The organism is Psychrobacter sp. 4Bb, from assembly GCF_002836735.1.
GTDB lineage: Bacteria > Pseudomonadota > Gammaproteobacteria > Pseudomonadales > Moraxellaceae > Psychrobacter.
Map to the genome: position 1 here is coordinate 1 of NZ_PJAS01000066.1, position 47,575 is coordinate 47,575.

The window sequence follows — 47,575 nt, forward strand, 5'->3', positions numbered from 1 at the left end:
GTATCGCTGTAATTGATTGAATAACTATATAAATGTTATTTTCACTAAAGGGATTTACATGAAAAAATAATCTTTAGTCGCAACGATGCTATTACTCAGCACGACTCTTGCGCAAGCAGCAGAACAATCAGGTTTAGCAGCATTTGGAGCAGGTCTCGATGGCTTTATGGCCAATATATTTGGCTGGTTCGTCGACCTTATTTTCTTTTCAGTACCTCTTGGAGACGTCAGCTTCCCCCTCATTGTGGGTTGGTTATTAGTTGCCGCACTCGTATTCACTTTTTACTTTGGATTTATTCAGTTTCGTCAAATAGGCCTGTCTCTAGATATTGTCAGAGGCAAATATACCGATCCAAATCCCGCCAACAAAGAAGAAGGCGAGGTCAGCCATTTTCAAGCCTTAGCTACTGCGTTATCAGGTACCGTTGGTCTTGGTAATATCGCAGGCGTTGGTGCAGCACTTGCTATTGGTGGACCTGGCGCTACCTTTTGGATGATTATGGTAGGCCTATTTGGTATGGCGACTAAGTTTGTAGAATGTACGCTAGGTGTCAAATACCGCACGGTACTACCATCTGGCGTTGTATCAGGTGGCCCTATGTACTATCTAAGCCGCGGCATGGCTGAACGTGGTATGGGCGGATTAGGTAAGTTTCTGGCTGTTGGTTTTGCACTCATGTGTATACTGGCGACCTTTGGTGCTGGTAACATGTTTCAGGATAACCAGGCTTTCGCAGTCATGAGCTCTACTTTTAGCATTCCAACGGATTACAGTGTATTCTTTGGTATTGGCTTAGCATTTTTAGTCGGTATGGTTATCATTGGTGGCATGCCGCGCATCGCAACCGTTACCGAAAAAGTCGTACCTTTTATGGCCTTGTTGTACATTACTATGGCGGTAATCGTACTGATTGCTAACTTTAATCATATCGGCGCTGCATTTAGCGAGATTTTCACGGGTGCCTTCACTGGTGCTGGTGTGGCTGGTGGCTTTATTGGTGCGTTGATTCAAGGTTTGAAACGTGCAACTTTCTCTAACGAAGCAGGTGTTGGTTCAGCCGCTATTGCTCACTCAGCGGTAAAAACCAAAGAGCCTGCTACTGAAGGCCTAGTAGCGCTGTTAGAGCCTTTCATTGATACGGTTGTTATCTGTACGATGACGGCGCTTGTTATTACTATCTCTGGGGTGAACACTGCCGCAAACTTGCAAACCCAAGCGCTTACTGGTGTGGATCTAACCCGTGCGGCCTTTATGGAAACGGCGCCTATTTTCCAGTATTTCTTAGCTGTCGCGGTATTGTTGTTTGCTTTCTCAAAGATGATTTCATGGTCATATTATGGTCTAAAAGCTTGGACTTACCTCTTTGGTGAAGGCAAAGGCGGTGAGATGATATACAAACTTATCTTCTTAATCTTCGTTGTTATCGGTACCATCGTACAGTTTAGCTTCGTTATCGACTTCTCAGATGCGGCTCTGTTCGCTATGGCAATCTTTAACATCATCGGTCTGTACTTCTTGATGCCAATTGTGAAAAGAGAGGTTAATTCTTTCATAGCTCGTGTGAAAAGTGGTGAAATTAAAAAGTATAAATAATGGATGTGATTGAACATTCTATTGTAACTTAATAATTAAAAAAGCCCGCCAAGATGATTCTTGGCGGGCTTTTCGATGGCTGGTATTTTCTAAATAGCTATTAAACTTTAGGTAGAAGCGATCTGTAAAGAGTTGCCTATTTATACAAAAAAACCGCTTAGCTTTTGTTAGGTGGTTTTTTTTCGTTGGATCAAGTTTTACTCTGTAACAGCATCAGCCTACATAAACGGCAGTTTAGTAAAAATCTGCAATATCGTGGCATTGACGATATCAACAAAGAACGCACCAACCATTGGCACGATTAGGAATGCTTTAGGTGAAGGCAAATAGCGATCGGTGACTGCCTGCATATTTGCAATTGCAGTCGGTGTCGCACCCATACCAAAACCACAATGCCCCGCTGATAATACAGCCGCGTCGTAGTCTTTACCCATAATTTTAAAAGTAATCAGGTACACGTAGATAATCATAATGATGGTCTGTACGACCAATATGACTAGCACAGGGCCTGCCAAATCGGTCAATTGCCACAGTTTTAATGATAACAATGCCATCGCCAAAAATAGACTTAAAGACGCATTACCAAGTACATCAATTGAGCGGTCAAACATATCAAAATTGAAGACCATCGTTAGCACATTGCGAATGATAACACCACCTGCCAATGCCCATACGAAAGTAGGCAGCTCAAACCATGTACCTTCAGCAACGATGGCCATCACATCGGCAAAAGCCAAAGCACCTGCGAATAGTGCCAAGGTTTCGATAGTAGAAGAAGCGGTGATAAAGCGCATGCTATCAGGCCTTTCAAAGATATCTTTATTACTACCTGCAGACTCCTCATCGTGTTTGGTACTATATAACGACTGTGCACCAGCAACTTTTTCGATATCGCTAGGATCAGGGTTGGCTGGCGTTGGTTTTAGTCCAAGTCGGTTAATCAAGCGACGGGCAACAGGACCACCAACGATACCACCCGCGACCAAACCATAAGTAGCAACCGCGATACCAAGCGTCGTCGCACCGACCACACCATAGTCTTGTTCTAGCGTGATGCCCCAAGCGCCTGCTGTACCATGACCACCTGTTAGAGCGATAGAACCTGTCACCAGACCGAGCAAAGGATCCAGTCCCAATGCACTTGCCATGGCCACACCCACGACATCCTGCAATACAATAAACACTGATACAACGATAGTAAAAATTAGTAATGGTGTGCCGCCTGCTTTTAGCCTACTAAAATCAGCGCTCAGACCGATGGAGGCAAAGAACATCAACATGGTGGCGGTCTGTAGTCCTTGATGAAAGTTAAAACTATATCCCCAAACCATATTGAGAGCATAGACAACAATCGCCGCGACCAGACCACCAGCAACCGGTTCTGGAATATTAAAGTCTTCTAAAAACTTGACTCTTCGCACCAAAAACCGCCCAAGTAGCAGCACTAAGGTGGCCAATATCAGGGTGTAATAACCGTTTAAGGTAAGCTCCATAGGTTAATCCTTTCTGTAAAATAAATTAACCTGAATTCGGGATAAATATGGCTTTATCTCGAATTCAGGTTTCTATGATGACGAATAATTATCGGTGACTATCGGCGGTCAAGCTTGCAATATATAGGCTTTTAACGACTAAATCTCTAACGCATAAGCTTCATCCTCAGATGGCACGATGACCCACAATTGTGGTTTGCCAAATTCTCTAAAGGCATCCTCAATGATGCTTTTAAAGACATTGAAGTCCTCAGTGTTTATCCTTTTGACGTCTGTTAAATCCAGCCTTAAATGAACTGCTTCACTGTCTGTTAGACAATCCCATGCACTGTCCCAGTTGTGCGAAAAATAACTAGGAAAGTCACAGGCCTTGGCCAAACTCGTCAATAGCTCAGTTTTTTCGAGCGTGTCACCGACGGCTATAGTAACAGCCTGCGCAGGAATGCTAGTACCCAGTGCTGTACCGTTTTGGTTAATGTGGTCTTGATTAACATGGCTTTGATTAACGTAGTGGATGGCTTGGTTCACACTTTCTCGATTCATATCGGCTTGGTTCGTATTCGTTTGTTTCATATCAGCTCTTTTCATATTAAGGCACCTGTAGTCTTTGGAAACTATCATAGTGATCGACAGTCAAGTAATAGACAGTAGGTGGGTTGCCACCTGTGACGATACGCCGTGCGCCGCGATGAGAGACACCAGGGGTGGGCACGGTATATTCGCGATAGTAGCCTTGTGACTGGGCGGGTAGTCTGCCTTCACGGTTATAAAACGTCGTGCCATCTTTATTTGGGTAAGGAAACGGGCCGCCTTGCTGAATAAGCGCAATCGTATTATCGACCTGTGCGTCACCTGTTATTCCTGATACTGCGGCCTGACTCGTATTATTAGTGACGTCCTGCGATACCGTTGTCGACTCGATGCTATCAGCAAACAATGTCGAATTTAAATCGCCAAAGAAATAGAAAGCGACGGCGATGATAGCGATGAGGCTAAATAGCGTAGAGCCTAAGCTTTTTTTATTGGGTCTACTATTGTGACAGCTACGATTTGAGTTACGAGTGCGTTGATTGCTATTTCTATTAGCGTTAGTAGGGGTATAGCTTGGAACATCTGATGCAGTATCTTGGTCAAGGCTCAATGAAGACGAGGTCACTTCAGTGGCTCTCAATTGATTTTTGTCGTTACGGGCACTGTTAAAATAGACACTTTGTCCAACCGTTATAGGCTTCGCCAGTCTTGCTTTGCTAATATGAAAGAACACATCTTCACTTTGATTATCTACATCGATAAAGCCATAGCCTTTATCTTCATTCCAGTGCTTAATCTTGCCACTTTGCATGGTTGTACCGCTCCCTATAATTTAAATGCCTTAACTAAAATACTTATGATGCAAACGAAGAAACGCCAGCATAATTGCTGACGTTTCTGATTATTTGTTTCGATAGTCGATGCTAGTATGATTAAGCACGGGTTTCGCCGTGACCATAAACGATCCATTTTTGCGAAGTCAGACCTTCGAGACCGACAGGGCCACGTGCATGGATTTTGTCTGTTGAGATACCAATTTCAGCACCGAGACCGTATTCAAAACCATCAGCAAAACGGCTAGAGGCGTTAATCATTACGCTGGCCGAGTCCACTTCACGGATGAAGCGCTGCGACTTGGTATAGTTATCAGTGATGATGACATCAGTATGATGACTGCCGTGCGTATTGATATGCTCAATCGCTTCATCAATACCTGAGACCACTTTTACCGCTAGGATAGGAGCTAAATATTCAGTATCCCAATCCTCAGAAGTGGCAGCTGATAGATGACCTTCAAGCTTAGCGTTTTCATTTAGGATAGCTTGTGACTTGTCATCAAGGCGTAGTTGCATTGCGTCATCGGCAGCAACGATGGCTTCTGCAATTTTAGGCAATAGCTCATCTGCGACTGCTTCATCGACCAGTAACGTCTCCATCGTATTACAAGTGCCGTAGCGATGTGTTTTGGCATTGACACTGACTTTAATCGCAATCTCAGCGTCCGCATCACTATCAATAAAGGTATGGCAATTACCGTCTAAATGCTTAATCACAGGTACTTTGGCATCGTTGCTGATACGCGCAATCAAACCTTTACCACCACGTGGCACGATGACATCGACATATTCAGTCATAGTAATCAGCTCACCAACGGCTGCACGATCGGTCGTCTGTAGTACTTGCACGCTATGTTCCGATAGATCAGTATGGCTAAGACCTTTAATGATGCATTTGGCAATGGCTTGGTTAGACTCAAATGCTTCAGAACCACCGCGCAAGATAATGGCGTTACCTGATTTGAGTGCCAGTGAGGCAGCCTCTAATGTTACGTTAGGACGCGACTCATAAATCATACCGACCACACCAAGCGGCACCCGCATTTTGCCCAAATGAATACCTGATGGCTGATAGGTCATGTCAGTGACTTCACCGATTGGGTCAGGAAGGCCAGCGACGTCTTTAAGACCTTGTAGCATACCGTTAAAACGTGCTTCGTTTAGCTCCAAGCGGTCGAGGAGTGCGCTATCAAGATTGTTTTTTTGACCGTAGTCCATATCGATTTTATTTGCAGCCAAGATGTCTTGTTTGGCATTGACCAGCTCATCATGAATGGCCAAAAGTGCTGAATTTTTATCGCCAGTGTTGGCAGCAGCCAGCGCGCGAGAAGCCGCTCGTGCTTGCTTGCCGACAGACTGCATATAGGTCGTAATATCCGTAGTATTCGATTGACTCATAAATTATTTTCCTTATGTGATACAAGTTTTTTATAACTAAAAGCGCCCAATTTTATATAGGTAAAAGTACCTAAAAAGGCGAAAAATGTCGCAAAAAAAGAAGTTTTGAATGCCTACTGAAATAGCGATAGGTCATTATGCTATTTAACATAGAGCAGATTGAGACGATAGTAAAGATGATTTTGTGAACAGAATCCGCTTTGCAACGCTCTTGTAAGGGCTTATTCAAAGTAATATTGTTCATGCTAAGCGGTATTTATTTAAGATAATCGCATTATCAGTACTACACTATATCTTTACGTGTTTTTAACAGAATTGCGCTGTAAATACTAAGGTAGCTGCGAGATATCCTCAGTATAGTAAGCATTAAAACAGCAAGGCTATCAGTAGATAGTACTTAATCTTATTGTGATGAATGATGGAGAACGAACATGGCTACGAAAAATACAACTTATAAAAACTGGTTAACGGTTGGCTTGGTAGCAGGCGCTCTGGCATTAGGTGCTTGTAGCAAAAAAGACGAGACACCGATGGAAACTGACGCTGATACTACTGTAGACGCTCAAACCTCTGTAGAAGAAAGTGCGACAGCGAGTGACAATGATGATGTGGCCGTGGCTAGTGCCGATGATGAGGGTATGGACGTTACCAATAACGATGATGTGGCAGTGGCGACAGCAGAAGATGCGGATATGATGGACGGTACTGAAGATTCAGAACATGTATCGACGTACTAATTGCATACTATAGAATGCACTAGCTACATATTAAATGTACTAAGCACATACTATAAATAGGCAGTTATCAGATAACACAACGCCTCGTATTCTAAAGTGATAAAATAAAGCCCAGAGCGATAAATGCAGTCTGGGCCTTTTTGTATTCGTAGTTTGTTAGAAGCTGATTAACCCGTTGGTTAAATACAATATTTGCCTTTTTACTGCGTAATAAGAGACAATATGGCATTTTTCTCTTTGCCTCATCAGGCATATTACGATAATGCATCTAGATGCTTGTACTATATATAGATATAGCTCTTATTTTATTCGTGTTTTCACTCATATTTATTGGAAGTCTGCTGAACCATGCTTGATACTGCAAAAAACCCGACTCGGCCTATCGCCCTAGACTTACAAGACATCCATAAAAGCTACGGCTCATTAGAGGTATTAAAAGGGGTGTCCCTGACTGCCTATGATGGCGATGTTATCTCTATTTTGGGCTCATCTGGCTCAGGTAAGTCGACGTTGCTGCGTTGTATTAATCTTCTAGAAAATCCCAATCATGGTCGTATCTTGATCGGTAACGAAGAGCTGATGCTAAAGCCTGCTAAATCAGGTGAGTTACAAGCAGCAGACGTGAAGCAGCTAGAAAGCCTGCGCGCTCGTGTGGGGTTTGTCTTTCAGAACTTTAATCTATGGCCGCATAAGACCATTCTACAAAACATCATCGAAGGGCCAACGCAGGTCTTAAAGATTAAAAAAGACCAAGCGATTAGCGATGCGGAAAAGCTGCTTGATAAAGTAGGCCTGCTCGACAAAAAAGACGCTTATCCAGCGAACTTATCTGGTGGTCAGCGTCAGCGTGTCGCAATCGCCCGTGCGCTTGCTATGCAGCCACAAGTCCTATTGTTTGATGAACCAACCTCTGCGCTAGATCCTGAACTGGTCAACGAAGTGCTTGCGGTAATGCGCGAGCTAGCAGAAGAAGGACGTACGATGCTTATCGTTACTCACGAAATGCGCTTTGCCCGTGAAGTATCAAGCAAAGTCGTCTTCTTACATCAAGGCGTGGTTGAAGAAATTGGCACACCTGAGCAAGTCTTTGATAACCCTACCTCTGAGCGCGTCAAAGACTTTATGGCATCACATCGTCCTACTTAGTTATTAATTATTAGTTTTTTGCTTAATATCATGTCCAATACAGATGGTGGCAACACGCTTGTCACCATTTGCCCTGCCAAATGTAAAATCACTGTAACGTAACCATTGTTGACTGTTTATTGCCCAATGATAACTATGAGTATGCAAAACGTTTGTTTTTGATATTTTACTCAGGTATTATCAAAAGGTTTATAGGCCGTCACGTCTCGTGGCTGTCTGTTATTCTGCTATCTATATTGCTTGTCTGGCAGGGACGTCAGAGAAAAAAATATCAGAACCCTAAGTCAGAAAATCCTGTCAAAAACTTATGTAAAACCCATCAGAATTTAAGGAACGTATGATGTCGAATTCTCGCCTATTGTGGTCATCAATGACCGTTACTGCTGCATTGATGTTGAGCGCTTGTAGCCAACCTGCCGATGAAACTACCGATACCAACGCTGACGCCCCTGCAGCAGAAACCACTGGTAAAACCATTCGTATTGCTACCGAAGGCGCTTACCCTCCATTCAACTACACCAACGCCGACGGCAGTTTGGCAGGTTTTGATATCGATGTTGCCAATGCCTTGTGTGATCAAATGCAAGCTAAGTGTGAAATCGTTGCACAGGACTGGGACGGTATTATCCCTGGTTTATTGGCGCAGAAATATGATGCGGTGATTGCAGGTATGTCTATCACCGCTGAGCGTCAAGAAAAAGTTGATTTCAGCGAGCCGTACTTTGCCAATACGATGGTATGGTTGACCAATACGGATGGTGGTTTTGATCCTATGACGATTAAAGATGCAACGCTTGGTGGTCAACGTTCTACTACGCCAGGTGCTTATCTACAGGATAACTACGAAGGCAAAGAAGGCAACACAGTTCAGTTGTATGACAACTATGACAATGCCTATCTAGATCTAAAATCTGGTCGTAGCGATGCCGTATTGGCTGAAAAAGTTTCTGCCAAATCATGGTTAGCAGAAAACGCAGCGGGCTTCGGTATCGTTGGTGATGAAATTGATAACGATGACAATATTGCCATTGCTGTACGTAAAGGTGACTCACTCAAAGCTGACTTTGACAAAGCATTGAGCGAGATCCGTAGTAACGGTGAGCTTGCACGTCTTGAGCAAATGAACTTTGGTCAATAATGACTCACTGAAGATTTATGCTTAGAACAAGTAACGTTTGATGCGAGTAATGCTTAAAACCAAGCATGTTTCAAATAAACGGTGTTTATAAGCATAAATCAGCAAGCAGTGATTGACGATACAGCTGGTAAATATATTAAGGAATAAAACTTATGACAATTTCAATGACATCATCAATGAGTAAAAAAGCATTGTGGCTAGCACCGCTTAGCGCAGCGATGCTAATGCTGGCAGGTTGTAACAATAGCTCAGCACCAGCAGAAAATGCTGAAGCTGACACCGCTACTGAAGCACCTTTAAATATCAAAATTGCGACAGAATCAAGCTATAAGCCTTTCAGTTATACCGATGCAGATGGCAAACTGATTGGTTACGAGATTGAGCTAGTTGACGCATTATGTGCGCAAATGAAAGCTGAGTGTGAAGTCATCTCTCAAGATTGGGACGGTTTGATTCCAGGGCTTAACGCACAGAAATTTGATGCAGCTATCGCAGGTATGTCTATCACGCCTGAGCGTAAAGAAGTGGTTGATTTTAGCGACCCTTACTTCCATAGCGGTATCATCTTGATCGGTAAAAAAGGTGATGACTTAAGCGTTGAGTCACTAACAGGTCTACCAATTGCCTCACAGCGCTCAACTGTTGCCTCGCAATACCTACAAGACGAGCATGCAGATGCTGATATCAAACTATACGATACGCAAGACAATGCTTATTTAGATCTGACCTCAGGTCGCGTGCGCGGTATGATGTCTGACAAAGTCACAGGTATTGACTGGTTAAAAACAGACGCAGGCAAAGGCTACGAAGTCAAAGGTGAAGAAATCAGCACCAATGATGATGCAATGGGTATTGCTTTCCGTAAAGGCGATCCGTTAATTGCTAAGTTCAATGCAGCATTGGCTGAACTAAAAGACAACGGCACCTATGATCAAATCACGGGTAGCTATTTTGGTACTAGCTCAACGGCTGCAGCACAAAAAGCGGTAGCAACAACTGATAGTGTCGAAGAAGTAATGGTCGCTGAAGAAGAAGCGCCAGCTAACTAATACGATATCTAGCAGTTTTACTGCTGTTGTTTAAAGACGTGTTGTTTACTCAAGAAAAAACCAAGGATGATCATGAGCAACCATTGTGCCCCAATCTGTACCACGACTGGCAAATCTAACATTACTGTAGCCAGTCGTCTGTCTATGTCATTGCTCGCACTAGCGACGGCCTTTACCGTTGCTGGCTGTAGCAATAGCCAAGAGAGTGCAGCTGATACCAATCCAGAGGCTACCAAAACAACGGCAGCGTCTACAGGTGATGTATTACGCATCGGTACAGAAGGGGCCTATGCACCTTTTAACTATACCAATGCCGATGGGACACTGGGTGGTTTTGATGTTGAGATAGCAAATGCACTTTGTGCAGATATGCAGGTAACTTGTGAGATTGTGGCGCAGGACTGGGACGGTATTATCCCTGGTCTAAAAGCAGGTAAATACGATGCAATCGTGGCCGCGATGTCCGTTACTCCAGAGCGTTCGCAGCAGGTGAGCTTTACCGATCCGTACTTTAGCAATGCCTTAGTTTTTTTGGCCAAAAAAGACAGCAGCTTTGACCCTAGTAACAACAGTGATATCGACTCGCATTCTATTGCTGCACAGCGTTCAACTATCTCATCGCAATGGCTAGAAGACACGTATCCAAAAGCCGATATGAAGCTTTATGATACGTTGAGCAATGCGTTTTTGGATCTCGGTTCAAACCGTGTCGATGCGATGATTTCTGATAAGCTGCCTGCCATAGAATGGCTGAGCTCAAATGCTGGTAGCAAATATGCGATAAAAGGTGATGAGATCGATATTAACGATAATTTTGCCATAGCAGTACGCCCAGGCGATCCGCTACAAGCAAAGATCAATCAGTCTCTTGCTAATATAAAAGCTAATGGTACTTACGATAAGATCAATCAAAAGTACTTTGCGGTGCCAGCGTCTGCAACGAGCACAGTTGATGAAGACGCAAATACAGGCACAGATACAAATACAAATACTGCCGACCAACCAGCGACAGAAAACGTTAGTTAATAGCGAATAGCTAATAGCTAATAGTAGTCAAAGATAGCAGTCAAAAAATATTGTTTTGATTCATAAAAGGATATCGCCGTCATGGTGATGTCCTTTTTTATTTGCCGTTATAGCAACGAATATGCATCATGGGCGGCTATCAATCTTGCTCAAATTTAGTCGATTTATTGTTTGTTTTTAGAGGTAAGTGTCTGTTTAATTACGGCTTAGGCGTAGCTTTTACGCGTCAGTATTAACATCATGGCGAGTGAATATGATAAAATCAGCGCTCATTTCTACTGTGTCAATTATCGCAGCGCTAATCGTATTCTTCTGACGTCACTTTTTGGCGCCGACCATCCCTATTGATTTGGTATAAAATACGGTGTTTCGCCGCGTTCAGCTATTGATGCTGATTCTTTTAACTCATATTTTGCAAATTGCTAATATAAAGAGACTGAGTGGATAATCGTGTTTGACTTACAAGGATTTGGCGCGCTTTTATTGAGCGGCGCTACCGTTACCATACAGCTAGCTGTGACCAGTTTGATTATTGGTCTGGCTTTAGGCTTGCTCGGCGCAACCGCAAAGATGTCCAATATCTGGTTGCTGCGTAAACTTGCGACTGTTTATACTGCGACGATGCGAGGTATCCCCGAGCTGCTATTGGTGCTCTTTATTTATTATGGCGGCTCTATCTTATTGATGAGCATCCTCAAAAAGTTTGGCTATAACGACTATGTCGAGATTAGCGCTTTTTGGGGTGGTGTCATGGCGCTGTCTATTGCTTTTGGTGCGTATGCGACTGAGATTTTTCGCATGTCCATTCAAGAGATTCCAGTAGGACAGCGAGAGGCTGCGCAAGCGATTGGTATGCGTCCTTTTCAGACTTTTTATCGCATCACGTTGCCGCAAATATGGCAGATTGCTTTGCCAGGTCTGGGTAATCTATTTCTAGTATTGCTTAAAGATACCGCATTGGTATCGGTCGTGGGTCTCAAGGACATCATGTATCAGTCATCGCGGGCGGCACAGTCTACACAGCAGCCGTTTACCTTTTATATGGCAGCAGCGATTATTTATTTGGGTCTGACCATGCTGATTACTGGCTTTATGATGTGGCTTGAGTGGCGCGCCAATCCTGCGGCACGCTATGCCAAAAAGATAAGCCGTCAATCCACTCACAGTCAATCGACCATAGGGTAGAGGAGAGATACTATGGATTGGAATTGGCAGGTTATTTTTGACCATATCCCTGATTTACTAGGCGGTGCGGTGTTGACCGTACAGCTGGTCCTGTTTTCAGGTGTGATTGGATTGCTGTTTGGTGTGGTTTTGGCGTTGTTACGACTGTCTAAGAATTGGATGGTACAGATACTACCGTTTCTGTATATATTCTTTTTCCGTGGTACGCCGCTGCTGGTACAGATATTCCTGATTTATTATGGCTTGGGTCAGTTCGAGGCCGTACGCGAGTCGTTCTTATGGGAGCCAGTACTGAGCCAAGCGTATTGGTGTGCCATCATCGCCTTTACCCTGAATACTAGTGCTTATTTAGCAGAGATTATACGCGGTGCGATTCAGACCATTCCTGTTGGTGAGCTTGAAGCGGCTGATGCACTTGGCATGTCTAAATGGCAAAAGCTAACACGCGTTACGCTGCCGCGCGCCTTTGGCATTGTGATTCCAGCGTACAGTAACGAAGTTATCTTTATGCTAAAAGGTAGTGCGCTCGCTTCGACTATTGCATTGATGGATATCACAGGTGTTGCTCGTACGATTAGTGCGCGTACCTATACCTTGATGGAGCTATTCTTTGCCGCTGGTATCGTCTATTTATTACTGTCGTGGGTCATCTTGTTTAGCTTTAGAATGTTTGAAAAGCGTATGAACCGTCATGCCAGTTATGTACCACCAGATGTTGTGACCAATACGATTCCATAGTTAGCAGTTAGCAGTTAGCAGTTAGCAGTTAGCAGTTAGCAGTTAGCAGTTAGCAGTTAGCAGTTAGCAACTAAAAATCGTCAAAGTCACTGTAGACAATAAAGTATGGACTGCTGATAAAATAGCCATCATTTACAGGGAGAGTTTAGTATGAGCCAATCGCCACACGAGTCATTAGCGAACGCCATTGCAGCCGGTGTCAATGCCGAGCAGGGCGCTATCAATCATAATGAAAGATTGCGTGCTTCTATTGGTAAAGTCGTCTGTGTTGGTCGCAACTATGCGGCACATGCTGCAGAGTTGGGCAATGAAGTGCCAACCACGCCGATACTGTTTATGAAGCCTGCGTCTTCAGTGGTTTCTATCCGTGGTGATGTGGTTCGCCCAAGTCCAGAGCTGTTTGGCGAGACTCACTACGAGGCCGAGCTATGTATTCAGTTGTCAACTGATTTATCTATGGCGACGATTGAGCAAGCTCAGCAAGCGATTGGTGGCGTGACATTGGGGCTGGATTTGACCTTGCGTGATTTGCAAAGCAAGCTAAAAGAAAAAGGTCATCCGTGGGAGCGTGCTAAGTGTTTTGACGGAGCTTGCGTCCTTGCTGATTGGCTTGACCCGCAAGCGTTTGGCAATCTGCAGAGTGTACAGTATCAGCTGTCTATCAATGATAAATTAACGCAAGATGGCGATAGTGCCTTAATGCTATTTCCTGTCTATGAATTGCTGGTCAATATCAGTCATGCCTTTAGCTTGCAAGCAGGGGATGTAATTATGACTGGTACGCCAAGCGGCGTTGGTGTGTTGCAAGCAGGCGATCAGCTTAAACTAAAACTGGGTGCTCATGAGTGGGTATCACAAGTACAGTGAGCTTGATTGCAATAACAGACGCATATTAAAAACCCTGAGCAATTGCTTGGGGTTTTTGCTTTTAAGACTTTATATTTATTTCTAAAATTTGCTAACGGCCAAACAATGCTAGCTATCTAATCATTCTATTTTTCAATAATCGTCAGTACATTCGATTGTCATCAGTTTGTCACCTATTGTTCAGCGTGCTGTCATAAAGGTTGAGTAGACTTAAGCGGAATTCGTATTTTTGTGGTCGTAATGATAAAGCCGCGATCAACTCTCTGCCAATCTAGCCTAATAGCAAGGTGACTGATAATGACATTATTGAACAATGAGCGAACGCTTGCCCACGAAGTGGTTGAAGACTCCAATCCTACTAATAATACTGACTTTCAGACGATTATCAATCGTCGATTGAACCGCCGTAGTATCCTAAAAGGTGGCACAGGGTTGACGGCTGCTGCGTTTTTTGGCGCATTACCTTTGGTCGGTTGTAGTGACGACGACGATAGAAATATTGTTGGTAATGACGATAATGCCGCTATCCCTGCACAAGGTGATCTAAAGCGTCCTGATACCCTAAAGTTTGAAGCAGTCGCGCATTCAACAGCTGATACGATGACCGTAGCAGCAGGCTACAAGGCAGAGATGATATTACCACTTGGTACACCGCTGATGCCTGGTCTAGACGACTGGCGCGATAACCGTGAAAATTCAGCCGAGTCGTTTGAATGGCGCATGGGCGACAACCATGATGGCATGTGGTTCTTTGGCAAAAAAGGCAATGCGTACGATGCCAAAGCCCCAGAGAATGGCCTACTGGTTATGAATCATGAATACGTAAATAGTGAGGAGTTAAGCCCGTTTGGGTATGATGTCATCGAAGATAAAGATGCTGCGCCTTTATTTCAACGCAGCCGTCGGGCCAGCGATGTGCGCCGTGAAGTCAACTGTCATGGGGTCTCAGTCGTTGAGTTAACTCGCCGTGCAGATGGTATGGGTTATGAGATGGTACCTGATTCTAAATACAATCGCCGTATCACCAGTAGTACAACAGCGCAATTGGCTGGCCCTGTGGCAGGCTCTGCTCTGGTCAAGACCAAGTTTGATCCGACAGGCTATCAGACTCGCGGTATCAATAACAATTGCGGCGCAGGTCTTTCACCGTGGGGTACTTATTTGACGACCGAAGAGAACTTCTTGGGTGTGTTTGCCCGTGGACAAGATGCCAGCCAATTGAGCGCTGGTGATAACTATGCGCGCGAGCGCTACGGTGCGGTGGAGGACTTCCCAGGTTGGGAGTATTTATGGCATACCCCAGAGGCAAAGGATGCCAAAATAGCAGACGAGTTCTCACGCTGGGATATGACCGCAGTCGGTGCCAGTGCTGCTGAAGATTATCGCTATGGCTTTAACACTTTCGGTTATATTACTGAAATTGACCCATTTGACCAAAACTCTATACCGCAAAAACGTACCGCACTGGGCCGATTCGCTCATGAAAACTGCGCGTATGCTCCTGTCGAGCAAGGTAAGCCAGTGGTATTCTATATGGGTGATGACGCCCGAGGTGAGTACATTTATAAGTTTGTCTCCAAAGCGATGTGGTCAAACTCGGATATTGGCGGCGGACTAAAAGCAGGTGACAAATATCTGAATGACGGCACGCTATATGTGGCGGTATTTAACGAAGATGGTAGCGGTGAGTGGAAAGCTCTCGTCCACGGTCAAAACGGACTGGATGCTTTTAATAGTGTACTGCCATTCAATGGACAAGATGAAGTATTGGTCTTTGCCCGTGCAGCTGCCGATGCTGCTGGTGCTACCAAAATGGATCGACCTGAATGGGTATCGGTCAGCCCTATGACGGGTGATGTCTACGTGACATTGACCAATAATAAATATCGCGGCGTACGTGACGACCAGCCTGTCTCAGCTTCCAATCCGCGTAGCTATCAGTCAAGCGGAAAAGCACTTGGTAATGACAATGGTCACATTATTCGCTGGGCAGAAGCGGGCGGCGACCATGCCGCAACGAGCTTCGAATGGGACATTTATCTGTTTGGTGCGCCAAGTGATTTATCAGCAGAAAACCTCTCTCAATTAAATGACAATAATGACTTCTCTTCACCTGATGGGCTATATTTTGACCCGCGCGGTGTCTTATGGATTCAGACAGATGACGGCGCTTATACCGATACCAGTAGCTGCATGTTGCTCGCAGCTCTGCCAGGCAAAGTCAGTGATGGCTCGATGACGACCACATCGGCAGGGCAGTCAACCCGAGTCGGTACATCTGCTAGCAATGATAATATCAAACGATTCTTTGTCGGTCCTGAAGGATGCGAAGTAACAGGTATTACCATGGCACCAGATTTTAAGACGCTGTTTATCAACATCCAGCATCCGGGCAACACATGGGGCGCTGTCGCTGGCGGTAGTATTCCTCGCTCAGCGACTGTGATGATTACTCGCGAAGATGGTGATGTCATACTGGCAGAATCATTTGATACGGCTGATAGCACGATATAGATAGATAAGCTATAAGCACTTATTAGACACAACCATAAAAATCCCAAGTTAAGGCTTGGGGTTTTTTATTTTAATAATGATTTAATGGCTAACGAGACCGTCTATCACCTATCTGGCTCTGCTAATCGTCATCCTGTTCTAAAGTCAAACCATTCACTTCTCTTTGCTGCCGTTACAGGATAATATAGACCATTACTTTTTTCGCTGAATGTGCAAATATTATGAGCAGTCCAAAGGTGTTTTATAACGACAGTGTTAGTGACAGCGACGCTCAAAACGATAGTAGCTATACTCGTACTCATCATGAGCTCGATGCGCATTTTGTCCCAGATGCGAGTGTACCGCTACACAGTCATCTATATGAGCAAATCGACCAACTCGAAGCCATCGATATGGATGAACTGGTTAAGCTACTAGCAGATGCGGATGACAGTGATGAAATCAACAAAACCCCTGTATCTTTGGCTGATTTTTTTGAAGGATTGGCTCAGCTTGCCACCATGGGTGTGGTTGAGATTACAGAAATCGTAGAAGCCATCCACCGTGAAGTTATTTTGCGTCCGCTAGGCCGCTTCAATGACAAACATTTAAATAAATGGTCGCGCGGATTTACTGGACGTATCTATGGCACGATACGTCATGTCATGCAAATGGTCGGTAATAATCTAGCGTCTGTACTACGCATATACAAAAACCTGATTCTCCAAAAGTCAGTGCAGCCACTACCAGACTCACTAAAAAAGCTGGTCAATGTGCTCAATGGTGTCATGGGTGATCATCTTGTCAACAATCAAAATGCGCTCGCCATTCCGATGATGCTATACACTCAAGACGGCAAACCACAGAATGAAGTGCTATCAGGCCGTATCGTTATCTTGTGCCATGGTCTATGCATGAGTCATTTAAGCTGGCAAGCCCAAGCAGATAATGATTTAGGCGAGGCCATTCATGTCAGCCAGCCTGATACCACGGTGTTATATTTGGATTACAACACAGGTCGCCGTATCTCGCGTAGCGGCCGTAAATTCTCTCAATTGCTACAAGCGCTGGTCGCTGACAACCCAAATATCAGTCAGATAGATCTTGTTGGACATAGTATGGGCGGCTTGGTCTCTCGCAGTGCACTATTTTATGGCGAGCAAGATCGCCTAGACTGGATCAAGCGCGTGGGCAATCTCATCACGCTAGGTTCGCCGCATCATGGGGCAGTCCTTGAGCGTATCGGTAATTATGTACAAGACATTATTGCCAAATTACCGTTTGCGGGCTCACTGGCCAAGCTCGGTGATATGCGCAGTGCTGGTATTATTGATCTACGTCATGGCAGTATTCGTGATGCGGATTGGAAAGCATTAGAAGGACGTAGCGTGTTGCCACAAGATTTCCGCCATCCTGCACGATTGCCAAGTGGTATTAAAACTTACTTTGTCGCCAGTGCTTTGCTTGAGACGCATTATGATTCTAAAGTGACGGATCTGCTCGGAGACAGTTTGGTATCAGTGGCTTCAGCGTTGGGTGAAGATGACGCTGAGCATGCTTTGTTTGTGCCAGATGGTCATAAAGCAGTGTTTTATGGCGTCAATCATATGAACTTAATCCATAGTAGGCGAGTGCGCGAACAAGTGGTTGAATGGCTACTTGATAATGGTCTAAGTGACTACGCCGGACGTCCGCGCATACACTCTTATCCTAGAAGTTTAGATGTGGCGGTGTAGAGGGTTGTGTGTATTATTTCGAGTTATCTGCGCTACTACTTTATAAGTCAATATGATTGATTTTTTGATTTATCATTAGTGAGTCTTTTTTTATTTGCTCTAATATTTCATTAAACTTCTCTAGATTTTTCAAAAGTAAACTGCCTTTGATATTTTGCATATTTATCTTTTCTTTATATGAGTTTTTTTCACTTTCTTCAAGAAGGTTTTTGATTTGCCTGTTATTACTGTTAGTTTGAGATAAGAAAGCTTCTCCCATACTTTTGAGGCTCTTATCTAGGTTTTCTTTATTATGTGAGTCAAATTCAGATCTAAAGTAAACTAGCCAGGTTAAAAATTTTTCAGAAAGCTGAGGGCTTAAAACGGTAATATTTTTTGAAATTATATTATCTATAGCTGAATATGTCGTTGACAGTTCAGTATGAAGCCTTGACATCAAAAATAAATAACCGATTCTATTTTCTGCCTCCATTTCATCCCATTGAGAAAATTTTGGGTAAGTTAGTTTTTCAAACACAATTGTTAGGTTCAGTAATTCATCGTAAACTTTTATCTTACGTTCAAATAGTGCTTGATATGTTTGCTGTGATATTTGATGGAAATGTTCGTCTTTATTTAATATTTTCTCGTGATCTTGTTCTAGACGTTTTAAACGCTCATCAATAGATGCTTGTTCCTTGCGACCAATTCTCTCGAAGTATATTTTGCCAATATAAGCAATTAAGCCAACTAGAACAGCATTACCGCCCCAACTTATGAACAATTCTTGCCAAAAGCTACTCATAACTAATACCAGTAATGTAAAAACTCAGTATAAAACAAAAACCCTCAAGCATGACGCTTGAGGGTTTTTTTATAAACATTGACTTATAGTAAGTAAGAAAACTTACTCAGCAAATATCGCTGCTACATCATCTTTATTGAATTTATAGACTTCACCGCAGAATCCACAATCCATCTCAAATGTACCGCCTTGCTCTTCGACGATGTCTAATGCTTCTGCTTCACCAATTTGCTCGATTGCCATTTCACACTTCTCGCGTGAACAAGTGCAACCAAATGATAGAGGCGCAGGCTCAGGTGCCACGATGTTTTCTTCGTGATACAAGCGATAAAGGATTTCGTTAGCATCCAGTGTCGTTAGCTCTTCTGCTTTTACCGTACGCGTCAATACAGACAAGCGCGTCCATAAATCATCATCGATACCTGCATCTTGGTTTTGCTCAACTTCAGACGTTTCTTCAGCAGTACGCGGTAGCATTTGTACCAAGATACCACCGGCTTGCAGGCCATCAGATGCCAAGTTAATTAACGTTGGAATCTGTGCTGATTGCTTTTGATAATGTGCTAAGCAGTCCGCTAGATTGTCATGGCTACGCTCAACGATACCTTGGTATGGCTCACCGCCATCAGGCTGAATATTGATAAACAATACGCCTTGTCCCATCGCACCAAGTTCAGCAAACGCTTCTTTGGCATGGGTCATTTTGTCCCACGCTTGTACTTGCTCATCCGTCTCGCCTTTCCAGCTAGCAAGCGCACGAATGATACCGTCTTGATCGCATTCCGCCATCGCCCAGTTTAGTAAGCTGTCACTGTCTGATGATTGCAACTGAATAGATAGGCGGCCGTTAATTTTGACCGTGCTGATTAGCAAACTCGCTGCGGTCAGCATCTCACCCAATAAGCGTTTGATGGCTTCAGGGTAGGGCTTTTGTGCAATCGTGCTCGCGTAGCTGCGTGATAGGCGTACCACATCACCGCGCACAGGCGAGTCTTCAACAAAGAAACGTTGGCGGATGTCGTTGCTGCCATGGTTGCCAATAGTTTGGCTGTCCGTATTGGGGACTTGGATATCTTGAGTCATAAGTCATTTGTAGTATAGAGAAGTTGTTTGCTTTATGGGGATTGCTGCCGATTTATCAATCTTACTTAGTAGACTGTTTTGACGATTATAAACAGCAAAGGTTAATAACGAGCTTAAACAACCAAGCAGCTGTTTGTACAGAGTTCTGAGTAGATAGCCGCTATAAGCCAACATTTTATAGCCAGAATATAAACATATTCATAAATATGTACTCTCTCAAAAAAAATTCACCCTCTACTGCAAATTTGTTGTACAGTAACATTAAGTTGCATTGTGATAAACAACAGCAACAACCGTACGGATGCGGGGCAGTCGGGTCAATCAGACCTATGTCGTCCAAGCACTCACTCAATCTTGCGATAAAAGGATGTATTTCATGACATACTCATTTTCCAAACCGTTGACTTTAGCTGCTGTTATGGCATTAGGTTTAGCGGGATGTAATAACAGCAGCCAGACCAGCACCGATGCGCCAGCAGATGATGCAGCGACGACAGAAACCACGACTAACGGTACGCTACAGAAAATCAAAGACTCTGGCACTATTGTCGTCGGTCATCGTGATTCCTCTATTCCTTTCTCTTATATCGCTGATGATCCTAACCAACCGATTGGCTATGCACACGACTTGGAAATGAAAGTGGTTGAAGCCGTTAAGCAAAAGCTAAACATGCCAGACCTTAACGTTCGCTATAACCTAATTACTTCGCAAACTCGTATCCCATTGGTACAAAACGGCACAGTAGATTTTGAGTGTGGCTCAACAACCAATAACGAAGAACGTCAAAAGCAAGTCGCTTTCTCAAACGGTTTCTTTGAAATCGGTACGCGTCTGTTGACCAAAAAAGATTCTGGTATTCAAGATTTTGAAGACCTAAAAGGTAAAACTCTGGTAACGACAGCAGGCACGACTTCAGAGCGTTATATCCGTCAGTACAACGATGATAATAAAATGGATACCAACATCATCTCAGCCAAAGATCATGGCGAAGGCTTCCTAATGCTAGAGAATGGTCGCGCTGATGCCTTTATGATGGATGATGTATTGCTCGCAGGCGAAAAAGCCAAAGCAAAAAATCCTGATGAGTGGGTCATCGTCGGTACGCCGCAATCGTTTGAAATCTATGGTTGTATGATGCGTAAAGATGATCCTGAATTCAAAGCTGTAGTCGATGAAGCACTTGCTAATGTCTTTAGTTCAGGCGAAATCAATAGCATTTATGACAAGTGGTTCTTGAACCCAATCCCACCAAAGAACGTCAATCTAAACTTTGAGATGTCAGACAACTTAAAGGCCTTGATTGCCAATCCGCATGACAGCGCTCAGCCTAAAGAAGCAGCAGCGCAGTAACGCTCATTGTCCCTCAACATAGCTTGCCTATACGTTCAGATAGCCAGTAATTTTATTTGACGTATAGGCTTATCAATCGTTGCTCGGAGAGACAACCATGAATTATAGCTGGAATTGGGGTGTGCTCTTTGAGCAGACTGGTATTGGCAACGAGCTCTATATCCATTGGATGATCACTGGTCTTGGCTGGCTGCTATTGATTGGCAGTATCGCATGGGTCATTGCGATGGTCGTCGGTACTATTTTCGGTATCATGCGTACTTTGCCCAACAAGACTGCTCGTGCAATCGGTACGGCTTATGTGACATTTTTTCGTAATATTCCACTGCTTGTTCAACTGTTCTTTTGGTTTTATATCGCCCCTGGCTGGCTCACGCCGACGATACAAGAATGGTGGTATAAGGATTTGTCTCCGAATACCTCAGCCATGTTGTCAGCCAGTATTGGTCTTGGCCTATTTACCGCTGCTCGTATCGTGGAACAGGTACGGACAGGTATTGAGTCATTACCAGATGGACAAATTAATGCGGCCTATGCATTAGGGTTTAGCATTCCACAAGTCTATAAAGAAGTACTGCTACCGCAAGCATTTCGTATTATCTTGCCACCGCTCAGCTCTGAGCTGACTAACTGCTTCAAAAACGCCTCTGTGGCCTCGCTAGTGGGGGTAATGGAGCTGATTAGCCAAACCAAAACCATCAGCGAATACACTCAAAATAGTATCGAGATATATACTTACGCAACGATTATTTATTTGGTTTTCAATCTATCCTTGATCGCTATTATGGGGTTGATTGAACGTAAATTGCGTGTGCCTGGGCTTATTGCGGGAGGTCAGAAATGAATATGACCGAATTGGCAACAGCCTATCCTGGTTTGATGGGTGGCATGCTTACCACCTTAAAAGTACTGTTTTTGGCTATTTTGGGCGGTATCAGTTTAGGTACCATATTGGCATTGATGCGTTTGTCAGGTATCAAAGCGCTTGAAATTCCAGCCAAACTATACGTCAATTACTTCCGCTCCGTGCCACTGCTATTGGTATTGCTATGGTTTTATTTTGCCGTACCGATGATTTATCTTTGGGTAGCGGGTAAGTACCTGCAACTCGATGCTGCGTTTGCCTCTTGTGTGGTCGCATTTATGATGTTTGAGGCCGCTTATTTCTCAGAAGTGGTGCGTGCTGGTATTCAATCGATTGGTAGCGGGCAGGTCAATGCGGCAAAAGCGCTCGGCATGACTTATGGGCAGACCATGCGTCTGGTCATCTTGCCACAAGCCTTTCGTAAGATGCTGCCATTGATTTTGCAACAATGTATTATTTTATTCCAAGATACGACACTGGTATTTGCCATTGGTTTGACCGACTTTTTCCGCGCAGCCTACGTGCGCGGTGAGCTAATGGGACTACTCACGCCGTATATTCTAGGTGCTGGTGCTGTCTACTTTGTGATTAGCTTAAGTGCTTCTATTGGTGTGCAACAATTACAGAAGCGTTTGCGGTTTTAATATAGCTATTTTGATATGCCTATCGCTTGCGCTTTTGAATGTTGAAAGTTTGAGCGTTTGATTTACCTTTTTTAAATAATGACTATCGAAAATAATGTGGTTAGGAGCCAGTGATGAGCAATGCTGATACGTACGTAAATGCCTTTGGCGGGCTGGTTACCAATAGTGGTCATGCTAGTGATGAGATGGTCATTGAGATATCTAATGTCAGTAAATGGTATGGAGACTTTCAAGTACTGACTGACTGTACAGCGCATGTACATAAAGGTGATGTCGTTGTTGTTTGTGGTCCATCGGGTAGTGGTAAATCAACTTTGATTAAGACAGTGAATGGACTTGAGCCTTTTCAAAAGGGTGGCATCATGGTCAATGGCATCTCTGTCGGTGACCCAAAGACTAATTTACCTAAGTTACGTAGCCGTGTCGGCATGGTGTTTCAGCATTTTGAGTTGTTTCCACATTTGACTATTATTGATAATTTGACCGTGGCGCAAATCAAAGTGTTGGGCCGTAAAGAGTCTGAGGCAAAACAAAAAGCGATGGCCTATCTAGACCGTGTTGGTCTGACGGTACAAGCGGCGAAATATCCAGCGGAGCTCTCTGGTGGTCAGCAGCAGCGTGTTGCGATTGCACGAGCGTTGGCCATGGATCCAGTCGCAATGCTATTTGATGAACCAACCTCCGCGCTTGATCCTGAGATGATTCAAGAGGTGCTAGATGTGATGGTTGAGCTGACTCGTGATGGTATGACCATGATGTGCGTGACGCATGAAATGGGCTTTGCCAGTCAGGTGGCCAATCGTATTATCTTTATGGATGAAGGGCATATCGTAGAAAACTGTAGTAAGGATGAGTTTTTTGAAGGCGCAAAAAGTGACCGTGCGCAGATGTTCCTGTCGAAGATTTTAAATCATTAAATACACTTTGATTTACGATTGTGTATAACAGTGTTTCTAATATGAAGACATGTTCTAAAGCTTACTTTTCTTTCTACTGCTAATGATTATACAAAGCGCCCTATTAAAGACAGTTCAACGCTATCTTTAATAGGGCGCTTTGTATTGAGCTTTTTTTGTATAGCTATTTGAAAAATGATTTAGAGCTTGTGATGTTTACACACAAGGAATTTGAATAAGATAGCTTTGAGACTATAAAGCTGTTGAAAATAGAGCGGGAATAGTCGCAGGATTAGAGAAATCGCAAACGGCAAAGGCAGATGAAATGGCTCATCTGATTAATCAAGCAAGTTTGGCAGAGCTGACGCTTTCAGTGTGTACGGGAGCATTGCTATTGGCTAAGGCAGGTTTGCTAGCTGGTAAGTCAGCAACCACGCACTGGATGGATTTGGATAATTTAGCATCCTATCCTGATATCGATGTGATCTCGCATACGCGTTTTGTAGATACCAGTGATGATACTGGTAATATTGTCACATCAGCGGGGATAAGTGCAGGCATCCATGCAAGTCTATACTGTATAGAAAAATTAATAGATAGTGAAACCATGCGTGCAACAGCACATCGCATGGAGTTCGATATTGACTAAGTGAATTGCTAGATAGGTGAGTGAATGGCTGTTTACTGATACAATAGCGGTCAATATTTTTGATAATTAAAATAATTCATAAACCATCTTGGAGTTTATATGAGCGTAGAAAACCTATCTGTAGCATCGAGCACAGCAGCAAGAAAAGGTGTGGTTATTATTGGTGCAGGACTGGCAGGCTGGCATGTCATTGATGCCATTCGTGCCAAAGACACAGAGATTCCAATCACATTAATCACGGCTGATAGTGGCGACCGTTATCATAAGCCGATGTTGACGATGGCAATCAGCCAAAACAAACGAGCATCAGATTTGGTACGGGCGTCTGGTAGCGGGGCGGCGAACACAGCAGAAGTGACGTTGCTAGCCAATACGCAAGTGACAGATATTGATCCAGTGAGCCAAACTGTACAGGTGCGCTCTACTGCGCAGTCAGATGACGCACTGACGACTATCGGCTATGAGAAAATGGTGCTAGCGATGGGCGCGCACCCTATCTTTCCTAAAAGTCTGCCACAAGATTTGGTCTGGCATGTCAATCATATCGAGCGCTTTAGTCAGTTACAAGAAAAGCTAGCAGCAGGTAGCCAGCATGTTGCGATCGTTGGTGCTGGTATGGTGGGTACAGAAATCGCAGAAGACCTGCTTAAAGCTGGTCATAAAGTAACGCTCATTGATTTAAACGATGCACCGCTTTCACAGATGCTACCAGCAAAAGCGACTGCACGTATAGCCAAAGCGATCGAGTCGCAGGGTATTCAATTCTTAGGTGGTTATCAAGTATCAGCTGTCGCTCGTATTAATTGCAATAGCAATGACAGCGAAGATGGCGAGAAGCTACAAGTAGACTATGCCCCATTATCAACGGATGCAGATAATACTGATATTCAGCCGCTCGAACCACTGATTGTAGATCATGTGATTGCCAGTACAGGTCTGACAGTCGATGAGCAATTACCTGCTGCGGCTGGTGTGGAATTCGATCGCCGTACGGGTATTGTGGTGGATGCAGCGACGTTGCGCACCAATGCAGCGAATATCTATGCCATCGGCGACTGTATGTCTATCAATGGGGTTGCTTGTCGTTATGTTGCGCCATTACGTGCGCAGGCTGCGACTATCGCTGATGATATCTTAGGTCATGAGCATAGTGGTTATGATCATAAGCCGCCAATGATTCGCCTTAAGAACAAAGCCATCTCTGTGATGGTGACGGGCGTACCGCAAGCAGCGGGCAATTGGCAAGTAAAGACTGAAAGCGATGATGAGCTAATCATGGATTTGATCGATGATAATGAAGCCGTTAGCGCAACAGTAACGATTAAAGCGCCTGCAGTTCCTAAGGCATAACGATTGCAATACCGTTTTTTGAAAAACTAATGAAAGGACATCATTTATAAGTGATGTCCTTTATTAGATGTTTTCCAGAGGACTTAGTTAAACGACAGTATTGATGATTGAGCCAGCCCATTACTTACGATGTGGTTGGCTTTTTTATGTCAAATATTTGCCATGATTCTATGTTACCTTTTACTAAGTAGAAATATAGGCTGTCTAATTAAATGATACATACTGTATTGATATTGTTGACAGGCTTTCATTGATGGCGTTATAGTAGCTGAATGCTATGTAAGACCTGCCCAAGGAAGAAGGTTTGCACGCAGGCTATTAATAAGTGCTATTTATAAATGATATAAAAAGTAAAACGAAAGGACTCGTTATGACTCAAACTCCTGATTTCGATTCGATTCACGTTGACTTCGACACTATTTTAAACAACATTCCTAGTATCAATATGGGCGCACGCTCAGCCAATGCACCACTTACTCAAAGCTATGACAAAGGTCCTGATGTACCGCTGATTGAAGCGACAATCGGTGACTTTTTTGATGCTATTGTTTCTAAATATCCTGAGCGCGAAGCACTGGTCGTCCGCCATCAAAATATCCGCTGGACATATCGTGAGCTACAGCAGCAAGTGAATCAGCTAGCCAGTAGCATGATTGAGATGGGACTAGAGATTGGCGATCGTATCGGTATTTGGTCACACAACAATGCCGAGTGGTTACTCATGCAATTGGCCACGGCAAAAGTCGGCGTTATCCTCGTTAATATCAATCCTGCCTATCGTACTTTTGAGTTGCAATATGCCCTAAATAAACTGGGCTGCTCAGCGCTGGTACTAATGCGTCATTTCAAAACCAGTGACTATGCCAGTTTAATCCGTGAGCTATGTCCTGAGATTTACCACAAAGATTACACTCAGCTTGATTTGGTCGAGATTCCGACGATTGAACGTATCATCTGGATTGATGAGCCAGAGTCGGACGAGACATTTGGCTTTATGCAAAAATTCTCTGCGTGGATGAGCGAGGGCGATGCCAACGATCCGCGTGTTGCTGAGCGTCAAGCCCAGCTTAAAAACACCGATGCTATCAATGTACAGTTCACCAGTGGTACGACAGGTACACCAAAAGGCGCTACCTTAAGCCATCGTAACATCCTTAACAACGGCTACTTCATCGGTGAGGCCATGAACCTCACTGAAGAGGATAGGCTGTGTATTCCAGTACCTCTGTATCATTGCTTTGGCATGGTGCTTGGTAATCTAGCGATTCTCACACATGGCGGCTGTATCGTATATCCAAACGACGGCTTTGAGCCATTAACCGTCTTACAGGCAGTCGAAGAAGAAAAGTGTACAGGTCTGCACGGCGTGCCAACGATGTTTATCGCAGAGCTTGACCATCCTGAATTTGAAAACTTTGATTTGTCTACCTTACGTACTGGCATCATGGCTGGCTCTAGCTGTCCGATTGAGGTTATGCGCCGCGTCATCGATAAGATGCATATGAGCGAAGTCACCATTGCCTATGGTATGACAGAGACCAGCCCCGTATCTTGCCAGACCAATGAGCACACGCCACTTGATAAACAGGTCTCGACGGTAGGACTGGTACAGCCTGCGCTTGAGGTGAAAGTCGTCGATACAGAAACAGGTGAAATTGTCCCGTTAGGTGAGACAGGTGAGTTGCTTACACGAGGCTATTCCGTGATGAAAGGCTATTGGGGCAGTCGTTTCAAGACCCGCGAAGCGATCCAAGATGGTTGGATGCATACGGGTGACTTGGCCACAATGGACGAAGACGGCTACGTCAAAATCGTCGGCCGTAGTAAAGATATGGTGATTCGAGGCGGCGAAAATATCTATCCAGTAGAAATTGAAAATTATCTCTATCGTCATCCAAAGATTCGTGATGTACAAATTGTGGGTATACCAGATGAGCGTTATGGAGAAGTACTCGCGGCGTGGATTATTCCGAAAGAGCCTGGCTGCTTGACTGAACAAGAAGTACGCGAGTTCTGTAGTGAGCATATCGCTCACTATAAAGTGCCGACTTACTATCGCTTTGTGACTGAATATCCAATGACTATCACTGGCAAAATTCAAAAATATAAAATCATTGAGCAAATGAAAGAAGAGTTGGGTTTGTAGTAAGCTGACTTATCTGCTCTAAAAAACAAAAGACTAACCATATTCATTTCGCTATAAAAGTATTACAGCGTTAACCTCGCTTGAAGTATCACACATACATCTGCACTCGGTTGCCTTGTACTACTTTTAAATTGAATCGACTATATGTGAGCAATGCTTAAAAATAGCAGTTAGTATCATTTATATAAAAAGCTACTCACATCTACGTATCTATCTATGTATAAGAAAAAAAGGGATATCATGAGCGCTATCATAACCAGTAAACTGAGTCCAAACTCAAGCGATTTTCAGCAAAACAGTGCCGCGATGCAAGAGGTAGTCGATGACCTGTATGTACACTTGCGTAAAGTTGCCCAAGGTGGCTCAGAGCGTGCACGAGCCAAGCATCTAGCGCGTGGTAAGCTGTTACCACGTGAGCGCGTCGAGCGTTTATTGGATGTAGGCACGCCGTTCCTAGAAGTGGCACCGATGGCCGCACATAATATGTATGGCGAAGAGATTCCGGCAGCTGGCGTGATTGCAGGTATTGGCCGTATCAATGGCATCGAGTGTATGATTGTCTGTAATGATGCCACGGTAAAAGGCGGCACGTACTACCCAATGACGGTCAAAAAGCATCTACGAGCACAAGAGATTGCGCAAGAAAATCATCTGCCATGTGTGTATCTAGTTGATTCAGGTGGTGCCAATTTACCGAACCAAGATGATGTATTCCCGGACAAAGAGCATTTCGGTCGTATCTTTTTTAATCAAGCCAATCTGAGTGCGGCAGGTATTCCGCAAATCGCTGTGGTTATGGGCAGCTGTACGGCTGGCGGTGCGTATGTGCCTGCCATGAGCGATGAGTCTATTATTGTCAAAGAGCAAGGCACTATCTTTTTGGGTGGTCCACCACTAGTCAAAGCAGCAACAGGTGAAGAGGTTACCGCAGAAGACTTGGGCGGCGGTGATGTACATACTAGACTATCAGGTGTGGTTGATCATCTAGCGCAAAACGATACGCACGCGTTATCGATTGCCCGTAATATCGTCAGTCACCTAAATCGCCCTGCGAAAAATATCCCCAATCAAATCACACCGCGTCCGCCACGTTATGATGCCAAAGAACTCTATGGTGTGATTCCAACGGACAAGCGCAAGCCGTTTGATATCAGAGAAATCATCGCGCGTATCGTTGATGACAGTGCCTTTGATGAATTTAAAGCACGGTTTGGCACGACGTTGGTCTGTGGGTTCGCTCATATCGAAGGGATGCCTGTTGGTATTATTGCCAATAACGGTATCTTATTCAGTGAATCAGCGCAAAAAGGCACGCACTTCATCGAGCTGTGCTGTAAACGCAAAATCCCATTAGTATTCCTGCAGAATATCACTGGCTTTATGGTGGGTCGTAAATACGAGAACGAAGGTATCGCTCGTCATGGTGCCAAGATGGTAATGGCAGTGGCCAATGCAAAAGTGCCAAAATTCACCGTTATCGTCGGTGGCTCGTTCGGCGCTGGTAACTACGGTATGTGTGGTCGAGCTTACAGCCCGCGTTTCTTATGGATGTGGCCAAATGCGCGTATCTCTGTCATGGGCGGCGAGCAAGCAGCATCAGTACTGGCAACGGTCAAACGTGATAACTTTGATCGCAAGGGCGAGACGTGGAGCGAAGAAGACGAAGCAGCATTTAAAGCGCCGATTCGTGAAATGTATGAAGAGCAAGGTCATCCGTATTATGCTACCGCACGTATGTGGGATGACGGCGTAATTGATCCTGCTGATACCCGTAATGTATTGGCGTTAGGGCTGAGCGCTGCATATAACGCGCCGATTGAAGAGACAAAATTTGGTGTCTTTAGAATGTAAGCGTTCTAAGGTCTCCCCATAATAAACGACTACTGTGTTAACCTCATTTGAAGGATGATTTGTACATCTACGCTTAGTCTTTGCACTTGGTTTCCTTGTATTAACATTATTATGGATTGACCAAGAGTTTGTTTGAGTATTTACATAAAAAATATAGAGAAAGTTATGCAAAAAGACAGTGATAAAAATTATAAAAGCCTACTGGTTAAAGTCGAACAGCACGTTGCTACGGTGACATTAAACCGCCCTGAGATACGTAATGCCTTTAACGATGAAATGATTGCCGAGTTAACCGATGCATTCAATACGCTTGGTGCTGATGATGAAGTACGTGTCATTGTGCTAGCAGCTACTGGCAAGGCATTTTGCGCAGGTGCTGACCTCAATTGGATGCGTGCCATGGCGGATTATAGCTATGAAGAGAATCTAGCGGATGCTGATAAGTTGGCGCAAATGCTTAAGACTATTTATGAATGTCCTAAGCCAACAGTCGCGGCTATTCAAGGCGATGTATACGCAGGTGGCATGGGTCTAGTCGCTGCTTGCGACGTAGCCATTGCGGTCAAAATTGCTAATTTCTGCCTCAGTGAAGTGCGTTTGGGCTTAGCCCCTGCCACTATCAGTCCTTATGTTATCCGCGCGCTAGGTGCTAGAGCATCGCAGCGTTATTTCTTAAGTGCTGAAGTATTTGATGCCAAAAAGGCGCGTCAGCTTGGTTTTATCCATGAGCGTGTCAGCGAAGAGTGGCTGGCCGATGAAGTGGCTGCGTTCTGTAATAAGGTTGTCAAAAACAGCCCTGATGCAGTTAAGACCTGCAAACAGCTATTACACGATGTTGCTGGTGCGCCTATTACAGATGAGCTGATTGCTGACACGGTCAAAGGTATCGCTGATATCCGCTCATCAACACAAGGCCGCGAGGGGGTACAAGCGTTTTTGCAAAAGCGTAAACCTGATTGGCTAATGGCAGACTAACTAGTAGTATAACAATGATAGGCAAATGGGCAAATAGACAAGACGTCAAATAATAACGACAAGACACAGGGATAGTTATGTTTTCTAAAATTCTAATCGCCAACCGTGGTGAAATTGCTTGCCGAGTGGCCGCGACTGCTAAGCGTCTTGGCGTCAGTACCGTTGCTGTTTATTCTGATGCGGATCGTGAGGCCAAGCATGTGGCGGTCTGTGATGAGGCTATCTATTTGGGCGGTTCGGCACCGAAAGACAGTTATCTCAAAGGCGATGCTATTATTGGGATAGCGCTTGAGACTGGCGCCCAAGCAATCCATCCAGGATATGGATTTTTGAGTGAGAACGCAGATTTTGCACAGGCTTGCCAAGATGCTGGTCTAGTATTCATCGGTCCATCGGCGAATGCTATTCGCGCCATGGGCGGCAAGTCTGAGTCTAAGCGCTTGATGGAATCGGCTGGCGTGCCGTTGATACCGGGCTATCATGGTGATAACCAAGATGCACAGTTTTTGCAGCAACAGGCCGATAGTATTGGCTATCCTGTCTTGATTAAAGCAAGTGCAGGTGGCGGCGGTAAAGGCATGCGTATCGTTGAAAAAAGTAGCGATTTTATTGACCTGTTGGACTCATGCCGCCGTGAAGCGATTACCAGTTTTGGTAATGATCAAGTATTAGTCGAAAAATACGCGCTAAAACCACGTCATATCGAAATCCAAGTATTTGGTGATACGCATGGCAATTATGTGCATCTGTTTGAGCGTGATTGCTCAGTACAGCGTCGCCATCAAAAAGTACTAGAAGAAGCGCCCGCACCGGGTGTCGATACTGCCATGCGTCAAGCAATGGGCACGGCGGCAATCGAAGCAGCACGTGCGGTTGATTACGTTGGTGCAGGTACGGTTGAATTCATCGTTGAGCAGCGTGAAGACTCTATGAATTTTTATTTCATGGAAATGAATACGCGCTTGCAGGTTGAGCATCCAGTTAGTGAAGCTATTACGGGTGTCGATTTGGTCGAGTGGCAGCTGTTGGTTGCTGCAGGTCAGCCATTGCCAAAAATACAAGACGATCTGGCTATCAACGGTCATGCTATTGAGGCACGTATCTGTGCTGAAAACCCTGACAATAATTTCTTGCCAGCGACAGGAACTTTATTCACTTATCAAAAGCCTGAGCATAGTACCTTTAACATTACCGATGTACGTATCGATGATGGCGTACGTGAGGGTGATGTGATCAGTCCTTTTTACGACTCTATGATTGCCAAGCTTATCGTCCATGCTCCTACGCGCGAACAAGCGTTGGCGAGACTAGATCGTGCATTGGCACAGACGCGTATTGTGGGTCTGCCAAACAACGTGGCATTTTTGCGTTATATTTTAAATACTGACTCTTTTAGTAAGGCCAATCTTGATACGGCATTAATAGAGCGCGAGCAGGATAAGCTTTTTGATCAGCATCCGCTTGGATTATCGACGCTTGTGGTGACTGCTATTGCGCAGCAGCTAGCAAGTGAAGCGACCATGCAAGGTTTAGATCCATTTAGTAAGCCGACAGGTTTCCGTGCTTATAGTGATTATACTCGTTCATTCAGCTTGGTTTATGATGAGCAATCCTATAGCGCTCGCATCAGTAATTGGCACAATGCGAGTTGTACTGATAGCAAAAAGAGTGGCGATAATCTCAGTAATTTTACGCTCGTCATTGGTCAAGAAATCGCGAATACGCAGGATGATAGCAATATCAATGTGGCTGCTCAGACCAAAACGGTTTATGAAGGTCAGGTCAGCTATGATAGCAGTGACGCGCATAACCATACCTTATGGTTAGAAGGCGCACGTATCAGTGCTCAAAGCTGGGTGAATAACGAAACAGTCCACGTATTTACAGATAGCGGACGCGATGAGATCACACTTGTTGATATCATGGCACATGTGGGTCAAGACACAGCAGCGGTTGGCAGTTTGAAGTCGCCAATGCCAGGACAAGTAGTTGCATTCAAAGTAGCTGTTGGCGATACTGTGGAAAAAGGCGAGCCACTTGCCGTCATCGAAGCCATGAAAATTGAACATACCATTACTGCACCGACGGATGGTGTGGTAGCAGAGCTGTTGTTTGCAGCGGGTGACTTGGTCGCCGATGGTGATGAGCTATTGCGCATCGATGCTGAAGGTTAATAAAGGCTGACAATTAGCAGCCGAGTCATAAGAAGGACGATAAGTATGAGCCATTCGTATCCAAGCCATGTCACCATTGTTGATGTTAGTCCACGTGATGGTCTACAAAACGAATCCATGACGGTACCGACTGAAGTTAAGCAAACGCTTATCAATGACTTGATTGCGGCGGGTGTCAAAAAACTGGAAGCGACCAGTTTTGTGTCACCAAAGTGGGTGCCACAGATGGGCGATAACAGCGCGCTACTTGAAGCATTAGCGCCTACGCGTCAGACAGATATTTGCTACTCAGTATTAGTACCTAATATGCGCGGCTTTGAAAATGCCATTGCACATCGTCCTGATGAAATCGTTATCTTTGGCTCAGCCAGTGAGACCTTTAGTCAAAAAAACATCAACTGTAGTATCGATGAAAGTATTGAGCGTTTTGCACCCGTTGCTGCGGCTGCAAAAGCACAAGGCATCAAAGTACGTGGCGTTATCTCTTGTACGGTCGGTTGTCCTTATGAAGGTGACATTGACCCAAGCCAAGTAGCGTATGTGACCAAGCGGTTGATTGAGATCGGTTCAGAGCAGATTGGCATTGCAGATACGATCGGTGTGGGTACACCGCTCAAAGTACAACGAGCGTTGCAAGCTGCACTTGAGTATGCTGATATTTCCATGCTATCGGGGCACTTTCATGACACTTATGGTCAAGCACTAAGTAATACCTTGGCTGCATTACAAATGGGTGTGAGTGAGTTTGACACCTCTGTCGCGGGCCTCGGTGGCTGTCCTTATGCCAAAGGCGCAACAGGCAATGTCGCGACCGAAGATGTGGTGTATATGCTGCATGGTATGGGTATCAGCACGGGTATCGATTTGGAAAAATTGGTCGTGGCAGGCGAGCGTATCAGCGAGTTCTTAAAGCGTCCTAACGGCTCAAACGTGGCACGTGCCTTAATCAATAAACGTCAGTCTTAAATAATTACTGTAAAAATTAAATATTAAAATACAAGGAATGGTTATGAGTTTACCTGGATTAAATTTTCAACTTGGCGAAGATATTGACGCCCTACGTGATGTCGTGCAGCAGTTTGCAGCAAACGAGATCGCTCCACGTGCTGCCGAGATTGATAGCAGTGATGAGTTTCCAATGGATCTGTGGCAAAAGATGGGTGACCTCGGTCTACATGGTATTACCGTTCCAGAAGAGTACGGCGGCTCTAATATGGGCTACGTCGCACATATGGTCGCGATGGAAGAGATTAGCCGAGCTTCGGCATCGGTAGCGCTTAGCTATGGGGCGCACTCTAACCTATGTATTAACCAAATCAAACGTAATGGTTCTGAAGAACAAAAGCAGAAATATCTGCCAAAACTAATCAGTGGCGAGTTCATCGGTGCATTGGCAATGAGTGAGACAGGCGCTGGCTCAGACGTCGTTAGTATGAAGCTAAAAGCTGAAGAAAAAGACGGCAGCTATGTGTTGAACGGTAGCAAAATGTGGATTACCAATGGTCCTGATGCTGACGTGATGGTGGTCTATGCCAAGACCAATCCTGAATTGGGTGCAAAAGGCATGACGGCCTTTATCGTTGAAAAAGGTATGGAAGGTTTTGGTACCGCGCAAAAGCTAGACAAGCTCGGCATGCGTGGTAGCCATACTGGTGAGATGACTTTTAATAATGTAAAAGTACCAAGCGAAAATATCTTGGGTGGTCTTAATGAAGGCGTTAAGGTATTGATGAGTGGCCTAGATTACGAGCGTGCCGTATTGGCCGCAGGTCCTATCGGTATCATGCAAGCGGTGATGGACAATGTCGTGCCTTATATCCATGACCGTAAACAGTTTGGTCAAGCGATCGGTGAGTTTCAGCTTATCCAAGGTAAAGTTGCGGACATGTATACCATACTACAAGCCGGTCGTAGTTTCTTATATACCGTTGGCAAGAATTTGGACATGTTGGACGCGCGCGGTGCTGGTCATAGTCGAGAAGTGCGTAAAGATTGCGCCAGTGTGATTCTATGGTGTGCCGAAAAAGCCACATGGATGGCAGGCGAGGGCATTCAAATATTTGGTGGTAATGGCTACACCAATGAGTATCCACTTGGTCGCTACTGGCGTGATGCCAAGCTGTATGAAATTGGCGCAGGTACCAGTGAAATCCGCCGTATGCTAGTCGGTCGTGAGCTGTTTAACGAGACCAAATAAGAAGTAACTAATGATGCCTTAGCTATTTTCTAATATAAAATAAAAAAGCAGCACGCTTAAAACATGCTGCTTTTTTTGTGTCAACGTCGAACTGAATTATCTATAAGCGGTTAAGACTTATTGCGATAATCAAAGTATCTTGCCAAACCATTTAGTAATAAATCATCACGCAAGCGTACGGGACGATTAACATGCTGCGAGATAATGGCTGCATCACCACCTGTCATAATCAATTCAAAATTAGGATGACGATGGCTAATCTCATTGATTGCGCCGACGATAGAGAGCAAAATACCGCAATGTACTGCGTCTTGAGTGGTCAAGCCTTGGTTGACGCTATCAAAAGTACCGTTCGAGATAGTGATTTGCTTAGTACCAGAGAACAGTGACTCACGTTGCAGGTAGATGCTGGGGAAAATATAACCGCCCAGATGCTCAGCATGATCAATCAAATCAATGGTCACCGCTGTGCCACAACCAATCACACACTGGCGTTTTTTCTTATCGACCGCACCGAGCATCTGTAGCCAGCGATCACAGCCGAGCTGCTGATCATTGTAAGCACTTTTCATCAGCGCGTGCGCCGCATCGACATGGACAAACTCAAACGGAATATTCAAACGACTGAGCGTCTCTGATACTTTGGCATTAAGGTTATCGCCCAATACTGATGAGATACCAATAAAGTCAGGCGCGTAACGCTCAAAGCGATCGGTCAGACCCATGAGTAATTCGGCAGGCGCTTGCAAATGTTGTTTGGCATCATGTGTGACTATCTGACCGATATCATCGGTGAGCCAGTATTTCAGGCGGGTATTTCCAAGATCAAGCCAGAGCATAAAATTCCCTTTATATAGTGCTCGTTAATGATGGTGTTCATCAATATAGTTGTCTAAGCCTAATAAATAACGTCGATGCGTCCAGTAAAAAGCGTAGAAATCTTACCGCTATCTTGGCGCAATTGCAAACAGCCATGTGTGTCGACACCGCAAGCGATTCCCGTTATGACTTTTTCTTCGTTATTATAGTCTTGCGTGACGCGTAAGCGCAGACCTGATAGCGCATCCATCATCGCAAACTGCTCCAAAAAACTATCCAAATAATAAGTATGACCGGTTGGCTGCTCTATACCTAAATGCTCAAAGCGTGTCATCGCTGCCATCAATGCTTTGCTCATCTGCTGATAGAGCATTGGTAGGTCTGGTAGGCTCGCAGATCGTGTTTCTAAAGGCAGCATCTCATTGATGTCTTGTAAGCTAATCGCTTGATAACTCATGCCTTCAGACGTTTGTGTGGTGAGCTTTGGTGCAGCTTGTACGTTTAGGCCAATGCCTAGCATCACACCGACCAACCTGCCAGCTTTCGTCACTGGCTCTATCAAAATCCCAGCCAGTTTATTAAAGGGTAGGGTACGCTGATTTGCTACATCACTATTCAATACGGAATCTAATACCGAGCTGTCCGTTATGGATTGTTCTTTAGATAGCTCTTTAGATTGGCTCTGAGCTTGCTGATAAAAACCCAAGTCATTTGCCCATTTCACCCCAATTGGCGTCATCCCTTGCGCTTGCAGTTGCTCGTTCAAAGTTTGAATGACAGGCATCTTAGCCAGTTCAAGACCAATGATGAGCGATAGCAAACCACTAATTGGCATATGTACAGGATGGTAGAGCGACAGATAGACATTGCCGCGCGGTGATTGCCACGAGCGCCCGTGCTGACCACGACCTGCGCTTTGGGTTTCCGCGGTCAAAACGTGTACGGTGGCGACATCTAACGCCCCGTTTTGCAAGGCTTCTATCAGCTCGCTATTGGTCGAGGCGCTACTAGCCACATGACGGTGATTGAGCTCGGATAAATAGGTAGAAAAACTAGTGAGTGGCGGCATAAGTTTAGTCGATGTGGTTAAAGGAAACTTTGATATACTGAGCGATTGTTGCGGTCAGAAAGTACCGAGTAAACAGCATAAAGGTCGCGCTGAGATTTGGCAAATACAATTAAGCACGCCTAAGCGCTAGTGAGTACTATAGCGCCAGTCAGTATTATAAAAGGTTCGTTCTATGATGTTATATGTGTGGTTTGTGATTGCAGGCGCGTTTGCGGGTGTCAGCGCGGGCTTGTTTGGCGTCGGCGGTGGCATGATTATCGTGCCTGCATTGGTCTGGATTTTTACCGCTTATGACTTTTCGCCAGAAGTAATCACCCATTTGGCCATTGGTACGTCGTTGGCGACCATCGTTGTAACTTCAATCAGCTCACTGACGGCACATAACAAGCGCGGCGGCGTGCGCTGGGAAGTATGGCGCAAGATGGCGCTTGGATTGGTCATCGGTAGTTTGGTCGGTGCGGGTATCGCGGATATGATTGATGGACAAGCACTACAGGCTATCATTGGTTTCGGTGCGCTATTGGTCGCCTTAAAAATGCTGTTCTTTTCAAATAAAGAACAAGTGGGTAAACCGCTACCATCGGCCGGTGTCCAGTTTGGTGCAGGTACTGGCATTGGGATGGCGTCCTCTATTTTTGGCATTGGCGGCGGCAGCTTGACCGTACCGTTCTTGAACTGGGCAGGGCTTCCGATGAAACAGTCGGTCGGCACATCAGCGGCATGCGGTCTACCAATTGCCTTGGCTGGAGCAGCAGGCTTTGCTTGGTTCGGTCAAGACGTGGTCAATCTGCCTGAGGGTACGATAGGGTTTGTCCATGTCACAGGATTCTTGTTTATTTCAGTTGCCAGCTTTGCAATGGCAAAAGTGGGCGCCAAGCTTGCCCATGTCTTACCTGCACTGATGCTTAAGCGCGCATTTGGTGTGTTGTTAATATTTGCTGGAGGACAGTTGTTATTGAGTGGATTGGGTGTTTTATAGCAATAATGAGTTTTTATAAAATTAGTATGCAAACCGTGAGACATTATTAGTATGAAAGCTGCAGAAAAATACCGCCGTGTTTTCGGCTCAATGAATCATCTAAAAGACCAATTATCATGGACGACGGGTCTCTCTAATATGGTAGAGTTTTTGGCATGGGAGCCGCAGCGTATTTTAGGCATCACTAAAAAGCAATACGTACGCCAAATCATTGAATGGGCGGCCCACCCAGATTTGAAAGATAAAAATATAGAAGAGATTGAGCAATCAGTCATCAAAAAGCTCAATACAAAAATGAATGAAACTGAGCAGCTAGAGACATATTCAACGCAAACGATGGGTATCTGTAATGCGAGAGAAGCCGTGCGCCGCGTAACGTTCTTTTCTGAAGACTATCTAAATAAAGAATTCGATATCTTTTTGAGTTTGTGCAGTGATGTTTATCTGAACTTATTTTATCGTAAATTTATCAACTTTGAGCCAAGTGGGTCATGGTCGACACATGGTAATAGCGGTATGTTTGAAAACAGTACAGAGCTAAAAGCAATGTACATGGACAACCTAGCCTATAACCATCAGGCCAATGTATTGATAGCGAATGAGTTAAAACTCGCTGGTCGGAAAAACCCAGACCCAATCCTAAAGTACTGCTTGATGTATGAGCACTTATTAGAAAAAGGCTTTATCGAGAAAGGGGCAAAATTTTTGCTGTTGTTTATCGGTGGTGACGCGCTAAAGCAAAACAAGCAAACGCTCGTAGATCGGGAGCTGGCTCTGTGTCATAAACGGCCAAGGAAATATCAGCATTTGCTAAGGCCAGAGCTGTTAGAAATAGTCGATCATTTGGAAGTGGCAAGTATCTCTTGGGCAGCCTTTATCGAGTTTAATAATCGCTATTTAGCAGAAAATAACGTCTGCCAAGTGGAGCAAAAACTGCTGCGAGGGTTCCATCAAAGCCTTGAATCAAAATCGTTTATGCAGTTAGCCGTTTAACCCTAAAAACCTACTACAATTTCAGGTAGAATAGCCGCCTGTTTTTGCTAAGTTTATTGACTCTTCATGCGTTTAAAATCTCTAAAGCTGGCAGGCTTCAAATCCTTTGCCAATCCAACCACTTTTACTTTTCGTCATGGTATCACCGCCATCGTCGGGCCGAACGGCTGTGGCAAATCCAATGTGATTGATGCCATCCGTTGGGTACTGGGCGAAACCTCTGCCAAGCAGTTACGCGGCGGGGCCATGAGCGATGTTATCTTTGCCGGTACGCAAGATAAAACAGCCAAAAGTGTCGCCAGTGTCGAGCTGACCTTTGAGCATACCCAAGATGAGCAGACTGGTATTCGCCACGAGTTTAACTTGTACCAAGAGTTATCGGTTCGCCGTCAGGTAAATAAAGATGGCCGCTCAGATTATTTTATCAATGGTACGCGTTGCCGTCGCCGTGATGTGGTTGATGTGTTTTTAGGTACGGGACTGGGTGCACGTAGCTATGCAGTGATTGAGCAAGGTATGATTGGGCGTATCGTTGAGTCTAGTCCCGTGCAGCTGCGTGAGTTTATCGAAGAGGCGGCAGGTGTCTCACGCTATCAGGCTCGCCGTGAAGAAACGCAGAAGAAGTTAGAGAAGACAAGGGACAATCTAGCGCGCCTGCATGATATGCAAAGCGAGCTATTACGCCAACAAAAATCACTGTCTAAACAGGCGGCTAGTGCGCAGCGTTACGAAGAATTGGCTTTAACACTAGCTGATATCGAGCAGCAGCTTGCTATTCAGCAGCTTTATCAAGCCAAGCAAACACATCAACAGCAGAAAGTAGCGCATGAACGCAGTGCTACGGAGGTGTCGACACTTCAAGCTGACTACGACACGCTCAAAGCTCAGCAAGACAAGCTCACTGCGCGTATTAACCAAGAGCAGTGGCTCAAAGACGATGCTCAAAGCGCTCACTATCAGCAGCAGCTCGGCTATCAACAAGCGGAACATAAGCTAAGTGATGCTAAGTCACAGCTGAAAGCTATTGAGCAGCAACTGTCTGGCTTGGCTCAACAGCGTGCGCAATCACTCGCTGATATTGAACGCCTAAAAGCTGAACAAGCTGAGCAGAATCAAGCGCTAGAAGCATTGCGTCCGCAGCTGACTGAGCTAACTGATAAACGCGATAACTATAAGCGCAATGAGCAGCCGCTACAACGCGTGTGGCATGAAACGCAAAATAATCTGTCACGCTTACAAGATAAAGCCCGTTCGCTTGAGCAGCAGCAAGCCATTAACGCTCAAGCACAGAAACGCCATCAGCAAAGCTATGATAAATGGCAACGCCGTGAGCAAAACTGGCAAAATCTGTGGCAGCAATTACAGCAGTCTATAGCGCCGTCTGCATCTGACAGTGCTGATGTGAGTAAAACGGATGATGAGCAAGATCTAAGTCAACTGCTAGAACAGCAAGTCACTGAGCTAAACACACAGTTGCAGCAAGTTGAGCGTCAACGCGAAGCCGTCGATGAACGCTTGTCTGAGATACAACCGCAAGCGCACAGCTTGCAGCAGAGACTAAACGCACAGCAGAGCAAGCTGAGCGATAATGAAAAGCGTCATGCGCTGCTGGCAGGCGAATACGATACCCTGCATCAAATACTGCATCCGAAACCTACACAAAAGCAATCAGCAAAGTCGAAAGTTATCGAGACAGATAATGCAGATAGCAGTGGTATACATAATCAGCCGTTAGCCATCGCGACGCTACGTGAGCAGATTGAGCTAAGTGCGAAAGGGCAGGAGTATGCACCGCTACTGGATAATATCTTGGCATTGTGGCTAGATAGCCATGTGCTGGTTGCTAACCAACAAGCTAACCAAACCAAGCAATCAGACGCTAATAACACTAATGATATTTCTCAACAAGCTAATAACCTATGGCAAGCGCTTGAGCATGACATTGCAGATTTACGGACTTATCAAACGGTACAAAATACACCTGCTAGCGAAAAAGATAAAACTCTAGTAGAAACGGGTCATAGCTTATGGTTGTCTACTACGCAAAATAGCATCAGTGACCAAGAGTTTGTCAGCGAATTGCCAGACAATTTGATTGATAAAGTATTGCCATTATCGCAGTTGATTACTCAGCCGCTACTCTCGCTATGGCAGCAGTGCTATATATATACGGCGCAGTTTGAGACCAGTGAACAGCATGAGGTTGATACACTTACTGATGTACTAAAGTCATTACCATCGTCCGCTATTTTACTTACCGAAGATGGTTGGCTCATCAGTCGTCATGGAACAATTAATTTAAGAAAATTCGCTGGTGCGCAAGATAGTCAAAGTGATAGCAGCAGTCAATTTCTCACGCAGCGTTTGCAGCAGCGCACTCGTTTGCAAGCGTTAGAAGACTCGCTTGATGAGTTTGAAAGCAAAATACAAGATCAGCAAAAATCTATTGCAAAAGACCAGCGCGATTATGATGCATTGTTAGTTAGCTTAGAAGAAACGCGCGCGCAAGCCGAGCAGTTAACCCGTGATAAGCATCAATACCAGCAGCAATTAATTACCGAGAGAGCTAACGCCGAGCGCTTGCAAGCGGATAGCCAGCGTCTGAACGCTGATAAAGCAACGCTTGAGCAAGAAAAGCAAGAACTGGCGCAAGAGCAACAAACGCTTGAACAAGAACAACAGCATATTGAAAGCGAGATCGCTACGCTAACGCCGCAAATAGCAGAGGCACGGGCGACAACTCAGCAACTGCAAGCTGAGCGCAGCGAGCTAAACCGTGCGCGTCAAGCTGATGATGACGCGTTGCAAGCATTACAGCTGCGCATTCAGCAGTATGAGATGCGCTTGGAGCATAGTGTTAGTAGTCTGGCTCGTGCGACTGAGCAACATGATAAATCGTTAGAGAATGAGCAAAGTCTACAGACGCGTCACGATCAGCAGCAGGCCAAGTTGCCAGATCTACAAGCCGCACTACAGTCTGCACAGGTAACGCGCGATGAGCAGCAAGTGCTATTGAACGAGCGCGATACTGCGCTAATGGCATTAAAACAAACGTACGCTGAGCAGCAGACGGCATTTGATGCACTGCAAAATACCTTGCAAACGCAGCAAAGCGAGTTTGCCCGTCATGCTACTGAATTGGCACTAAGTGCAGCGCGGTTAGAGGATGCTAGCGCACACACGCAAAGCGCTTTAGATGCCTACTATCGTGTGAGTCATAAATATAAAGCGCAAGCTGAGCAACCGCAACAAAGCATGAGCGTCTCAAACTTGCTAGCAGATTTCATCGCTCATGATCGCCGCGTCCGTCCAGACAAAATCGCTGAGCTAGAGTCCGAGCGCGCCAAGTTGACCCAGCAGTTGAGCAAGATTGGGCCAGTGAATCTAGCAGCGGTCGCAGAGTTGGCCGAGGTAAACGAGCGCCTAGAACCACTCGCACAGCAGACGGCAGATATCGCGGCCAGTATGCAGACATTGACCGAAGCGATTGCCTCTATTGATGAGACGACCAAGACACTGTTTATGCAGACGCTTGATGCGGTCAATAATGAGCTGGCCAATTTATTTGCCAAGGTCTTTGGCGGTGGGCAAGCTAGCCTGACGTTGAACACTGACGAGATGCCAGCCAATACGCCAAAGTCCGAACAATGGCGGGCAGGGCTTACCTTGATGGCGCAGCCGAAGGGTAAACGCAATAGTCGCTTAGCGGTATTATCGGGCGGTGAAAAAACCCTTACCGCGCTAAGTTTGATTTTTGCGATATTTAAGCAGCATCCTGCACCGTTCTGTGTTCTTGATGAGGTCGATGCACCGCTTGATGATGCCAACGTCGCGCGCTTTACCAGTCTCATTCATGAGCTAGCAGACGATTTGCAGTTTATTTTTATCAGCCATAATAAATTAACGATGCAAATTGCTGATGAGCTAAAAGGTATCACTATGCCAAGTGCAGGCATTTCTACACTAGTCAGTGTGTCGCTTGATGAAGCTGCGCGTTACGTAGAGAGCTAAGCGTGAAATAACCGACATTAAAAGTGCTATGAGAATCAGCGCGATGCAAATATAATCAATCAATTGGCATAAATGCAAATAAGCTTGACCTCAGTCCAGCATACTGGTTATAAAGTACACAATGTGGTGACGATATAGGTCAGCCATGCTAGAATATTGCCATTTATGCTCGTTTGTGTATTCCCTTTTGTTATATATACTAGGATGTATTTATCATGACCGTTATTCAGTTTATATTGATTGCCATTGCCGCGTTTATCGTGCTCGCAGGGCTGTTTATGGTCATTCGTAGCTTTAAGCGCCGCGGTGCTACCGAAGCTGCTGCGGTCAATTATGATAAAAATGGTATTCCCATCATACCGCGTCACGAGCGTAACATCGTCGATCAGCCCGACCTTGATGACACAGTCGCAGGCGAGACGAGCATCGGTCCAGATCGTAGTTACTTAGATGCTGTGGTTGAAGAAGAGCCGTTGACGCAAGCGCATACCAACGTTGATGCTCAACTAACGGCTGAGCGTAACCATATAGCAGCTGACGATCATGACGTCATCGATGAAGCGGACTACGCTCGCTGGCAAGAAGAGCAACGCCGTGCCGATAGTGCTGAGTTTGTAGAAGTCGCCGATCAGATGCATATCGAGCAAGAGCCTGATGCGTTCTCTAGTTTAATGTCAGCGACCGATAGCCTGATGCCAACCATCGATACGGCAGAAGAGCCAAGCTTCGATGACAATAGCCCGATACTGGATCAGCATCTATCAGAATCTAGTGATGACGCGCAAAACGGCCCGTTGATTAATGCCAAAGACAATATCAATATCACCATCTTGCCGCACCAATATCGCGATCGTCCAGCGGCGATTATCCGTGGTCGTGATCTGTTAGCGTTGATTGATAAATACGGTCTACGCTATGGTGCGATGAATATGTTCCATCGCTATGAGCAAAAAGACGGTACGGGTATGTTGTGGTTTAGCATGATGGGTATCACTGATAGTGGTATCGCACCGTTTGATCCGCATAGTGTTGCGACCAACACTTATAACGGTGTCGTCGTGTTCTTGTCATTGCCTCATCCACAAGCTGTGCGCAGCTTTGATAGTATGATGAGCATTGCTTATATGATGGCAAGCGACCTTGACGCGATTATGCTTGATGAAGAGAACGAACCAATCACGCCTGAATACAAACAGCAACTACGTAACCAAGTTCGTGATTATGAGGGTTAACGGTTTAAAAGCTACGAAAGTTAAAAGCTGATTAATAGCAGAAATCATAAAAAGGGCAAATAGCGATTAACGTTATTTGCCTTTTTTATTGGGCTATAGTTTCCGCAAAGTGCTAACCATAGTAGACTGAGCGAGCCTGACACAGTATCTGATTTATATAGGATTGACTATACCGAGCTTCCTACAAACTTGTTATCATATCGACATCTTGAATTGCAAAAAAGACGCCGACTATGACTGACTCTACCTCATCAAATAACTCTAAAAACTCATCTACTCAAGTAGAAAACCAAGCGCCTGCCACATCTAATACATCCAGTCCGACCGACAGTAGTACCAATAATAGTGCAGAGATTGTCTCAAAAATGCGTGCGCTTATTGAAGCGATTAAGACGCATAACTATGCCTATTATGTGCTGGACAATCCAATTCTAGAAGACAGTGAATACGACCAGTTGCGTCGCTCGTTGCTTGAGATTGAAGAAGAATATCCAGATTTGGTGCAGCCAGATAGCCCAATTAATCAAGTCGGCGATATGCCGCTATCGGCTTTTACCCAAGTTACGCATGATATTCCGATGCTGTCGCTAGGCAATGTCTTTGAATATGATGATTTGCGCGATTTTATGCGCCGCGTCAATGATCGTCTCAGCGATTCACAGCAAAACCCTGAATACGAGATGGAGCTAAAGCTCGATGGACTGGCGGTCTCACTGAAGTATGAGCACGGAAAATTTGTCCAAGCGGTCACGCGCGGTGATGGGCAAACAGGCGAAGATATTACTCAAAATGCCAAAACCATTCGTAACTTGCCACTATGGATAGCCGATGCTGCTGATATTGAGTTGCTAGAAGTACGCGGTGAGGTATTGATGCCAAAGGCAGGATTTGAGCGTCTTAATCGATTGGCAGAAGAGAATGAGGGTAAAACCTTTGCTAATCCACGTAATGCCGCTGCTGGTAGTTTACGTCAGTTAGATCCAGCGATAGCAGCCAGTCGTCCATTGGCATTCTATGGCTATTCGGTCAATCAAGGATTGCCAGATACTATCGACACTCAGTCAGGGGCGCTGGCATGGCTTACCGAGCTTGGATTTACGGTCAGCGCCGTAGAAGTGGTAGCAAATCCACGCGCCGCGCAGACCTATTATGAGTCAGTGACTGAGAGCCGTGCCAGTTTGCCTTTTGAAATCGATGGCATGGTGATCAAGGTCAATAGCCTTGCTCTACAGCAGCAACTTGGCTATCTATCACGCGAGCCACGCTGGGCGACTGCTTATAAATTCCCTGCTGAGACTGTGATGACGCGTCTAAATGATATCGAGTGGCAAGTCGGACGTACGGGTCAAATCACACCAGTGGGTAAGCTCGAACCTGTTAAAGTCGGCGGTGTCACCGTCAGTAATGTGACCTTGCACAACTTTGGCGAGATTCAGCGTTTAGATGTGCGTGCAGGCGATACGGTCAGCGTCCATCGTGCAGGCGATGTCATCCCAAAAGTCACTCGTGTCTGGCATGATCAGCGCCCAGCCGATAGTACGCCTGTCACGCTACCCTCTACTTGTCCTGTCTGCGACTCTCCCGTCGTGCTGCCAGAAGACGAAGCATTGGCGCGCTGTACGGGTGGACTGTTTTGCCCAGCGCAGCAGCAAGAAGCACTTATTCACTTTGTCTCACGTCGTGCCATGGATATCGATGGGCTTGGTGCGAGTTGGTTGATTAGCTTCTTTGAGCATGGTCTGGTCAAAACGGTCGCTGATATCTATCAGTTGCACAATCATGCAGATGAGATGGTCACCTTTGAGAAACTGGGTGAAAAATCGGTCCAGAATATCATCAATGCAATCGAAGCCAGCAAGCATACGACATTGGCTCGCTTTATCTATGCGCTTGGTATTCGTGGTGTCGGTGAAGGTACGGCACAGAACTTTGCTCAGCAATTTGGTGGTTTAGATAGCCTAATGGCGGCCAGTATTGAGACCTTGATAAAAACCCCAGATGTCGGAGAAATCACTGCCGAGCTGACCTACAAATTCTTCCGTGCGCCGCACAATATCGAAGTGATTAATTCGTTGCTTGAAGCTGGCGTCCACTGGGATAAAGTCGAGCAGGTTGCATCAGAAGGGCTACCACTCGATGGGCAAACGTGGGTCATCACAGGTGCGCTCGATAGCATGGCGCGTGATGAGGCTAAAGCCAAACTACAAGCATTAGGTGCCAAAGTCTCAGGCAGCATCTCGGCAAAAACCACTGCGCTACTGGCAGGGGATAAGGCTGGCTCTAAGCTGACCAAAGCGGAAAAACTGGGCGTCAAAATTGTAGCTGAGGAAGAGTTTTTGTCGATGGTTGGGGCGTAGATTATGAATATTGATGACATGGAAGGTCTAGACGAAGAAACTCGGAAAGAGATTGAAGAGTTGCAGAAGGTAATGCGTGAACAAAAAGAAGGCTTTAACTTTGCAAATGCCCAATGTGATATTGGCATTATTTTAATGAATAAAGGCTTTTTAGATATAGCAATAAATGAATTTGCAAAAGTAAATAAGCATGATTGTCCAGAACTATATTTTTTATCAAAGGAGTATATTGGAGATATATTATTAAAACAAAATAAAGTCAATAAAGCGATAGAAATGTGGAGAACTGTTGAGAAGCTCTATGCCCCCAAAGCATATTTGAGAGCTAATTTTAAAATTGGTGCAGTTTTAATAGAAAGAAATGATATTAAAGCTGCTATAGAATACTGGGAAGAAATTGACGAAGATGATCATCCAACGCTTTACCCAACAGTCCAACTATTGATTGGGGAGCTACTAATTCAAAATGGTAAAACGAGAAAAGCTATTGAGGCTTTGAACAAAATTAGTGATAAAAGCAACTCAGAAAAATATGCTAGAGCACAATATATTATAGGACTTACATTAAAAAAAGAAGGGAAATTTGAACGTGCATTAAAGTCACTATGTAATGTTTTACATTCAACTGATCCGGGAGTATATGCACAAGCAGAATTAAATATTGGATTATTGCTGGAAGATATTGGAAACCCCTTGAGCATTATAGAAGCATGGTATAGAGTCAAACGCAAAGATAGCACGAAAGCTTATGCTACTGCACAATTCTGTATTGGTAGTTATTATTCTGAAAACCAGGATATGGGAGCTGCTATTACTGCATGGGAACAAATTATGCATTCAGATGATAGCTTCTTATATGAGCGTGCTCAGTATAGAATTGGACAATATTTCATTGATAACCATATATTAAAGAAATATGACGAAGCAAAAAAATCATTTATCAATGCTATGTCAACTTATCCTTATGAAGCATATTGTTATCAACAAATATGTGAATTACTGTTAAACTCAAAGTTAAGAAATATTGGAGAGCATCTATTACATCTATTAAATAAAACTTTAAAAATTGTTAAAATGTTACAATTGGATTTTGGTTATGGTTCTGATGATATTAAGTCTCCCGAAAGAAAGCTTGCACACTATACGAACACTATAGTCAGTCCAAAATATAAAAGGTACAATA

Annotated in this window: 37 protein-coding genes; 29 read left to right on the forward strand and 8 right to left on the reverse strand. The window is 44.8% G+C overall.

All coding sequences use genetic code 11. The features are described from left to right. Positions 1-85 precede the first annotated feature (85 nt). A complete protein-coding gene (locus CXF60_RS08895; RefSeq protein ID WP_102091637.1) occupies positions 86-1,594 on the forward strand; it encodes an alanine/glycine:cation symporter family protein in 1,509 nt (502 codons plus the stop codon). 218 nt (positions 1,595-1,812) lie between these two features. Here CXF60_RS08895 and gltS read toward each other — a convergent pair whose 3' ends face one another. The 4 genes from gltS to CXF60_RS08915 all read right to left on the reverse strand — a co-directional run bounded on the left by gltS (position 1,813) and on the right by CXF60_RS08915 (position 5,852). Next, complete coding sequence (gene gltS, locus CXF60_RS08900; RefSeq protein ID WP_102091638.1) at positions 1,813-3,087, reverse strand: sodium/glutamate symporter; 1,275 nt, start codon at positions 3,085-3,087, stop codon at positions 1,813-1,815. A 138-nt stretch (positions 3,088-3,225) separates the two neighbouring features. Further along, the gene (locus CXF60_RS08905; protein WP_228707088.1) at positions 3,226-3,660 is read right to left on the reverse strand and encodes a barstar family protein; all 435 of its coding nucleotides are present in this window, start codon (positions 3,658-3,660) and stop codon (positions 3,226-3,228) included. Positions 3,661-3,676: 16 nt separating this feature from the next. Further along, complete coding sequence (locus CXF60_RS08910; RefSeq protein WP_102091639.1) at positions 3,677-4,429, reverse strand: ribonuclease domain-containing protein; 753 nt, start codon at positions 4,427-4,429, stop codon at positions 3,677-3,679. A 121-nt stretch (positions 4,430-4,550) separates the two neighbouring features. Beyond that, positions 4,551-5,852, reverse strand: coding sequence for a glutamate-5-semialdehyde dehydrogenase (locus CXF60_RS08915; protein WP_102091640.1), 1,302 nt, complete (start codon positions 5,850-5,852; stop codon positions 4,551-4,553). Between the two features lie 431 nt (positions 5,853-6,283). On the opposite strand from CXF60_RS08915, the gene CXF60_RS08920 reads away from it, so the two are divergent. The 10 genes from CXF60_RS08920 to CXF60_RS08965 all read left to right on the forward strand — a co-directional run bounded on the left by CXF60_RS08920 (position 6,284) and on the right by CXF60_RS08965 (position 17,967). Beyond that, positions 6,284-6,589, forward strand: a complete 306-nt coding sequence (locus CXF60_RS08920; protein WP_102091641.1) for a hypothetical protein — start codon at positions 6,284-6,286, stop codon at positions 6,587-6,589. Positions 6,590-6,937: 348 nt separating this feature from the next. Next, complete coding sequence (locus CXF60_RS08925; protein WP_057758311.1) at positions 6,938-7,735, forward strand: ABC transporter ATP-binding protein; 798 nt, start codon at positions 6,938-6,940, stop codon at positions 7,733-7,735. A gap of 337 nt (positions 7,736-8,072) precedes the next feature. Beyond that, on the forward strand, positions 8,073-8,873 hold the full coding sequence (locus tag CXF60_RS08930; RefSeq protein ID WP_180958123.1) for a transporter substrate-binding domain-containing protein: 801 nt from the start codon (positions 8,073-8,075) through the stop codon (positions 8,871-8,873). Between the two features lie 152 nt (positions 8,874-9,025). Beyond that, a complete protein-coding gene (locus CXF60_RS08935; protein ID WP_102091643.1) occupies positions 9,026-9,922 on the forward strand; it encodes a transporter substrate-binding domain-containing protein in 897 nt (298 codons plus the stop codon). A 72-nt stretch (positions 9,923-9,994) separates the two neighbouring features. Next, positions 9,995-10,948 carry an ABC transporter substrate-binding protein gene (locus CXF60_RS08940; protein ID WP_102091644.1) on the forward strand — a complete coding sequence of 318 codons (954 nt, stop codon included), beginning with the start codon at positions 9,995-9,997 and terminating at the stop codon, positions 10,946-10,948. A gap of 450 nt (positions 10,949-11,398) precedes the next feature. Beyond that, positions 11,399-12,133, forward strand: a complete 735-nt coding sequence (locus CXF60_RS08945) for an ABC transporter permease (RefSeq protein ID WP_102091645.1) — start codon at positions 11,399-11,401, stop codon at positions 12,131-12,133. Positions 12,134-12,145: 12 nt separating this feature from the next. Next, entirely contained in the window at positions 12,146-12,871 is a 726-nt protein-coding gene (locus CXF60_RS08950) for an ABC transporter permease (RefSeq protein WP_102091646.1), read from the forward strand. A gap of 237 nt (positions 12,872-13,108) precedes the next feature. Continuing rightward, a complete protein-coding gene (locus CXF60_RS08955) occupies positions 13,109-13,738 on the forward strand; it encodes a fumarylacetoacetate hydrolase family protein (protein ID WP_416376872.1) in 630 nt (209 codons plus the stop codon). 297 nt (positions 13,739-14,035) lie between these two features. Continuing rightward, complete coding sequence (locus tag CXF60_RS08960) at positions 14,036-16,252, forward strand: PhoX family protein (protein ID WP_102091648.1); 2,217 nt, start codon at positions 14,036-14,038, stop codon at positions 16,250-16,252. Between the two features lie 221 nt (positions 16,253-16,473). Further along, the gene (locus tag CXF60_RS08965) at positions 16,474-17,967 is read left to right on the forward strand and encodes an alpha/beta fold hydrolase (protein ID WP_102091649.1); all 1,494 of its coding nucleotides are present in this window, start codon (positions 16,474-16,476) and stop codon (positions 17,965-17,967) included. Between the two features lie 40 nt (positions 17,968-18,007). On the opposite strand, the gene CXF60_RS08970 is transcribed toward CXF60_RS08965, so the two are convergent. Next, positions 18,008-18,751, reverse strand: a complete 744-nt coding sequence (locus CXF60_RS08970; RefSeq protein ID WP_102091650.1) for a hypothetical protein — start codon at positions 18,749-18,751, stop codon at positions 18,008-18,010. 102 nt (positions 18,752-18,853) lie between these two features. Further along, a complete protein-coding gene (locus tag CXF60_RS08975; protein ID WP_102091651.1) occupies positions 18,854-19,834 on the reverse strand; it encodes an Hsp33 family molecular chaperone HslO in 981 nt (326 codons plus the stop codon). Between the two features lie 376 nt (positions 19,835-20,210). Between CXF60_RS08975 and CXF60_RS08980 the strand changes: the two genes are divergently transcribed. The 12 genes from CXF60_RS08980 to CXF60_RS09035 all read left to right on the forward strand — a co-directional run bounded on the left by CXF60_RS08980 (position 20,211) and on the right by CXF60_RS09035 (position 34,932). Continuing rightward, positions 20,211-21,185 (forward strand): glutamate/aspartate ABC transporter substrate-binding protein, encoded by a 975-nt coding sequence (locus tag CXF60_RS08980; protein WP_180958124.1) that lies wholly within the window; start codon positions 20,211-20,213, stop codon positions 21,183-21,185. 97 nt (positions 21,186-21,282) lie between these two features. Continuing rightward, entirely contained in the window at positions 21,283-22,029 is a 747-nt protein-coding gene (locus tag CXF60_RS08985; RefSeq protein WP_102091652.1) for an amino acid ABC transporter permease, read from the forward strand. Then, a complete protein-coding gene (locus tag CXF60_RS08990; protein ID WP_102091653.1) occupies positions 22,026-22,694 on the forward strand; it encodes an ABC transporter permease subunit in 669 nt (222 codons plus the stop codon). Before CXF60_RS08985 ends, CXF60_RS08990 begins: the two co-directional genes overlap by 4 nt. A gap of 185 nt (positions 22,695-22,879) precedes the next feature. Beyond that, entirely contained in the window at positions 22,880-23,611 is a 732-nt protein-coding gene (locus CXF60_RS08995; protein WP_145990211.1) for an amino acid ABC transporter ATP-binding protein, read from the forward strand. A gap of 304 nt (positions 23,612-23,915) precedes the next feature. Continuing rightward, on the forward strand, positions 23,916-24,239 hold the full coding sequence (locus CXF60_RS09000; protein ID WP_228707089.1) for a DJ-1/PfpI family protein: 324 nt from the start codon (positions 23,916-23,918) through the stop codon (positions 24,237-24,239). Positions 24,240-24,338: 99 nt separating this feature from the next. Then, entirely contained in the window at positions 24,339-25,589 is a 1,251-nt protein-coding gene (locus tag CXF60_RS09005) for an FAD-dependent oxidoreductase (protein ID WP_102091655.1), read from the forward strand. Between the two features lie 370 nt (positions 25,590-25,959). Further along, positions 25,960-27,735, forward strand: coding sequence for an AMP-binding protein (locus CXF60_RS09010; protein ID WP_102091656.1), 1,776 nt, complete (start codon positions 25,960-25,962; stop codon positions 27,733-27,735). A gap of 240 nt (positions 27,736-27,975) precedes the next feature. After that, positions 27,976-29,586, forward strand: coding sequence for a carboxyl transferase domain-containing protein (locus CXF60_RS09015; RefSeq protein WP_102091657.1), 1,611 nt, complete (start codon positions 27,976-27,978; stop codon positions 29,584-29,586). Between the two features lie 165 nt (positions 29,587-29,751). Continuing rightward, the gene (locus tag CXF60_RS09020; protein ID WP_102091658.1) at positions 29,752-30,561 is read left to right on the forward strand and encodes an enoyl-CoA hydratase/isomerase family protein; all 810 of its coding nucleotides are present in this window, start codon (positions 29,752-29,754) and stop codon (positions 30,559-30,561) included. Positions 30,562-30,638: 77 nt separating this feature from the next. Beyond that, positions 30,639-32,735: an acetyl/propionyl/methylcrotonyl-CoA carboxylase subunit alpha gene (locus CXF60_RS09025; RefSeq protein ID WP_102091659.1), complete on the forward strand. Its 2,097-nt coding sequence runs from the start codon at positions 30,639-30,641 to the stop codon at positions 32,733-32,735. Positions 32,736-32,780: 45 nt separating this feature from the next. Beyond that, positions 32,781-33,701 (forward strand): hydroxymethylglutaryl-CoA lyase, encoded by a 921-nt coding sequence (locus CXF60_RS09030; protein ID WP_102091660.1) that lies wholly within the window; start codon positions 32,781-32,783, stop codon positions 33,699-33,701. Positions 33,702-33,744: 43 nt separating this feature from the next. Then, complete coding sequence (locus tag CXF60_RS09035; protein WP_102091661.1) at positions 33,745-34,932, forward strand: isovaleryl-CoA dehydrogenase; 1,188 nt, start codon at positions 33,745-33,747, stop codon at positions 34,930-34,932. 110 nt (positions 34,933-35,042) lie between these two features. On the opposite strand, the gene CXF60_RS09040 is transcribed toward CXF60_RS09035, so the two are convergent. Both CXF60_RS09040 and CXF60_RS09045 read right to left on the reverse strand, forming a co-directional pair. Then, the gene (locus tag CXF60_RS09040) at positions 35,043-35,771 is read right to left on the reverse strand and encodes a pantothenate kinase (RefSeq protein ID WP_102091662.1); all 729 of its coding nucleotides are present in this window, start codon (positions 35,769-35,771) and stop codon (positions 35,043-35,045) included. 59 nt (positions 35,772-35,830) lie between these two features. Further along, the gene (locus CXF60_RS09045) at positions 35,831-36,820 is read right to left on the reverse strand and encodes a biotin--[acetyl-CoA-carboxylase] ligase (RefSeq protein ID WP_102091663.1); all 990 of its coding nucleotides are present in this window, start codon (positions 36,818-36,820) and stop codon (positions 35,831-35,833) included. A 175-nt stretch (positions 36,821-36,995) separates the two neighbouring features. On the opposite strand from CXF60_RS09045, the gene CXF60_RS09050 reads away from it, so the two are divergent. The 6 genes from CXF60_RS09050 to CXF60_RS09075 form a co-directional block, all read left to right on the forward strand. After that, on the forward strand, positions 36,996-37,799 hold the full coding sequence (locus CXF60_RS09050) for a sulfite exporter TauE/SafE family protein (protein WP_180958125.1): 804 nt from the start codon (positions 36,996-36,998) through the stop codon (positions 37,797-37,799). Between the two features lie 51 nt (positions 37,800-37,850). Next, positions 37,851-38,792: a hypothetical protein gene (locus tag CXF60_RS09055; protein ID WP_102091665.1), complete on the forward strand. Its 942-nt coding sequence runs from the start codon at positions 37,851-37,853 to the stop codon at positions 38,790-38,792. Between the two features lie 66 nt (positions 38,793-38,858). After that, positions 38,859-42,803, forward strand: coding sequence for an AAA family ATPase (locus CXF60_RS09060; protein ID WP_102091666.1), 3,945 nt, complete (start codon positions 38,859-38,861; stop codon positions 42,801-42,803). Positions 42,804-43,018: 215 nt separating this feature from the next. Beyond that, positions 43,019-44,035 (forward strand): cell division protein ZipA, encoded by a 1,017-nt coding sequence (locus CXF60_RS09065; protein WP_102091667.1) that lies wholly within the window; start codon positions 43,019-43,021, stop codon positions 44,033-44,035. A 365-nt stretch (positions 44,036-44,400) separates the two neighbouring features. After that, entirely contained in the window at positions 44,401-46,392 is a 1,992-nt protein-coding gene (ligA, locus tag CXF60_RS09070; RefSeq protein ID WP_102091669.1) for an NAD-dependent DNA ligase LigA, read from the forward strand. 3 nt (positions 46,393-46,395) lie between these two features. Continuing rightward, positions 46,396-47,575: tetratricopeptide repeat protein (locus CXF60_RS09075; protein ID WP_145990210.1), on the forward strand; the 1,180-nt coding region annotated here is incomplete at its 3' end.

Bases quoted from the DNA above. Each gene is read 5' to 3' on its own strand.
- CXF60_RS09035 (WP_102091661.1), top strand. From the start codon at position 33,745: ATGAGTTTACCTGGATTAAATTTTCAACTTGGCGAAGATATTGACGCC.
- CXF60_RS08995 (WP_145990211.1), top strand. From the start codon at position 22,880: ATGGTCATTGAGATATCTAATGTCAGTAAATGGTATGGAGACTTTCAA.
- CXF60_RS09015 (WP_102091657.1), top strand. From the start codon at position 27,976: ATGAGCGCTATCATAACCAGTAAACTGAGTCCAAACTCAAGCGATTTT.
- CXF60_RS09030 (WP_102091660.1), top strand. From the start codon at position 32,781: ATGAGCCATTCGTATCCAAGCCATGTCACCATTGTTGATGTTAGTCCA.
- CXF60_RS08935 (WP_102091643.1), top strand. From the start codon at position 9,026: ATGACAATTTCAATGACATCATCAATGAGTAAAAAAGCATTGTGGCTA.
- CXF60_RS08965 (WP_102091649.1), top strand. From the start codon at position 16,474: ATGAGCAGTCCAAAGGTGTTTTATAACGACAGTGTTAGTGACAGCGAC.
- CXF60_RS09060 (WP_102091666.1), top strand. From the start codon at position 38,859: ATGCGTTTAAAATCTCTAAAGCTGGCAGGCTTCAAATCCTTTGCCAAT.
- CXF60_RS08930 (WP_180958123.1), top strand. From the start codon at position 8,073: ATGATGTCGAATTCTCGCCTATTGTGGTCATCAATGACCGTTACTGCT.
- CXF60_RS09020 (WP_102091658.1), top strand. From the start codon at position 29,752: ATGCAAAAAGACAGTGATAAAAATTATAAAAGCCTACTGGTTAAAGTC.
- CXF60_RS08975 (WP_102091651.1), bottom strand. From the start codon at position 19,834: ATGACTCAAGATATCCAAGTCCCCAATACGGACAGCCAAACTATTGGC.
- CXF60_RS09040 (WP_102091662.1), bottom strand. From the start codon at position 35,771: ATGCTCTGGCTTGATCTTGGAAATACCCGCCTGAAATACTGGCTCACC.
- CXF60_RS09025 (WP_102091659.1), top strand. From the start codon at position 30,639: ATGTTTTCTAAAATTCTAATCGCCAACCGTGGTGAAATTGCTTGCCGA.
- gltS (WP_102091638.1), bottom strand. From the start codon at position 3,087: ATGGAGCTTACCTTAAACGGTTATTACACCCTGATATTGGCCACCTTA.
- CXF60_RS08980 (WP_180958124.1), top strand. From the start codon at position 20,211: ATGACATACTCATTTTCCAAACCGTTGACTTTAGCTGCTGTTATGGCA.
- CXF60_RS08990 (WP_102091653.1), top strand. From the start codon at position 22,026: ATGAATATGACCGAATTGGCAACAGCCTATCCTGGTTTGATGGGTGGC.
- CXF60_RS09050 (WP_180958125.1), top strand. From the start codon at position 36,996: ATGTTATATGTGTGGTTTGTGATTGCAGGCGCGTTTGCGGGTGTCAGC.
- CXF60_RS09010 (WP_102091656.1), top strand. From the start codon at position 25,960: ATGACTCAAACTCCTGATTTCGATTCGATTCACGTTGACTTCGACACT.
- CXF60_RS09055 (WP_102091665.1), top strand. From the start codon at position 37,851: ATGAAAGCTGCAGAAAAATACCGCCGTGTTTTCGGCTCAATGAATCAT.
- CXF60_RS08915 (WP_102091640.1), bottom strand. From the start codon at position 5,852: ATGAGTCAATCGAATACTACGGATATTACGACCTATATGCAGTCTGTC.
- CXF60_RS09005 (WP_102091655.1), top strand. From the start codon at position 24,339: ATGAGCGTAGAAAACCTATCTGTAGCATCGAGCACAGCAGCAAGAAAA.
- CXF60_RS09000 (WP_228707089.1), top strand. From the start codon at position 23,916: ATGGCTCATCTGATTAATCAAGCAAGTTTGGCAGAGCTGACGCTTTCA.
- CXF60_RS08960 (WP_102091648.1), top strand. From the start codon at position 14,036: ATGACATTATTGAACAATGAGCGAACGCTTGCCCACGAAGTGGTTGAA.
- CXF60_RS08970 (WP_102091650.1), bottom strand. From the start codon at position 18,751: ATGAGTAGCTTTTGGCAAGAATTGTTCATAAGTTGGGGCGGTAATGCT.
- CXF60_RS08950 (WP_102091646.1), top strand. From the start codon at position 12,146: ATGGATTGGAATTGGCAGGTTATTTTTGACCATATCCCTGATTTACTA.
- CXF60_RS09065 (WP_102091667.1), top strand. From the start codon at position 43,019: ATGACCGTTATTCAGTTTATATTGATTGCCATTGCCGCGTTTATCGTG.
- CXF60_RS08905 (WP_228707088.1), bottom strand. From the start codon at position 3,660: ATGAAACAAACGAATACGAACCAAGCCGATATGAATCGAGAAAGTGTG.
- CXF60_RS08910 (WP_102091639.1), bottom strand. From the start codon at position 4,429: ATGCAAAGTGGCAAGATTAAGCACTGGAATGAAGATAAAGGCTATGGC.
- CXF60_RS09045 (WP_102091663.1), bottom strand. From the start codon at position 36,820: ATGCCGCCACTCACTAGTTTTTCTACCTATTTATCCGAGCTCAATCAC.
- CXF60_RS08940 (WP_102091644.1), top strand. From the start codon at position 9,995: ATGAGCAACCATTGTGCCCCAATCTGTACCACGACTGGCAAATCTAAC.
- CXF60_RS08985 (WP_102091652.1), top strand. From the start codon at position 21,283: ATGAATTATAGCTGGAATTGGGGTGTGCTCTTTGAGCAGACTGGTATT.
- CXF60_RS08895 (WP_102091637.1), top strand. From the start codon at position 86: ATGCTATTACTCAGCACGACTCTTGCGCAAGCAGCAGAACAATCAGGT.
- ligA (WP_102091669.1), top strand. From the start codon at position 44,401: ATGCGTGCGCTTATTGAAGCGATTAAGACGCATAACTATGCCTATTAT.
- CXF60_RS08920 (WP_102091641.1), top strand. From the start codon at position 6,284: ATGGCTACGAAAAATACAACTTATAAAAACTGGTTAACGGTTGGCTTG.
- CXF60_RS08925 (WP_057758311.1), top strand. From the start codon at position 6,938: ATGCTTGATACTGCAAAAAACCCGACTCGGCCTATCGCCCTAGACTTA.